Source organism: Devosia sp. (assembly GCF_028290435.1).
Classification (GTDB): Bacteria; Pseudomonadota; Alphaproteobacteria; order Rhizobiales; family Devosiaceae; genus Devosia.
Genome location: NZ_JAQGJV010000021.1, coordinates 1 through 57,671, shown reverse-complemented (window position 1 = coordinate 57,671; position 57,671 = coordinate 1). Strand labels below are relative to the sequence as shown.

Sequence of the window (57,671 nt, the reverse complement as noted above, 5' to 3'; positions counted from 1 at the left end):
TGACAACTTCAACCTTCATGATCGGCTCGAGGATCTTCGGGGACGCCTTGCGCAGGGCTTCATTGAAGCCTGCACGACCGGCGATTTCGAAGGCCAGAACCGAGGAGTCGACGTCGTGGTACGCGCCTTCAGTCAACGTCACCTTGACGTCCACGATCGGGAACCCGATCAACGGACCAGACGACATGACCGACTTCACGCCCTTTTCAACGCCCGGGATATATTCCTTGGGCACCGAACCGCCGACGACGGCATTCACGAAAGTCAGACCCGAGGCGACTTCGCCCGGCTCGACCGACAGCTTGACGCGAGCGAACTGGCCCGAACCACCCGACTGCTTCTTGTGGGTATAATCCACATTGGCAGACTTGGTGATCGTCTCGCGGTAAGCCACCTGCGGCTGACCGATATTGGCTTCCACCTTGAACTCGCGACGCATGCGGTCGACGAGAATGTCCAGGTGAAGTTCGCCCATGCCCGAAATGATGGTCTGGCCGGATTCTTCGTCGGTCTTGACGCGGAACGACGGATCTTCAGCAGCCAGGCGGTTGAGCGCGAGGCCCATCTTTTCCTGATCGGCCTTGGACTTCGGTTCCACCGAGATGTCGATAACCGGCTCAGGGAAGATCATGCGTTCAAGGATAACCTGCGCATTGGAGGCACACAGGGTGTCGCCAGTGGTGGTGTCCTTGAGACCCACGATGGCGACGATGTCACCAGCGAAGGCTTCCGTGATCTGCTCGCGGCTATTGGCATGCATCTGGAACAGACGACCAACGCGCTCGCGCTTTTCCTTGACCGTGTTCTCGATCATCATGCCCTGCTCGAGCTTGCCCGAGTAGATGCGGCAGAACGTCAGCGTACCCATGTGCGGGTCGTTGGCGATCTTGAACGCCAGCATGGCCAGCGGCTCGCTGTCGTCCGCATGACGCTCGATCGGAGCCTCGGTGCGGGCGTCGATGCCCTGGATAGCAGGAACGTCGGCAGGCGACGGCAAGTAATCGATAACGCCGTCAAGCAAAGGCTGTACGCCCTTGTTCTTGAAGGCCGAACCGGCGAACACCAGGAAGAACTTGGCGTCGATCGCACCGCGACGCAGCAGACGACGGATCGTTGCATTGTCGGGCATATCGCCGTTCAGGTACGATTCCATCGCGCTGTCGTCGAGTTCGACGGCGGCTTCGATCATGGCTTCGCGATACTTCTTGGCCGATTCCTTGAGGTCATCAGGGATCTCAACGACGTCCCAGGCAGCACCCAGTTCTTCATTGTGCCAGATCAGTGCGTTCATCTCGATCAGATCGACGACGCCCTTGAAGTCATTCTCAGCGCCGATCGGCAGCTGCACGGGAACGGCCTTGGCGCCCAGGCGGGTGCCGACCATCTCGACGCAGCGATAGAAATCGGCACCGATCTTGTCCATCTTGTTGACGAAGATCAGACGCGGAACGTTGTACTTGTCGGCCTGGCGCCACACGGTTTCAGTCTGCGGCTCGACACCGGCATTGGCATCCAGCAGTGCGACGGCACCGTCGAGCACACGCAGCGAACGCTCGACTTCAATGGTGAAGTCCACGTGGCCGGGGGTGTCGATGATGTTGAAGCGGTGCGTGACGCCATCACGGTCTTTCCAGAACGTGGTGGTGGCAGCGGACGTGATCGTGATGCCGCGTTCCTGCTCCTGCTCCATCCAGTCCATGGTCGCGGCACCGTCGTGGACTTCGCCGATCTTATGGGACTTGCCGGTATAGTAGAGGATGCGTTCGGTCGTGGTCGTCTTGCCAGCATCGATGTGAGCCATGATGCCGAAATTGCGATACAGATTGATCGGGTATTCGCGTGCCATTGTAAGCTCCTACCAGCGGTAGTGCGAGAAGGCACGGTTGGCGTCAGCCATACGGTGCGTATCTTCGCGCTTCTTGACGGCCTGGCCGCGACCGTTGACCGCATCCATAAGCTCGCCGGACAGACGCTCGCGCATCGTGTTCTCGCCGCGCTTGCGGGCACTGTCGATCAGCCAGCGAATGGCCAAGGCCTGCTGACGATCGGTACGGACTTCAACCGGAACCTGATAGGTGGCGCCGCCAACACGACGCGACCGGACTTCAACCGACGGGCGGATGTTGTCGAGTGCGGTGTGGAACGCCACGATGGGGTCCTGCTTGGTCTTGGACTCGACGATTTCGAACGCACCGTAAACGATGCCTTCGGCGGCCGACTTCTTGCCGTCCTTCATCAAGGAGTTCATGAACTTGGTGACAACCAGATCGCCGAACTTGGGATCAGGAATAACATCACGCTTCTCTGCGCTATGGCGACGGGACATGACTCTATCTCCTTATTTCGGACGCTTCGCGCCGTACTTCGAACGGCGCTGCTTGCGGTCCTTCACGCTCTGCGTGTCAAGGACACCGCGGAGCACGTGGTAACGAACGCCCGGAAGGTCGCGAACACGACCGCCGCGAATGAGCACAACGGAGTGCTCCTGCAGGTTGTGGCCTTCGCCCGGGATATACGAGATCACTTCGCGGGAGTTGGTCAGGCGAACCTTGGCAACCTTACGCAGAGCCGAGTTCGGCTTTTTCGGAGTGGTCGTGTAGACACGTGAGCAAACGCCGCGCTTCTGCGGGTTGGCTTCCATCGCCGGAACTTTGTTCCGCTTTGGCTTGCTGGCGCGTGGTTTGCGGATCAGCTGATTAATGGTGGGCATTGAGCTCTTTCCATCGTCCAAATCGTTTCGATCACAACGCAGCAAACCAAAACGGCGCTCATCCGACCCGGTTAGGGGAACGGCGGCGCCTTAATTGCAGCGGACCGTAGCCCGAAAGGACCACGTTCATGCGCACAAGGATTTGCTTCGTCTATCTACCCACCAGTGTGTTTGAGTGTCCTGGATGCCCGCACAAGATGGCAGGTACCCGAAGCGACATTCACGACCGACTGCTTAGGTATGGGCTGTTTAGTGCCGATGTCTGCATGCGTCAAGGATTCTTTCGCGAAAAACTGCATGCCGGATATGCTTTGGTAGCGTATTCGTTTCGCGCCTCTTAATGCCCGTAGCATAGCGCTTCTGCGCGCAGTTACGCCCGCACAATTGATTTGCGCCGTACTTCTCCCCTTCTGAGGAAACGTGTAGAACCGGGTGCGGGGACGCGCACGGGCCTTTCCGGCCACGCCTGACGACTCACGAGAGGGAATGCAGATGAAATTGAATGCCATGTTTGCTGGCGGCGCCCTGGCGCTTGCCTTGACGATTTCGGCCCAGGCCCAGTCGCTGACTGCAGCCAATACCGATGAGATTCTCAACGCGGCGCGCGGCTACGGCTCGGCGACGCTGACGGCCCAGAGCAATGGCGATCCGCAGATCACCGGCAAGGTCGATGGAATCACCTACCAGATCTATTTCCGCAATTGCACCGACAACAAGAATTGCGAGGACCTGAACTTCTACCTCGGCTTCCTCGACCTGAAGCCGAAGTTCGAAGTGATCAACGACTGGAACATGAACAAGCGTTTCAGCCGCGCCTATCTCGACCAGGACAAGGACGCCGTCGTCGAGATGGACCTGGATATGGTCAAGGGCGTCAGCGCTGAATACCTCGATTCGCAGATTGGTCTCTGGACCCTGGTCGTCGGCCAGTTCGCCGATCACGTCGGCTTCAAGAAGTAAGCCAGCCTGCCATCGAATCCAAAGGGGCCCAATGGGGCCCCTTTTTTATTGCCGTCTCTCACATCCAAGGAAAAAGGGGCCCGAAGGCCCCTTCCCCGCACACCTGGTTTGGTTATTTGGCTTTGAGGAGATCGGTCACGTCGAGGATCATGAATTCCTCGTCGTCCTGCTTGCCCTGCTCGCGGCTGACGTCGAAGGGGAAGTTGTTGTCGTTGGCGACGACGATGGTGTTCTCGTCAACGCGGTCGACGTTTTCGATCGTGTCGAACGGGAAGGTGAAGACGCCATCCTTGGAGCCACGCGGCGCGATGCCATCGGGATCCTTGATGTCGAGCAGGTCAATGTAGCCGAGCTTCTTGACCACACCATTGGCATCGAGCTGGTCGATGTCGATCAGGTAAATGCGCTTCAGCAGCGCGGGCTTCGCGGCCCAACCGTCACGGGCATCGCCCTGGTTCTGGTCACGCTCGATAACCAGCGCACGGTGGTCGTCGATCATGTTGAAGTCGCCGATCGAGTTCGGAGCGTCTTCCAGCGGATAGTAGCGAACCTTGTCGGCAAAGGCGCCGGTCGCGACATCAAACTGCAGCATACGGATCGCAGGCTTGCCGTCGATCAACTCGAACGCCTTCTTGTCGGCATCCCAGAAAGTCTTTTCGAGCAGCGGATAAAGCGTCTTGCCATCGGGCGACTGAGCCATACCCTCAAAGCCACCCGAACGCTGGGTGACGACGCCGGTCAGTTCAGCACCAGGGTTCGGAGTGGACACGGTCTGGTTGTCCGGCCCCTTGTAGACGAGGTCGCCGATCTGGGTCTTGTAGACGTTGGTGACGACGCCCTTGGCGTCGGTCTTGATCAGCCAGGGGCCGAATTCGTCGCCGAAATAGTAGCTGTCGCCGACGGGCTGGATCGACTCGACGTCGAAATCGGCGCCGGTCAGGTAGCGGGTGTCGGTGGCTTCATTGACGATCGGGAACGGCACGACGCGGTTCGGATCGGACAGGAACACGCCGGATTCGCGAGCGACGGTGTGGCCGGCCCAGTCAACCTTGAGAGTGTTGAACATCAGTAGCGAGTCAGCCGAGTTGGCCTTGGCGCCGAAACCATTGTCGGTCAGCACGACGAAGCGGCCATCGCCGAGCGAGCGGATGCCGGAAAAACCCTGCAGGGCCTGGCCCTTGAACGGCATGCCGATGCCGGTCTTGGCATCTTTGAATTCTTCCAGCGTCTCGACGCGGGTGCCCGAGGTGAAACGGCCCGACATCTGAAACTCGGCGGGCGCATCGGCGGGCGCTTCGACGAAGGTCGCGCCCGGCTGCTGGGCGTGAGCCTTCAGCACGGCCTCAAATTTCGGGACGTCCTGGGCATTGGCAGTGGCCATGAGGCCAAACAGGCTGACCCCAGCCAGAAGGAGGGAACGGAACATGACTTCTCCGGAAGGTAAATTGAACCCGCCTTCCCTACCCAGCCAATGTGTCGGTCCGCCTACAGTCTGATTGCACTGCCGTTACGGTTTTGCGTCAGTTGGCAGACCCGCCGACCGCGCAAAAAGAAAGGGAGCCTAGCGGCCCCCTTCCCTAAACTTCTCGATGCGATCCGAGCTTACTCGGCTGGCGTTTCCACCGGCTTGTCGAACACGCGCGGCGACGGGATCGCGGCGGTGTTGGCCTGGCGGCGGCGTTCGTCGAGGATCAGCTCGTCGCGCTTGGCGGCGATCAGCTTGGCCGAAGTGATGCCCGCGCCGGTACCGGCTGGGATCAGGCGACCCACGATGACGTTCTCCTTGAGGCCTTCGAGCAGATCGGCCTTGCCGGAAACCGCCGCTTCCGTAAGGACGCGGGTGGTTTCCTGGAACGAAGCAGCCGACACGAACGAGCGGGTCTGCAGCGACGCCTTGGTGATGCCGAGCAGCACCGGATTGGCCGTTGCCGGCTTCTTGCCATCGGCGACCAACTGGTCGTTGAGCTCGTCGAAGTCCAGCTTGTCGAGCTGCTCGTCCTTGAGCAGACCGGTATCACCTGGATCCACGATCTCGACCTTCTGCAGCATCTGGCGAACGATCACCTCGATATGCTTGTCGTTGATCAGCACGCCCTGGAGCCGGTAGACCTCCTGGATTTCATTGACGAGGTAACGAGCAAGCTCTTCCACGCCCTTGATTGCCAGAATGTCATGCGGAGCCGGATTGCCGTCGAGGATGTATTCGCCCTTCTCGATGGTGTCGCCTTCCTGCAGATGGAATGGCTTGCCCTTCGGGATCAGGTACTCGACCGACTCTTCGCCTTCGTTATGCGGCTTGATGATGACGCGACGCTTGTTCTTGTAGTCGCGGCCAAAACCAATGATGCCGTCGATCTCGGCGATGATGGCGTGATCCTTGGGACGACGGGCTTCGAACAGCTCGGCCACACGCGGCAGACCGCCGGTGATGTCCTTGGTCTTGGCGCTTTCCAGCGGGATACGCGCCAGCACGTCGCCGGGCGAGACCTTCTGGCCAGGTTCCACGTTCAACACGGCATCCACGCTCAGCAGATAGCGCGCTTCGCCACCACGGTCGACCTTGACCACGGCACCGCTGCGAGCGATCGCCAGTGCCGGCTTGAGGCCGTCACCGCGCTGATTGGTGCGCCAATCGATCACGACGCGCTTGGTGAAGCCCGTCGCCTCGTCGGTGTTTTCCGCAACCGAGGTGCCGTCGAGCAGATCTTCGAACTGCACTTCGCCATCGACTTCGGCCAGGATCGGACGGGTGTAGGGGTCCCATTCAGCCAGACGCTGGCCGCGGCGAACCTGATCACCCTCTTTGACGAGGAGCTTGGAGCCGTAGGTCACCTTGTGGGTGCTGCGTTCCTTGCCTTCGGCATCGAGAACGGCCAGCGACACGTTACGCGCCATGACGACGAGCTTGTTGCCTTCGACCTTGACCACGTTCGGGTTGCGGATGGCGATGGTGCCTTCTGCGCCCGATTCCAGGAACGAGCTGTCGACCACCTGAGCCGTGCCACCGATGTGGAACGTGCGCATGGTGAGCTGCGTACCGGGTTCACCGATCGACTGTGCGGCGATAACGCCGACAGCTTCACCCATATTCACGGGGGTACCGCGAGCAAGGTCACGACCGTAGCAGGCCGCGCAAGTCCCCTGGCGCATATCGCAGGTCAGCGGCGAACGGATGCGGATCGACTGGATCCGGGCGTCCTCGATGATATCGACATGCTTTTCTTCGAGCAGCGTGCCCTTGGCGGCAATCAGGTCACCCGTCAGCGGGTGATTGATGTCGTCAGCGGCCGTACGGCCGAGAACGCGCTGGCCGATAGAAGCCACGATCTGGCCGGCATCGACGATCGGCTCCATGGTCAGGCCGCGATCGGTACCACAATCGGTGGAAACGATGATCGCATCCTGTGCCACGTCGACGAGACGACGGGTCAGATAGCCCGAGTTCGCGGTCTTCAACGCCGTATCCGCCAGACCCTTACGGGCACCGTGGGTGGAGTTGAAGTACTCGAGAACGTTGAGGCCTTCCTTGAAGTTAGCCGTGATCGGGGTCTCGATGATCGAGCCGTCAGGACGGGCCATCAGGCCGCGCATGCCGGCAAGCTGCTTCATCTGTGCCGGTGAACCACGAGCGCCCGAATGGCTCATCATGTAAACCGAATTGATCGGCTTCTGGCGCTTGGTTTCCTTGTCGATCTGAACGGCAGCAATGCCCTTCATCATCTCTTCGGCAACCTTGTCGCCACACTTGGCCCAGGCGTCCACGACCTTGTTGTACTTCTCGCCCTGAGTGATCAGACCGTCATTGTACTGCTGCTCGAATTCCTCAACCTGCTTACGCGCCGCTTCCACGATCGCAAACTTGCTCGGCGGAATGACCATGTCGTCCTTGCCGAACGAAATGCCGGCCTTGCAGGCATGGGTGAAGCCCAGCTGCATGACGCGGTCGCAGAAGATCACGGTCTCTTTCTGACCGCAGCCACGGTACACCGTGTCGATCATCTTGGAGATCATCTTCTTGGTCATCAGCTGGTTGGCCGTAGCGTACGGCACCGACGGATGCTTGGGAAGAATCTGGCCGATGATCATGCGGCCCGGGGTCGTTTCCACGATCTCGGTCTTGGACGCGCCGTTCTCGTCGAACGTATGGACGCGGCCCTTGATCTTGGTATGCATGGTCACGACGCCGTTGTAGAGCGCGTGTTCCAGCTCGCCCATGGACGAGAAGCTCATGCCCTGGCCGGGCTCGTTCTCGTTCAGCAGGCTGAGGTGATACAGCCCCAGCACGATATCCTGGGACGGCACGATGATCGGCTGGCCGTTGGCAGGGTGCAGAATGTTGTTGGTCGACATCATCAGGACGCGCGCTTCCAGCTGCGCTTCGAGCGACAGCGGAACGTGAACGGCCATCTGGTCGCCGTCAAAGTCGGCGTTGAATGCCGAGCAGACCAGCGGATGCAGCTGGATTGCCTTGCCTTCGATCAGGATGGGCTCGAATGCCTGGATGCCAAGACGATGCAGCGTGGGCGCACGGTTCAGCAAAACCGGGTGCTCGCGGATCACTTCGTCCAGGATATCCCAAACCTCGGGCTTTTCCTTCTCGACCAGCTTCTTGGCCTGCTTCACCGTCGACGAGAAGCCCTTGGCCTCAAGACGCGAATAGATGAAGGGCTTGAACAGCTCGAGCGCCATCTTCTTGGGCAGGCCGCACTGGTGCAGCTTGAGGTTCGGACCCACGGTGATGACCGAACGACCCGAATAGTCGACGCGCTTGCCGAGCAGGTTCTGGCGGAACCGGCCCTGCTTGCCCTTGAGCATATCAGACAGCGACTTCAGCGGACGCTTGTTGGCACCGGTGATGGTGCGGCCACGGCGGCCGTTGTCGAACAGCGCGTCAACAGCTTCCTGCAGCATGCGCTTTTCGTTGCGGATGATGATGTCCGGAGCGCGCAGCTCAATCAGACGCTTCAAGCGGTTGTTGCGGTTGATGACGCGGCGATAGAGATCGTTCAGATCGGACGTGGCGAAGCGACCGCCATCCAGCGGCACCAGTGGGCGCAGCTCGGGCGGGATGACCGGGATGATGGTCATGATCATCCACTCGGGCTTGTTGCCCGAGACGATGAACTGCTCGACGATCTTCAAGCGCTTGGCGAGCTTCTTGGGCTTAAGTTCAGTGGTAGACTCAGCAATCTCGACGCGCAGGTCGGCCGCAATCTTTTCGAGATCGAGGGCGAGCAGGATATCACGAATGGCTTCGGCGCCGATCTTGGCGGTGAAGCTGTCGGCACCATATTCGTCCTGGGCGTCAAGGAACTGCTCTTCGGAGAGCAGCTCATGCTGGCTGAACGGGGTCAGGCCGGCGTCGAGCACGACATAGTTTTCGAAGTACAGGATGCGCTCGATGTCCTTGAGCGTCATATCGAGCAGCAGCGCGATGCGCGACGGCAGGGACTTCAGGAACCAGATGTGCGCAACCGGAGCGGCCAGTTCGATATGGCCCATGCGCTCGCGGCGAACGCGAGACAGCGTGACTTCCACACCGCACTTTTCGCAGATGACGCCCTTGAACTTCATGCGCTTGTACTTGCCGCACAGGCACTCATAGTCCTTCACGGGGCCAAAGATACGCGCGCAGAACAGGCCATCGCGTTCAGGCTTGAACGTACGATAGTTGATGGTTTCTGGCTTCTTGATCTCGCCGAACGACCAGGAGAGAATCTTCTCCGGGCTCGCGATCGAAATCTTCATCTGGTCGAACGTCTGCACCGGCACTGCCGGATTGAACGGGTCCATGACGTGGGAATGATGGTTCATCAATTCTCTCCTCTATCCGTCCAGCCCTACTGGGCCAGACGGAAAATGAATGGGGTTAGGAAGTGCCGGATTACTCCGCCGCTTCCTGAGGAGGTGCGAGCTCCGCCCGGTCGGGCTCCACGACATCGCGCATGTCGAGTTCGACATTGAGGCCCAGGGAACGGATTTCCTTGACCAGAACGTTGAAGCTCTCGGGGATGCCGGGCTCGAACGTGTCGTCGCCGCGCACGATGGATTCGTAGACCTTGGTACGGCCCGCGACGTCGTCCGACTTGATCGTCAGCATTTCCTGCAGAGTATAGGCGGCGCCATAGGCTTCGAGCGCCCACACCTCCATCTCGCCGAAACGCTGCCCGCCGAACTGCGCCTTGCCGCCCAGCGGCTGCTGGGTAACGAGCGAGTAAGGACCGATCGAACGCGCGTGGATCTTGTTGTCCACAAGGTGGTCGAGCTTGAGCATATAGATATACCCAACCGTCACCTGACGATCGAACTGCTCACCGGTACGCCCGTCATAGACGGTGGACTGGCCAGAGCCCTTGAGCCCCGCCTTTTCCAGCATCTTGACGATGTCGGCTTCCTTGGCGCCGTCGAACACCGGGGTCGCGATCGAGACACCCTTGGACAGGTGCTCGCCGAGCCGGATCATGCCGTCGTCGTCGAGGTCGGTGATGCTTTCGTCGCCGGCGAACAGGTCCTGGATCTCGCTCCGGAGGGGCTTCAGATCGCCCTTCTGGTGATAGATCCGGACCATCTCGTCGATCTTCTTGCCCATGCCGGCGCAAGCCCAGCCCAGGTGGGTCTCGAGGATCTGACCAACGTTCATGCGCGAAGGCACGCCCAGCGGATTGAGCACGATGTCAACATGGGTACCGTCTTCGAGGTACGGCATGTCTTCGATCGGCACGATGCGCGAGACCACGCCCTTGTTGCCGTGACGGCCGGCCATCTTGTCGCCCGGCTGGATCTTGCGCTTGGTTGCGATGAAGACCTTGACCATCTTCATCACGCCCGGCGGAAGTTCGTCACCGCGCTGCAGCTTGTCCACCTTGTCGATGAAGCGCTGTTCCAGCAGACGACGGCTCTCTTCATACTGAGCATGAAGCGCCTCCATCTCGGTCATGACCTTGTCGTCCTCGACCGCGAACTGCCACCACTTGGAGCGGGGCTGGGCCTCGAACATCTGGTCATTCAGCTTGGTGCCGACGACATAGCCCTTGGGGCCAGCCGTTGCAGCCTTGCCGAACAGCATCTCCTTGAGACGTGCATAGACGTTACGGTCGAGGATCGACTGTTCGTCGTCACGGTCCTTGGCGAGACGTTCGATTTCCTCGCGCTCGATAGCCATGGCGCGCTCGTCCTTGTCGATGCCGTGGCGATTGAACACGCGCACTTCAACAACAGTACCAGCATCGCCCGGCGGCACGCGCAGGGAGGTGTCACGAACGTCAGATGCCTTTTCGCCGAAGATGGCGCGGAGCAGCTTTTCTTCCGGCGTCATCGGCGATTCACCCTTGGGGGTGATCTTGCCGACGAGGATGTCGCCGGGAGCGACTTCCGCACCGATATGCACGATACCGGCTTCGTCGAGGTTCTTCAGCGCTTCTTCAGAAACGTTCGGAATGTCGCGCGTGATTTCCTCAGGCCCAAGCTTGGTATCGCGGGCCATCACTTCGTATTCCTCGATATGGATCGAGGTGAAGACGTCGTTCATGGCAATCCGTTCGGACAGCAGGATCGAATCTTCGAAGTTGTAGCCATTCCACGGCATGAAGGCGACGAGCACGTTGCGGCCAAGGGCGAGATCGCCCAGGTCCGTCGACGGGCCGTCGGCGATGATGTCGCCCTGGTTGATGTGATCGCCAACGACGACCAGCGGACGCTGATTGATACAGGTCGACTGGTTCGAACGCTGGAACTTCATCAGGTTGTAGATATCGACGCCGGACTTGCTGGCATCGGTTTCTTCGGTGGCGCGGATAACGATACGGGTCGCGTCGACCTGGTCGACGATGCCCTTGCGCTTGGAGACGATGGCGGCGCCCGAGTCACGAGCCACGACAGCTTCCATGCCCGTGCCCACGAACGGAGCGTGAGCCCGCAGCAGTGGCACAGCCTGGCGCTGCATGTTCGAGCCCATCAGAGCGCGGTTGGCGTCGTCGTTCTCGAGGAACGGGATCAACGAGGCGGCAACCGACACCATCTGCTTGGGCGAAACGTCCATCAAGTCCACGTTTTCACGCGGCGTCAGGCCGTTGTCGCCGGCATGGCGGGCAATGACGAGTTCGTCATTGAGTTCGCCCTTGGCGTTGATCTTGACGTTGGCCTGAGCGACGTAGTGCTTGGCCTCTTCCATCGCCGACAGATAGACGACGTCATCGGTGATGATGCCATCGACCAGCTTGCGGTATGGCGTCTCGATGAAGCCGTACTTGTTGACGCGGGCGAAGGTCGACAGCGAGTTGATCAGACCAATGTTCGGGCCTTCCGGCGTCTCAATCGGGCAGATACGGCCGTAATGGGTCGGGTGCACGTCGCGCACTTCGAAACCAGCACGCTCGCGGGTCAGACCACCAGGCCCAAGCGCCGACAGGCGACGCTTGTGGGTGATTTCCGACAGCGGATTGGTCTGATCCATGAACTGGCTGAGCTGGCTCGAGCCAAAGAATTCACGCACAGCAGCCGCAGCCGGCTTGGCGTTGATCAGGTCCTGCGGCATCACCGTGTCGATTTCGACCGATGACATGCGTTCCTTGATCGCCCGTTCCATGCGCAGCAGGCCGAGGCGATAGGAATTCTCCATCAGCTCGCCCACCGAGCGAACGCGACGGTTGCCAAGGTTGTCGATGTCGTCGATTTCGCCACGGCCGTCGCGCAGGTCCACCAGGGTCCGCACGACTTCCACGATGTCTTCCTTGCGCAGCACGCGCACGGTGTCTTCAGCGGTCAGGTCGAGACGCATGTTCATCTTGACGCGGCCCACGGCGGACAGGTCATAACGCTCGCTGTCGAAGAACAGCGACTTGAACATGGCTTCGGCCGTATCCACGGTCGGCGGCTCGCCGGGGCGCATGACGCGGTAGATGTCGAACAGCGCGTCTTCGCGGCTTTCGTTCTTGTCCACGGCCAGCGTGTTGCGGATATAAGCGCCGATGGTGATGTGGTCGATGTCGAGGATCGGCAGTTCGTCAAAGCCGAGGTCCATCAGCTTGGCGAGAACCTTCTCGTCGATCTCGTCGCCGGCTTCGACATAGACTTCGCCGGTCTGCATGTTGATCAGGTCTTCGGCAACATACATGCCGTAGAGATCTTCATTGACCGCGAGCAGGTGCGTCAGGCCGTTCTCGGCCAGCTTCTTGGCCTGGCGGGCCGCAAGCTTCTTGCCACCTTCATGGACGACGTCGCCGGTCTTGGCATCGATCAGGTCATGGCTTGGCTTGGCGCCCTTCCACTTCTCGGCATCGTAGGGAACGCGCCAGCCCTTCTCGGTCTTTTCGTAGTTCAGCGTCTTGTAATAGGTGCTGAGGATTTCCTCGGCATCCATGCCCAGCGCCTTGAGCAGCGACGTGACTGGAATCTTGCGGCGGCGATCGATACGGGCGAACACCACGTCCTTGGCGTCGAATTCGATATCGAGCCACGAGCCGCGGTAGGGAATGATACGACCGGCAAACAGCAGCTTGCCCGACGAATGGGTCTTGCCCTTGTCGTGATCGAAGAACACGCCAGGCGAACGATGCATCTGCGAGACGATAACGCGCTCGGTGCCGTTGACGATAAAGGTGCCGTTCATCGTCATGAAGGGCATGTCGCCCATATAGACGTCCTGCTCCTTGATATCCTTAACCGAGCGGGCGCCGGTTTCTTCGTCCACTTCGAACACGATCAGCCGCAGCGTCACCTTGAGCGGGGCAGCGAACGTGATGTCGCGCGCACGGCACTCGTCGATGTCGTACTTCGGCGCTTCGAATTCGTACTTCACGAATTCGAGAGAGGCCGTGTTGGAAAAGTCGGTGATCGGAAAAACCGAACGGAAGACGGATTGAAGCCCTTCATCGGGACGGCCACCCTTGGGCTCGTCGACGAGGAGGAACTGATCATAGGAAGCCTTCTGGACTTCGATCAGGTTGGGCATCTCCGTGACTTCGCGAATGGAACCGAAGGACTTGCGTACCTTGCGGCGGCCGTTGAACGTGGTAGCCATGAAAGCTCCTAGTTGTGCGATTTGTCTCGGAGGCAAATATCCAAAACTCCGACTATCAGCCGTCGGACCTCAGGATAGTTGCCCTTAATGGGCGCTCGTTTCGGCTCGTAATGCCTATGCCTGCCCCAGCCAAGGGCAGAAAGCCCGAAAACGCCAAACACCCCATGGTCAGCAAACCATAGGGCAAAATCGGTGTTACCGTGCCTTAGACATCAAATTCGTCATATATTCCGCAAATGGCGCCAGGGACCCATCCAATCGGTCCGGCGAATCGTATCTCGCATAAAAACAGATACGAGATGGCACATAATGCGCCATCTCGCTAAATTCAAGCCGTAAAGTCGAATTACTTGAGTTCGACCTTGGCGCCGGCAGCTTCGAGCTTTGCCTTGATGTCAGCAGATTCCTGCTTGTTCGCGCCTTCCTTGATGGCCTTCGGTGCGGACTCGACGAGTGCCTTGGCTTCGCCAAGACCCAGGCCGGTGATCGCACGGACTTCCTTGATGACGTTGATCTTGTTCTCGCCGAACGAGACCAGGATCACGTCAAATTCAGTCTTTTCTTCTACCGGAGCGGCAGCAGCGGCAGCAGGGCCGGCAGCGGCAGCAGGAGCGGCAGCGGAAACGCCCCACTTCTCTTCCAGCATCTTGGACAGCTCAGAAGCTTCCAGAACGGTCAGGGCAGACAGGTCGTCTACGATTTTGGCGAGATCAGCCATTTGATAAATCTCTCTTTTTTACGTGTGTTAGGTTCGAACCATGGGTGGCCCAGGATGGGCCGATGGGATTACGCTGCTTCGCTTTCAGTGCTCTTTTCCGCATGAGCGGCCAACACGCGAGCGATATTGCCAGCCGGCGCCACGATGACGGACGCGATACGCGTTGCGGGCTGCAGAAGCATCCCGGCCAGCGTTGCACGCAGTTCATCGAGCGAAGGCATGGTCGCCAGCGCCTTGACGTTATTCGCGTCAAGCGCGGTCTTGCCCATGGCGCCACCAAGAACGACGTATTTCGCGTTCTTTTCAGCAAACTTTGCCGCAATCTTGGGCGCAGTCATGGGGTCGGCCGCATAAGCGATGACGATCGGCCCGGTAAACAGGGCCGACATGTCCGCATTGTCGGTGTCTTTAAGAGCAAGCTTGGCAAGACGGTTTTTGGCGATTTTTACCTGTCCGCCGGCCTTCTTGATCTCGCGACGAAGCGATTCAAGATTAGACACGGTCAGACCGGCATTCTGCGCAAGGACGATCGATCCAGCGCCCGACAGGGCTGACTGGAGCGATGCGACAAGCTCACGCTTTTCCGCTCTTTCCACTGCTAGTCTCCACATTGAGCCCGGCGATATTCAGCCGGACCATTGCCAATTGCTGCCCTCCGAAGCCCGTAAACGGGTGGAGGAGCAACGGTTACATGCCTGTGAACCGCTACCCCGAGGGGCAACCGGCCTGGTTCGAACCGACGTGTCCAACCTCGCGGCCGGAAATTTCGGTCTTCACCCCATCTATGCTGGCGCCCTTCGGGCATTAAGCTGAGCTGGATCGCTCAGTACCGGCAGTCTCGGACAGGACTTCCACCCCCGCGAAGGGGCGACCCGGGCGGTCGAAACCGCCCGGAATTCTTTAGAGAGCCGAAGCCGGCTCGATATGCACGCCCGGACCCATGGTCGAGCTGAGGGCGACGCGCTTGACATAGGTGCCCTTGGCGCCGGCAGGCTTGGACTTCAGAACGGCGTCGGTGAACGCCTTGATGTTCTGCAGCAACGCTTCGTCCGAGAACGAAACCTTGCCGACGCCAGCATGCAGGATACCGGCCTTCTCGACGCGGTATTCCACGGCGCCGCCCTTGGCAGCCTTGACGGCACCGGCGACATCGGGAGTAACCGTGCCGACCTTGGGGTTTGGCATCAGGTTGCGTGGCCCGAGGATCTTGCCGAGACGGCCGACCAGCGGCATCATGTCGGGCGTGGCAATGCAACGATCGAAATCGATCTTGCCAGCCATGATCTGTTCCATCAGGTCTTCGGCGCCAACGATATCGGCACCAGCCTTGCGGGCTTCTTCGGCCTTGGCGTCCTTGGCGAACACAGCCACGCGCACGGTCTTGCCCGTGCCGTTCGGCAGGTTCACCACACCACGGACCATCTGGTCGGCGTGGCGCGGATCGACGCCCAGGTTGATGGCGACTTCGATGGTCTCGTCGAACTTGGCGGTGGCGCGAGCCTTCACCATCTTCAGAGCCTCATCGAGCTTGTACAGCTTGTTGCGGTCGATGCCTTCGCGGGCCTTGGCCAGCTTCTTACCAACGTGTGCCATCTATCAACCCTCGACCTGAATGCCCATGGAACGGGCAGAGCCAGCAATCATCGACACAGCAGCGTCGATATTGTCGGCGTTGAGATCCTTCATCTTCTTGGTGGCGATATCACGCAGCTGAGCCACGGTGATGGTGCCAGCCGATTCCTTGCCCGGCAGCTTGCTGCCCGACTTCAGGTTGACGGCCTTCTTGATGAAGTAGCTGACCGGCGGCTGCTTCATCTCGAAAGTGAAGCTCTTGTCCGCATAGGCAGTGATCACGACTGGAATGGGCGAACCCTTTTCCATTTCCTGCGTGGCGGCATTGAACGCCTTGCAGAATTCCATGATGTTCAGACCGCGCTGACCGAGCGCGGGCCCGATCGGCGGGGATGGGGTTGCGGAACCCGCAGCCACTTGCAGCTTTACGTAGCCAACGATTTTCTTTGCCATAATCGTCCTATTTAAAAATGCCCGGTGTCACCCGGACCGTTGACGCTGTGGTGTGAGGTTTTGCGGAGGCTTGGCAGCCACCACCCTCTCCCACAGATTTTCACGAGACCTGAGCCTCGTGGTTTGATCAGACCTTTTCGACCTGACCGTATTCGAGCTCCACCGGAGTGGGACGCCCGAAAATTGAAACTTCGACCTTGAGCCGCGCGCGCTCCTCGTCGACTTCCTCGACGATACCGTTGAAGGAAGCGAACGGGCCATCCGAAACGCGGACGCTCTCGCCCACTTCGAACGACACGGAGGGCTTGGGATGCTCAACGCCTTCCTGCACCTGCTGCAGGATAGCCATGGCTTCCTTTTCCGAAATCGGCATCGGCTTGTTGTCCGAACCGAGGAACCCGGTAACCTTGGGCGTATTCTTGATCAGGTGGAACGCCTCATCGGTCATGTCCATCTTGACCAGGACGTAGCCTGGAAAGAACTTGCGCTCGGTATCGACCTTGCGGCCACGACGGATTTCGACGACCTTTTCGGTCGGCACGATCACATCCTCGAACAGGTGCTCAAGCTTCTTCTGCGCAACCTTCTGACGGATGTCTTCCGCAACCTTGCGCTCGAAATTCGAATATGCCTGAACGATATACCAGCGCTTTGCCATGCAGCGTCGCCGCTCCTAATTCTATAAAGTCGGGGACCCGCTTACGCGCGGATCGAAAGCATCAGCTGCACCAGATACGAGATAATCTGGTCGGCGATCAGGAAGAACAGGCTCGCGGCGGTCACCAGCACAAGCACCATCACGGTCGAAACCAGGACCTCGTTACGGGTCGGCCAAGTGACCTTGGAGACTTCCGTACGGACCTGCTGGAAGAAAGTGATCGGGTTCGTCCGGGCCATCAGCTAACTCAATTCGTGCAGTTTTTGGTGCAAAACCAAAGGCCGCGCAGTTAACCCGCACGGCTTGAGGGGCCTATCTATGCAATTGCGACACGATTTGCAACACCGCCGTGACAGAAATTAAACACCTCATCACCAATCTGTGCGCGAGCCGCGTTAATCAGAATCGCAGAATTCTGTGAATTGGCCTTGCGCGGCAATATGCAATGGCATTTGATCAAAATGCAGCCCATTTGTGGCAGCAATGGGGGCATCAAAGATGTCGTTCGAGGTCAAGTCTTGTGAAGTGCTGTATTATGGACCGCACCGCACCATCACCGGTCGCATGACCGGTGTCGTTCGCGTCAAGATTCGCGAGCAATTCATGGGTACATTGACTGATTACTCGCTCGACCTCAAGGTGCGTGCCGAAACTGGGTTCCGGCCGTCCGGCGAAGTCAAGAGCGCACTGCTCGCCCACGCCGCCCGCCAGCTCAACAAGATCAAGGAACGCCACGCGCGGCCGACCATCGCCGCCAACGTCCCGCGCCCGGCCGTCGCTGCCGAATAAGTTCGTCATCGACCGGCCCTTTACGGGCAAGTGCCGCAAATCTTGATTTGCATCATGGCCCGCCACGCCCCATCTTGTGGGGATGAAACCGCAAACCACCATTAAATCCGGCCTGGCAATACTGGCACTCCTTGGTATGGCGCTGCCCGCGATGGCGGCGTGCCCATCCCTGCCCGATGGTCCTGCCAGCGATAACGTCACCAATGGCCAGCAGCAGGCCCTGTGCCTGCAGCAGGAATTGCACGACAGCACCATGGACCGAAACGCCCAAACCCAGTTCGACAGCCTCAAGAGCACGATCCAGCAGCAGCAGATCCAGCGCCGCTTCGACCAATTGCCCACCATCACGCGCCCCACACCCTGGGACCGGAAATAGGCGGGCGCTCGGCCGCACGCTGAGCATTCCCCTCGCGCTACGAATAAAGCCCATTTGCCCTGCGCCCATGATAGGCCTGCGCTTCAAACCAGCGAGGCCTTATGGCAACCGCCTTTATCGTGCAGAGTTTTCAGCTCAAGGGCCGCAAGCTCACCCCTGACCCCATCAAGACCGCCAAGACCGCAGAAGCCTGCATCGCCCTTGCCGAACGCATGGGTGAATACAAGGCCGGCGTCTTCGCCTTCTCCCAGGAAGTCGATATCGAAACCGACACGTATGACGAACCCCGCGTCCTGCTCCGCCTCGGCACCCTGCCCCCCGGCCTGCCCGAATAGTCCGTCAGCGCGTCGCGCCGTCTTGAGCCGCGTCAATATGTTTGGTCTAGTCCCGCCCTATTGGGAGGATTTAATGACCAAGGATTTGATCTGGAAAGCGGCGCTCGCCCTCGTGGGCTGCATAGCCGGCGCCTATATGGGCCAGGAACTGCTCGGCGGCGCGGCGCTCGGCTGGGCGGTCACCGGCGCGATCGTCGCAGCGACCTGCTGGCCGCTGTTCCGAACGTTGGTGGACCGGCGCAACCTGCGCTAATGTCTAGATTTGCCTGGCAGGGGCGGGGGGACTCGAACCCACGACCCTCGGTTTTGGAGACCGATGCTCTACCAACTGAGCTACACCCCTTCAGGCGAGGCAGTGTCTAAAGGCAAAGCCGCTGCCATGCAAGACCCTGCGACGCGTTAGCTCCAGATATGTGGAACCAACGGAATGCCCATCGCCAGCGCGCCCAGCACGCCAAGCAGGAAACAGATCGAGCGCCAGGGGCTGAGGCCGCGCATGTAGCAGACGACGTGCCCTGCCCGCGCCAGGAAATAAACCGCCCCACCGACGAGGGACAACCAGCCCTGCTCGCCCAGAACGATCGACAAAATCGCCAGGGTGAGGAATACCGGCAGGGTTTCCTGCAGATTGGCGAGCGCCCGCCGCGACCGCGCCAGCTCGCGGGTGGGCTCGGGCAGGTCGTCGCGTGGACCCGTTTGAACCTCGGAACCGACCTGTTCGGTCAGGTAGCGCCCGGGCAACATCACCTGGACCAGCAGCAAAATGAGCACCAGAAAAATAATCAACAACATCGACTTAACCTTGCCCCTCGCGGCTAAACTGCCGCTTCAATGCCCGCACAACGCAGATGGAGCAATAAAGATCATCCAGACCGCGGCGGCAGCCACTGGCGAATCGTCGCGCCCCGTGGCCAAGTTTTGAATTCCGCGGCAGGAAAGCCAGTGATTTCGTGACCGAGCCAACCAGCGAGCAGATCGCCGCCATCGCCCAGACCTACCGTCTGCTGGGCGATACCACGCGGCTGCGCATCCTGTTGGCGTGCCTCGACACCCCCTGCCCGGTCAACGAGATCGCCCGCCGCGTCGACGCCTCCCAGTCGCTGGTCAGCCACCACCTGCGCCTGCTGCGCGCCGCCCGTCTGGTGCGCGGCACCCGCCAGAATCGCCAGGTGCTCTACGAGGCCGACGACGAGCATATCCGCCACATGCTGATCGATATGATCGAACACGTCAGGGAAGCCTAACGTTCACCGCAAATACGGCCTTATCCTGAGCCTGATAAAAAAGCCTTTCCCAATGGGCACGACTAGGCCAACCTGAACGCCTGGGCTCAGAGCGTGGGGAGCGGTCACATGAGGGGCGGGCCATTGGCTGCCAGGGCATTGGTGTCGGTTGCATTGGGTCTTGCCGTTGCCGCTTGCGGCGCAGCGCCCGAGCCGGCTGCGAAGGCCGCCACCATTGTGGATGCCCAGACGATATCCCTTGAGGATTTTGCGCCACAGCTTACCCTGACCGGCACTATCCAGGCGCGCAACGAAACGCAGTTGGCCTTCCGGGTCACTGGCCAGGTCACCGAACGGCTGGTCGATGTCGGCGACCATGTCGACGCCGGACAGGTGCTCGCCCGGATCGATGGTGCCGGCCAGCAGGCGGACCTTGAGGCGGCCCAAGCCGGGCTCGATGCCGCCAAGGCCCAGGTGGATGTGGCGCAAGCCACCTTCGATCGGCAGACGTCCCTGCTGGCCCAGGGCGTCATCACCCGCAGCAGTTTCGAAACGGCGCAAACGGCCCTGCAAACGGCGCAAGGCTCGCGTGACGCCGCTCAAGCCCAGCTCGATACCGCCAAGGAAGCGTTGACCTACACTACACTGGCCGCGCCCGCGGCAGGGGTCATCACCAAGCGCAATCTTGAAGTCGGCGAAGTCGCCCAGGCCGCTTCCCCCATTTTCGTGGTGGCCGAGGACGGTCCGCGCGATGCGGTGTTCAATGTGCAGGAATCGGCGTTTCTTGGCCAGGCCGGCGATGTCAGCATCGAGTTGGCGCTGACCGCCGACGCCAGCGTCATCGCCAAGGGCAGCATACGCGAAGTGTCGCCGGTCCTTGATCCCGAGACCGGCACGGTTCTGGTCAAGGTGTCCATCGACAATCCCCCCGCCGGCATGACGCTGGGCGGCTCGGTGGCCGGCACCGTGGCGGCGAGCCCCACCCAGCAGGCGATATTGCCGTGGAGCGCCCTGTGGTCGCGCGATGGCGAACCCTCCGTCTGGGTGATCGATCCGCAGAACGACACTGTCTCGCTACAGCCAGTCACGGTCAAAACCTACCAAACGGGCAGCGTGGTCATCGCTTCCGGCCTGCAGGCGGGGCAATTGGTCGTGACGCAAGGCGGCAAGCTGCTGGTGCCGGGTCAAACCGTTGCTATAGCGCAGGGGGCGAGCAAATGAAGGCCCGGACATTCGTCCTCCCCCTGGCGGCCCTGGCCCTGGCCGCTTGCCAGAAAGCCCCAGAGGCGCCCGCGCCGATCCGCCCGGTCCTCTCCATCGCGGTCCAGCCTCAAACCAGCGCCGGAGCCAGCTTCGTCGGCACGGTTGAGCCCCAGGTCACCGCGGCATTGGCCTTCCGGCTCGGCGGTACTCTGGTGAACCGCAATGTCGATGTCGGCGCGTCGGTCAAAGCCGGCGACGTGCTCGCCAGCATCGAATCCACAACTCTCGTGCTCGCGGTGAAGTCGGCGAACGCCAATCTCGCCAATGCGCAGGCGCAGTTCCAGAATGCTGAGGCGGCCGAGGGCCGGCTCGCCGCATTGCTGCAAACCGACACGATCAGCCAGGCCAATCTCGAACAGGCCCAGCAGCAGACCAAGGCGGCGCAGGCCGGCGTCGTGCAGGCGCAATCGAGCGTGACCCAGGCGAGCGATCAATTGGGCTATGCGCAGCTCGTCGCCGGCTTCGACGGCATCGTCACCGCTGTGGGCGCCGAAAGCGGGCAAGTGGTCACGCCGGGGCAGGCAGTCGTAACCCTGGCCCAGCCGGACGCACGCGATATCGTCATCGACGTGCCGGACGCCTTCGCGCAAAGCGTCGCCATCGGCACCAAATTCACCGTCGCCCTGCAGCTCGCGCCCCAGATTACCGCGACCGGAACGCTGCGCGAAATCGCCCCCCAGGCCGACGAGGTCACCCGATTGCGGCGGCTGCGGATCGGCCTGGAACAGCCGCCAGCCAGCTTCTGGCTCGGCACCACCGCTGTTGCCACGGCTCCCGTTACCGACGCGGATCAAATCGCCCTGCCCGCCTCGGCGGTGAATCTTACTGGTGCATCCGCGTCGGTGTGGGTCGTCGATGAACCGAAGGGCACGGTGGCATCCCGGCCGGTGCAGGCAGGCCCGCCAGTTGGCGGCCTGATCCCGATCCTGTCCGGCCTCAAGCCCGGCGAGCGGGTGGTCACTGCTGGCGTTCATAGCCTCACCGAGGGTCAGCAAGTCAGGTTCGACACAGGAGCCGTGCCATGAAGGGGTTCAACCTTTCCGACTGGGCTCTCGAGCACCGCGCCATCGTCTGGTATTTCATGATCGTGGCGGTCGTGGCCGGCTTCTTCTCCTACCTGAACCTGGGCCGCGAGGAAGACCCAGCCTTCACCATCCGCACCATGGTGGTCTCCGCACAATGGCCTGGCGCCGATGCCGAACAGGTCGCCCTGCAGGTCACCGAACGGATCGAACGCCAACTCCAGGACCTGCCCAGCCTCGATTATAGCCGCTCCATCAGCACCTCGGGCCAGACCACGGTCTATGTGAACCTTCGCAGTTCCACGCCCGCCGCCACGGTGCCGTCGATCTGGTTGCAGGTGCGGGCGATGATCAACGATATCCGCACCTCATTCCCCCAAGGTGTGACCGGCCCCTTCTTCAACGACCGCTTCGGCGACGTCTACGGCAATATCTATGCCTTTACCGGCGACGGCCTCACCCAGCGCCAGTTGCGCGATTATGTCGAGGATGCGCGCTCCCGCATCCTGTCGGTCCCCAATGCCGGCCGCGTCGATGTTATCGGCGCGCAGAACGACGTCATCCACCTCGAATTTTCCACGCGAAAACTCGCGGCCTTGGGCATCAGCGCCCAGGCGGTGATCGCCACCCTGCAAGACCAGAACGCGGTCTCCCCCTCCGGGGTCATCGATGCTGGACCCGAACGGATCAATATTCGCGTCGGCGGTCAGTTCACCTCCGAAGAAAGCCTTCGCCAGTTGAACCTGCGGGTTGGTGGCCGGTTCTTCCGGCTGGCGGACGTTGCCGATATTTCCCGTGGCTATGTCGATCCGCCCACGGCGCTGTTTCGCTATAACGGCGTGAACGCTATCGGGCTGGCGATCGGCATGCGCGCTGGCGGCAACCTTCTCACTTTTGGCGCAGCGGTCGACGAAAAAGTCGCCGAGATCACCCGCGACCTGCCTATCGGCGTCGATGTCCACTTGGTCTCGGACCAGCCCAAAGTGGTGGAAGAGGCTGTCAACGGCTTTACCACTGCCCTGTTCGAAGCCATCGGCATCGTGCTGGTCGTCTGCTTCCTGAGCCTGGGCTTCCGCGCGGGCCTCGTGGTGGCCTTCTCCATCCCGATCGTCTTGACCATAGTGTTCCTGGCCATGTCGTATCTGGGCATTTCGCTGCAACGCGTCTCGCTCGGCGCGCTGATCATCGCGCTGGGCCTCCTGGTCGATGACGCGATGATCGCGGTCGAGATGATGGTGTCGCGCCTTGAGGCCGGCGATACGCTGCGCAAGGCGGCCACCGCCGTTTATACTTCGACCGCCTTCCCGATGCTCACCGGTACGTTGGTGACCGTCGCCGGCTTTATCCCCATCGGTCTGAACACCAGCTCTGCCGGCGAATTCACCTTCACTCTGTTCGTGGTGCTAGCCATTGCGCTCTGCGTATCATGGGTCGTGGCGGTGATCTTCACCCCGCTGATCGGCGTGTCGATCCTGCCCAAGACCCTGAAACACAAACAGGAGGGCGGCGGCCGCCTGATGGGCGCATTCGCCACCTTCCTGCAAACTTGCATGCGGCTGCGCTGGCTCACAATCGGCGTGACTGTCCTGATCTTCGCCGGATCGGTCTATGGCGTCACCTTCGTCCAAAGCCAGTTCTTCCCTGCCTCCGATCGACCCGAGCTGATCGTCGATTGGAACCTGCCGCAGAACAGCTCGATCGGCGAGACCAGCGCCCAAATCGCCAAATTCGAAGCTGAAGCCCTGACCGGCAATACCGATATCGAGCATTGGTCCAGCTATGTGGGCCAAGGCGCGCCGCGCTTCGTGCTGGCCTTCGACTCCCCCACGGCCATGCCCTCGACGGGCCAAACCGTTATCGTCACCAAGGGCAACGACGTGCGCGACCGCGTCGCCGCCCAGCTCACCGATTACCTGCGCAAAACCTTCCCCGGCACCGACGCCGTGATCAAGACGCTGTCGCTCGGCCCTCCGGTGGGACGGCCGATCCAATACCGCATCAGCGGCCCTGATATCAAGGTGCTGCGCGACCAGGCCTATGCACTGGCCGCGGCCATCCAGACCAATCCCGATCTCGGCCAAGTCGGCTTCGACTGGATGGAGCCTTCGCGCACGGTCCAGGTCAATGTGCTAGAGGACAAGGCGCGCCAGCTCGGTATTACGACGGCCGACATCACCTCCGCGCTCAACGGCATCACCAGCGGCACCACCATCACGCAGGTGCAGGACAGCATTTATCTCGTCAACATCGTCGGCCGCGCCGAAAGCTCCGAACGCGGTTCCATCGAAACCCTGCAAAACCTGCAGCTTTCAACCGGCGACGGCCGCGCCGTGCCCCTCGCCGCGGTCGCCACCTTCGAATACCGGCTCGAACAGCCCGTCATCATCCGCCGCGACCGCGTCCCGACGCTGACGGTCAGCGCCGGTGTAAATGGCGACGTGCAGCCCGCGACCGTGGCCACCGCGCTCGGGCCAGTGGTCGCCGAGCTGGAGGCCAAGCTGCCTCCGGGCTACTCGATCGCCGAGGGCGGCACGGCCGAAAGCAGCGCGGAATCGATCGCGCCAATTCTGGCGGTTGCCCCGCTCATGCTGTTCGTCATGGCCACCATCCTCATGATCCAGCTCCAGAGCTTTTCGCGCCTGTTCCTGGTTGTCGCCGTCGCACCGCTTGCCCTGATCGGCGTGGTTGCGGCCCTGCTGCCCACCGGCAAGCCGCTCGGCTTCGTGGCGATCCTGGGGGTCCTCGCCCTGATCGGCATCCTGATCCGCAATTCGGTGATCCTGATCGTCCAGATCGAGCATCTGCGCAGTGAAGGCAGGCCGCCCTGGGAGGCAGTCGTGGAAGCCACACAGCATCGCGTGCGGCCAATCCTGCTGACTGCCCTCGCCGCCAGCCTGGGCCTGATCCCGATTGCCGGCGAAATCTTCTGGGGCCCGATGGCCTTCGCCATGATCGGCGGCATCGTCGTCGGCACCGTGCTGACGCTGATCTTCCTGCCGGCGCTCTATGTCACCTGGTTCCGCATCAAGCCTGCGGCGAACGCGGAGCCGGTGCCCGAGCTGCCATAGAAGTTCAGCGGATGTCGCGCACGCCTCGCGCCGCATACTGAAGCACCCGGTAGGCCGCGCTACGTGCGTTGTGCCAAGCGCGAGCAGCGTCCGCCGGTTCATAGGTTTGGCCGAGGGCGCTCATGGCCGACATGGCCGCGTTGGCATCGGCGAAATTGCCGAAGGCCAGGGCGCCGAGGATCGCCGCCCCCACCAGAACCGGCTCGTCCGCATCGGTGGCGGCCACGGTGAGGCCGGTCGTGTCGGCCAAAATCTGCCTGACCAGCGGGCTTTGCGCGGCGCCGCCACTCACCACGATAGTGTCGATCGATATGCCTTCCTCCGTCTGGGCGGCGAGGATCTGACGCAGCCCATAGCCGATCCCAGCCAGTCCCGCCAGATACAGCCCCACCAGCGTATCCACCCCACCATCCATGCCCAGGCCGGCGATCAGAGCCCTGGCATCGGGATCGGCGAACGGCGCGCGGTTGCCCAAAAACTCCGGCACCACATGAATGCCACCGACCAGTTGCGGCAATTGCGCCGCGCCGCCGCGTCGATCGGCCTCGCGCGCCAGCCAGCCGACCAGCGACAGCCCTTCGGACCTGGCCAATTCGCGTGTGGCGGCAGCAGCCGGGTGGTACTGCACCAACTGCTCGATGGCCGCCCCGGCGGCGGATTGGCCGCCTTCGTTCAGCCAGAAGCCGGGCACCATGGCCGAGTAATACGGCCCCCACACACCGGGCACGAAGGCCGGAGCCCATGTCGTCGACATCGAACAGGCCGAGGTGCCGAAAACATAGGCCATGCGGGACTCGACGCTCCCCGGCCCGCCCCGCGCGCCCACCGTGCCGAGACCACCCGCATGCGCGTCGATCAGTCCGGCGCCCACCGCAATGCCGGCAGGCAGACCGAAATCGGCGGCGGCGGCCGCATTCAGGCCCGTCCCTAAGGCCGTGCCGCCGGGCACGACTTGCGTGCCGATCCGCGCAAAGCCTTCTGCCGCCAGATCGCCCAGCCCGATGCCCTCGAAATAGCTCGGGTCCCAGCGGCTTTCATGGGCCAGATAGGTCCACTTGCAGGTCAACGTACAAATCGAACGCGCCAGACTGCCGGTGGCGCGCCAGGTCAAGTAATCCGCCAGATCGAAGAACTGCCAGGCACCAGTATACGTGTCCGGCTTGTTTTCCTTGAGCCACAGCAGCTTCGGCGTCTCCATCTCGGGCGAAATCACCCCACCGACATAGATCAGGACCTTGTGCCCTAGCGCATTAATCCTGGCCGCCTGCTCTGTCGCCCGGTGGTCCATCCAGACGATAATGTTGCGCTCGGCCGCCTCACCCACCGGTAGCGGCGCGCCTTGCGCATCGACCACCACCAGCGAACAGGTCGCATCGAACCCGATGCCCTTGATCGCGCCGGGATCGACCGCGCTTTGAGCGACTGCCGTCCGCACGCTGGCGGCCACGGCTCGCCAGATGTCCTCGCTCGATTGCTCGGCAATGTCTCCCGGCGCCTGATGCAGCAGGATATCGTGCTTACCCGAACCGAGCATGGTGCCCGCAGCATCGAACACCCCCGCGCGGGCGCTGCCGGTGCCAACATCCACGCCGATGAAATAGGGTCCACTCATCTAAAGGTCGTTGCTCTGTGGCAGGATCACCAAGTCCCGAATGGTCACGTTGCGCGGTCGCGTCAGCATGAACTTGACCGCGGCGGCGACCTCGGTCGGCTCCATCAGGTCGCCCGCAGCCAGCGCAGCGTCGAGCTTATCCTTCGGCCAGTCGCTGATCAACGCCGTCACCACCGGTCCGGGCGCTACAGCCCCCACACGTATCCCATGTGGCGCCATCTGCCGCCGCACCGTGTGCACGAACGCCTGGATGGCGTGTTTGGAGGCCGTGTAGATCGGCTCCCACACCACCGGCACCAGCCCGGCGATCGAGCTGGTCATGATGATATCGCCCGTCTTGCGCGCGATCATGTGCGGCAAGACGGCGTGGACCGAACGGAACGCCGCGTTAATGTTGAGGTTGAGCATCCGGTCCCACTGGTCCGGATCGCCCTCGGCAATTGGCCCACCCACGTAGGAGCCAGCATTGGCGTGAAAGATATCGAGCTGACCTGCCCAGTCCAGAATTTTTGGCAACATGGTCGCGACGCTGGCCGCATTGGTCAGGTCGATCACCACCGGCAAGGCGCGCTCTCCCAGCCCGGCGCAGATGTCGCGCAGCTTGGCCTCGTCGCGGTCCACCAGCGCCACGCGAGCGCCGGCGTCCAGCAGGGTCCTGGCGCATTCGAGGCCGATACCCGAGGCCGCCCCGGTGATGGCGGCAACGCGATCTGACAAATCCTGGTCCATGGATAGGCTCTTTCAATAGGGTCGATAAGGTGCCGCGAACGGCGCGAACCGGCAGACGCGCAAACGGCGCCTGCCGAAGATGGATCAGGCGCGGCCGTGCATGACGCGTGAGCGCCGCGCCAGGGAATCGACGATGACCGCGACCGCGAGCACGCCGCCGGTGATCATGTAGCGGAGCGACGAACTCAGATCGAGCAGGGTCAGGCCATTGGCGATGGACTGGATGACGATGATGCCGAGCAGGGCCGAATAGGCGCTGCCGCGGCCACCGAAAAGGCTCGTGCCGCCAATCACCGCTGCCGCGATGGCGTTGAGATTGACATCGCCAGTGCCCGCCTGCTGGCTGGCCGAGGCCAGGCGCGAAGCCGCCAGCATGCCGCCAAGCGCGGCAAACATGGCGCAGAATACGAAGGCGCTGGTGTAGATCGCCTTGACGTTGATGCCGGCGCGGCGAGCCGCTTCGCGGTTGCCGCCCACGGCGGTCATCGAGCGGCCCCACTGGGTGCGGGTCAGCGCATAATTCATGCCCACGACGAGCAGCACGAACAGGGCGAACATCCACGGCACGCCCCGCGATGTGTTGAGATAGGCCACGGCCAGTTCAAGACCGAGCGTCACCACGACGGCGAAAAAGAGGACGCCGCCGAGAGACTTGGAGGACAATCCAGCCTCCCGGCGGCGAGCGGCCGTGCGATATCCGGTGACGAGCATCGCAATACCAGGAAGAGCGGCAAGGCCGTAGGCGATTGGCTGCGGCATGGTCAGCAACTGGCCGAAATTTACCAGCGGCGAGCCATACGGCAGGTTGATCGAGCCGGTGCCGCCCAGAATATAGAGCTGCAGCCCCAGCACGGCCAGCAGTCCTGCAAGGGTGGCCACGAAGCTGGGCATGCCGAAGCGGTTGTAGAGCTGGGCGTAGATATAGCCGATCAGCCCACCCACCGCGAGCGCGCCGAGGATGGCCAGCGGCACCGGCCAGCCGTGGTTGACCCACAGCACGCCCAGCAGCGCCGAGGCAAAACCGCTGACCGAGCCGATCGACAGATCGATCTCGCCCACCATCAGCATCAGCACCACACCAAGCGCGATCACGCCGACCGTCGAGGAATCGAACAGCAGGTTGACGAGGTTCGTGCTGGACAGGAAAATCGGATTGAGCGCGGTGAACACCGTCCAGATGACCACGAGGCCCACCACCACCGGCAGCGCACCGAGATCGCCGGAACGCACCCGGTCGAGGAAGGCGCTAATCGCCCCGCCAATGCCAGCTTCGTGCTTCACGCGAACATCGGCGCGGTCGAGCAACTGCTCCTGTTTGTCGACATTGTTGCTCATGGCTGTACATCCCCACTGAGATTGGCTTCGGCCTTGCGACCGGCGCGGCGCGAGACCGAATTGTCCGAAGCGCCGGTGATGGCGCCCACCAGCTCCGCATTGCTCGCGTCGGGGTAGAAGACGCCATTATTCTTGCCCAGCCGCAGCACCACGATGCGGTCGGCGACGGCGCGCACGTCCTCCATATTGTGGCTGATCATGACCACGCCGAGCCCACGATCGCGGACGCGTTCGATCAGGTTGAGCACTTCGGCCGTTTGGGCGACGCCCAGGGCCGCGGTGGGCTCGTCGAGCAGGATGATCTTAGGGTCGAGCAGCAGCGAGCGGGCAATTGCCACGGTCTGGCGTTGCCCGCCCGACAGCGAGGCCACTGCCTCGCGCACGCTGGGAATGCGGGCCGACAATTCGTTGAGCAGCTTCCACGAGCGGATTTCCATGCCCACTTCGTCGAGCTGGAGCGGGTTGAGCTCCTTGCCCAGGAAGATATTGGCCACCACGTCGAGGTTTTCGCACAGTGCCAGGTCCTGGAACACGGTGGCGATGCCGATGGCCAGCGACGCGGACGGATTGGGAAGGCTCACCTGTTGCCCGCGCACCTGGATCGTGCCCGAAGTCGGCAGATGCACGCCGGAGAGGATCTTGACCAGCGTCGACTTGCCCGCGCCATTGTCGCCCACCAAGGCCACCACTTCGCCGGCATGCACGTCGAGGTCGATATCGGTCAGCGCCGAAACTGCGCCGAAATTCTTACAAATGCCGCGCAGGCTGAGGAGCAGCTCGCCGGTCGCGGCGCTATCGCTGGATGGGTCGGTCATCGTGGGCGAGCCTTGTGCTGGAGGGTGCCTGGCCCCGGTATGGGGCCAGGCAGAGGGGTTTACGGCGTGATGCCGAGGGCCTTGCAGCCATCGACATAGCGATCGACGCAGAGCACGTCGGCGCCGACAATGCCCTTGTCGACGATCTCGGCCTTGAGGTTCTCGGCGGTCACCACGGCCGGCACGAAGAGCTGGCTGGGGGTGTCGTAAAGCGTCGTCTCAGCCTTGGGCGTTTCACCCTTGAGCAGCGTCACGGCGACATTGGCGGCGGCGGCGGCCACGATCTCGCTAGGCTTGGAGATGGTGTTGTACTGGTCGCCAGCGATAATGAGCTGGAGCGCGGCAATCGTCGCGTCATTGCCGGATACCGGCGGCACCGGATTGACGCCGGCTGCCTTGAAGGCCGCGATGGCGCCGCCACCGGTGCCGTCATTGGCCGCCACCACGCCCACGATCTGCGTGCCGAAGCGCGCGATCTGGCCGCTGGCCCATTCCTGTGCCTTGGGCGGTGCCCAATCGGGGGTGTCGAACTCGGCGAGCGTCTTGTATCCGGCCGTGGCGATGCCTTCGTGGATGCCGTCCTTGATCAGGCCGGCTGCGGCGTCGGTTGGCGAGCCGTTGATCTGCAGGATGCCCACTCCATCGGTGGCCACGCCCTCTTTCGTCAGATGACCCACCAGCGATTCCGCGATGGCCTTGCCGATACCCTGGTTATCGAACGAGACGTAGAAATCGGCCTTGGCGCCGGGAATGGGGCGATCATAGGCGATGACCTTGACACCCTGGCTCTGTGCCGCCTGCACCATGCCGGCAGCAGCCGAGGAATCCACCGGATCGAGCACAATGACCTTGGCGCCTTGCGTGATCACCGAATTGAACTGCTGGCTCTGCTTGGTCGCGTCCGCATCGGCGTTGAGATAGATGACCTTGCAGGTCTCGCAGAGCTTCTTCATCTCGGCTTGGAAGCCCGGGAAATCATGCTCTTCATAGCGGGTGGATGCCTGGTCGGGCATCAGGAAAGCGACGGTGGAATTGGCGATATCGGCCTGCGCCATGGCGGCGGTGCCGCTGAGCAGCACGAGGCCCAGAGCCGCCATGCCGATGCGCGCGCTCAAGAATTTAGTCATGCGATCTTCTCCCATTGATGTGGATTGCAGCCTTGGGCTGCGCTACAGATTTGCGAGAGGGTTTGGCAGCGGCGTTGACGCGCCTATGCTGTTTGGCTCCTCCCAGATGTCGAAGTCTGGACGTGTTTTTTCGATCGCGGGCCGCCACAAGCGCGCCCGCGTTCGTCTTTCGGCGATGTCCTTTTCCTCCCTACTCCTTTGCTGTTAGGCGGCTTCGGCCGCTCTTGTGTTCTCGATCAAAAGCGTCCTGAAGCGGCTGGGCGGCATGCCCTTCTGCGTCAGGAACTGCCGATTGAAATTGGACAGATTGTTGAAGCCCACCGCGTAGCAGATCTCGATGATCGGCATGGCGTCGTCGCTCATCAGCAACTGGCAGGCGAGGTTGATGCGCAGCCGGTTCACATATTGCACCAGCGCCATGCCAGTATGCTTGCGGAAGCTGCGCGAAAACGCGCTCGGGCTTTGCCCGGCGATGGCCGCCAGGTCACCCTCGTTGAACGGCTCCGTCAGGTGACAACCGATATGGGCCAGCACCTTGTTGATGGCGATCGACATATAGCCCGACGGGTCCGGCAGATAGGTGGAACTGGCCAGCGTCTTCACATCGCCGGCGCGGCAGAGATTGCCCATGATGTGCATGAACAGCTCGATCCGCCGCACGCCCTGCGCCTCGATCAGCTCTTCCAGCTCGGCCGCGATGCCCTCGGTGGTGCGGGGCGAAAACAATGCGCCATGGCGGCTCTGCTCCAGCACCCGCCCGAAGGCGGTCAATTCCGGCAGCACCTTCATGGCATTGCCGATGAAATCCTCGGAGAACTGCACGATGCGGCAGCGCAACGGCACCACAACGCCTTCTGGCAGTTCGCTGACCCAGTTATGCGGCAGGTTCGGACCGGTGAGCACCAGATTGCCGGGCTCGAATTCGCCGATGAAATCGCCGACGAAATAACGGCCGCGCGTGGCCACCACATGGTGCAGCTCATATTCAGGATGAAAGTGCCAGCGCACCGTGTGGAACGGATAGCCGTGCGACCATGCCTTGAATGACTCGCCGCGGCGAATCTGGACGACCTCTAGGTCTGGCTCCATGGCCTGCTCCCTCCGACGGGGTCTTGACCCCGTCTCTGCCTGCGGGCCGGTTATCCGGTTCTCCGCATGACCTGAAGCTAGACCTGTTAAATCCTCCGCGCCACCACAGGGCGTCGCCACAACCGATACTTTTTTGACACCAACAGCGCCTGGGCCGAACCCCGACGAAACTTGCCTACGAAATAGCGATGATTTCGAGTTCGCGGTCGCCGAGGGTGACGACGTCTCCAATGGCCTTGCCGATCAGCATGCGCGCCACCGGCGACACGTAGGAAATCGAGCCGGCTTTGGGATCGGCCTCGTCTTCCCCCACAATGCGGTATTTCTGCACCCGCCCGTCGTCGCGACTGAAGCTGACCGTGCTGCCAAAAGCGACCGTATCGGTCGAGGCCCGGTTGGGAACCACCTGGGCGGTGCGGAGGCGGTCGGTGAAATAGCGCAGGTCGCGAAACGGCACAGCCGATTGCCGCCGCCGCTCATTGACGTCTTCGATCGTGCTCGCGGCGTTGTAGGCATCGCGCGCCTGGGCGAGTTGCGACTGCAAGGCCAGCAATCCGGCCTCGGTGACAAGGTTCGGTTCTGCAGAAATCGGGCGGTCGGGCAGCAGCGTTTCCGACGCCGTTTCAGCACTGTCTTCCTTGGTGAACGCAACGCTCAATTTCGAACTCCATTTGGACGCGGACCCGACGCGCAACGCCGCAGTTCCTCAAAGGATGCGGTTCACGCTCATACGCGACAGCCGTCATGATGCCCATACCCAAGAACCGAACAGCCCTCTTGCATCGCCTAATATACTTAGGATAATAGGCATCCTGCATAGGAAGGCAGGAGAGAACATTGGCACGAGCCGGACTGACCGCGGATCGCCTTATCCGGGCCGGCGCAGTATTGGCCGATGAAATTGGCTTCGAGCAGGTGACCCTGGCCGCTCTGGCCAGGCAATTCGACGTCAAGCTCGCCAGCCTCTACGCGCATGTGAACAACGCACATCACCTCAAGGCCGGCATCGCCCTGCTGGCTCTGGATCAACTCGCCGCTTTGGCGGCCGATGCCGTGGCGGGACGGGCCGGCAAGGAGGCGCTCGTGGCTCTTGCCAATGTGCATCGCGACTTCGCCCGTGCTCATCCCGGTCTCTTTGCCGCCTGCCGATTCGAGCTCGACGATGCGACTGCCGCCACCAGTGCCGGCGTCCGGCTTGCCCAAATGCTTCGCGCCGTGCTGCGCGGCTATAGTCTGAGCGAGCCGGACCAGACCCATGCGGTCCGGCTATTGGGCAGCGTCTTTCTTGGCTTTGCGACCCTCGAGCTGGCGGGCAGCTTCAAACACAGCCTGCCCGACCCCGCCAATTCATGGTCGCGCACCGTGGATGCAATCGACATGACTTTACGGAGCTGGCCGACAAAATGAACGTTCATCCCAATTGGATAGCCACCCCGATCACCCGGAGCTTTGTGCGCGGCGCCCTTGAACTGGAGCAGACCGCCGACGGCCTGCTACCGCATCGGTTGCCGGCCTGGGCGCGCGCGCAATATGCCGATCCGCAACTGGCCATGGTCGAGGCACAGCCCTCGGGCGTTCGGCTTGTCTTCCGCACTGAGGCAACCGCCATAGAATTGGACGCACTTCCTACCAAGCGGGTTTATGTCGGCATGCCGTCGCGGCCCGATGGCGTCTATGATTTGCGGATTGACGGCGACCTGGCGGCACAAGCCAGCCTTGAAGGCGGCAAGGTGCTCCGCATCGATATGGCCAACGGCTCAACCACAATCGAAACCGGTCCCGCCGGCACGCTCCGCTTTCACTCTCTGCCGCCGGGCGCCAAGACTATCGAAATCTGGCTGCCGCATAACGAAACCACCGAGCTCATCGCGCTGCGCACCAATGCCCCTGTCCATGCCATCGACGACAGCGGCACCAAGGTCTGGCTGCACCATGGCAGCTCGATCAGCCATGGCTCCAACGCCGCCAGCCCCACCGGCACTTGGCCCGTGATTGCCGCCTCGCGTGCCGGCGTGTCGCTCGTCAATCTGGGCTTTGGCGGCAGCGCCTTGCTCGATCCTTTCACCGCGCGCACCATGCGCGACATTCCGGCCGACCTGATCAGCCTCAAGCTCGGCATCAATCTGGTCAATACCGACCTGATGCGCCTCCGCGCCTTCGGTCCGGCCGTGCATGGCTTTCTCGACACCATCCGCGAGGGTCATCCCACGACGCCGATCCTCGTGGTCTCCCCGATTCTGTGTCCGATTCACGAAGACACGCCCGGCCCCACAGCCCCGGATATCGCCGCCCTTGCCCAAGACCAATTGCGGTTCCTGGCCACCGGAAATCGGGCCGAGATCGCCGCCGGTAAGCTGACCCTGGCCATTATCCGCACGCACCTGGCCGGGATCGTGAAACAGCGCGCCGCGACCGACCCGAACATCTATTACCTGGACGGACTCGCGCTTTATGGCGATGCAGACCACGCTCAATTGCCACTGCCCGACGCAGTCCACCCCGATGCGGCGACCCATCAATTGATCGGCGATCGCTTCACTAGGCTTGCCTTCGGTCCTGCCAGCCTCTGGGCGGACGCGATCAACGCCAAAGCCTGAGCGTTTCCGAGTGTTTGGCCTCGTCACCTAATGCGTTGCAGTGCCCAGCACTTGCTCGACATAGGGCAGGATATTGGCAACGATACGCTTCACCCCTTCTGCATTCGGATGGATGGCATCGGCCTGGTTCAACGCCGTGTCCAGTGCCACACCATCGAGGAAGAACGGAAACAGCGTGGCCTTGTGCTTTTCGGAGAGCGCCGGAAACACACTATCGAACACAGCGACATAATCCTTGCCCAGGCTGGGATTGGCCTTCATTCCGGCAAGCAGCACGGGAACGCCATCGGCCGCAAAGCGATCGAGGATGGCGCCAAGATTGTGCCCCACGGCCTCCGCCGGCAGCCCCTGCAGCATGTCATTGGCGCCCAGTTCGAGCAGCACGGCGTCAGGTCGATCCGCCAGCGTCCAGTCAAGCCGCGCCAGGCCGTCCGCCGAGGTATCGCCGGAAACGCTGGCATTGACCACCGCAACATCCAGGTGTTTTGCGTCGAGCGCGGCCTGCAATTGAGCGGCAAAACCGTCCTTCGCGTCGAGGCCCAACCCGGCCATCAGCGAGTCCCCATAGAGCAGCAGTGTCCTGGGCGCCGCCTGCGCCAGCGTCGGCAGGGCGATGAGCGCCACGGCCCCGAGGACGATCAGCCGCAGGCCATCACGCAGAATTTGGGCAGCACGCACTGTTCTTTTGGTCATTCCTGCTTACCTGTTGGGCGATCTTCAGCCAGCCGAGAGATGCATCATGAGCGGCCCCGTAGTCGAGACTGCCGCCATGAACCTGCATCTCACCTCCGGCAAAACCCCGCTGCACATTCTCAAGGATATCAGCTTCCACATCGATCCGGGCGAGGTTGTGGCCGTGGTCGGCCCCTCGGGCAGCGGCAAGACCTCGCTGCTGATGGTGCTCGGCGGCCTGGAACGCGCCAGTGAAGGCGCCGTGACTGTGGGAAACACCACGCTGGCCGGCTTGGGCGAAGACGAGCTCGCCATCTTCCGTCGGCGCAACCTGGGCATCCTGTTCCAGAATTTTCACCTGATCCCGTCGATGACGGCCCTGGAAAACGTCGCGCTCGCACTGGAAATCGCCGAGGATGGCAGGTCCTACAGGGCCATTCGCACCGCCGCGACCGAGGCGCTGGCCGCAGTCGGACTTAGTGACCGGCTCGATCATCTGCCCAGCGCATTGTCCGGTGGCGAGCAGCAGCGCGTCGGCCTCGCCCGCGCCATTGTCACCAAGCCAAAACTGCTGCTGGCGGACGAACCCACCGGCAACCTCGATCAGGAAACCGGCGCCATGGTCATAGACATGATGTTTGCCCTGGCGCGCGACAACGATACCGCCGTGTTCCTCATCACCCACGACCGCAGCCTCGCCGCCAAGGCGGACCGTATTCTCAACATGAACCACGGACATCTGTCGGCCGCGGTCGCCGTGCCCGCATGAGCAGGCTGGGCGGTTGGGTCCGCGTCGCCCTTATCGACCTGCGCGGCGACGTACGGCGCTTTGCCATCCTGCTGGCCTGCCTGACGCTCGGCGTCGGCGCCATCGCGGCGGTATCCTCGGTGGGCGCGGCGTTGCAAACCGCCATCGCCCGCGATGCGCGGGTGATCCTGGGCGGTGACCTCGAGGTACGCAATAGCGGCACCGACATCGCTGCCGACCAGGTCGCCTATTTCAGCAAGCTCGGTGCCGTCGCCAAGGTCGTCGACCTCAATGCCCGCGCCACCGCCGGCGATAAAAGTGTGTTCCTGAGCCTGCGTGCCATCGGCGACAACTACCCTCTGGTCGGCAGCGTCGAACTCGGTGCCGACGCCAATGGCGCGACCCTGAACGACCTACTGGCGAGCCGCGACGGCATGGCGGGGGTGGTGGTTGATGCCAAGGTGCTGGACCGTCTTGGCCTCGCCCTGGGCGATCAGGTCAGCATCGGCAATGCCGATTTCATCATCCGCGGCACCCTCAAGGCGCTGCCGGACCAGGCCGCGCAGGGCTTCCAGCTCGGCCTGCCGGCCCTGATGTCGGTCCAGGGACTGCACGATGCCGATCTGGACGTCGCCGGCGCCCTCACCCGCTTCCGCTACAAGATTGCGCTCTCCGCCATGGACTTCGCCGCCGCCTCCGAAGACCTGCGCAAAGCCTTCCCCGATGCCCCCTGGGACATTCGCTCCCCCCGCGACGCCACCGCCGACCTGGCAAAATTCTTCGATCTGTTCAGCCGGTTCCTCGTGCTGGTGGGCCTGTCATCGCTGCTGGTCGGCGGCGTCGGCGTCTCCAATGCCGTTGCGGCCTATGTCAACGAACGCCAGAGCTCGATCGCCACGCTGCGTAGTCTCGGGGCCACCAGCGCGCGCGTGCTGACTCATTTCCTCAGCCAGATCATGCTGCTGTCGCTGGTGGGCATCGCCATCGGGCTGGTGCTCGGCGCCGGTTCGACGCTCATCGCGCTACCGATCCTGTCGGGCATGCTGGCTATCGACTTGCCTCCGACACTCGACCCCGCAGCCTTGGCCGCGGCGGCGGGCTTCGGCATCCTGATCGCCTTCGCGTTCGCGCTGCTCCCGTTGCGGGGCGCGCAAAAACTTCAACCGGCCAGCCTGTTCCGCGCCGCCGGCGGCAATCTGGCCGGCGGCATCGGCTGGCGCGACATTGTCCGCCCCCGCACCGCATTGCCGCTGATCCTGGCCTTCGCCGGCATTGCTGGCCTCGCCGTGGCGGTGACGGGCGAGCCCATGCTGGTGCTGTGGTATGGTGTCGGCGCGCTCCTCGCCTTCGCGCTGCTGCGCGCCGCAGCCTGGGTGCTGCAGTTCGCGCTCCGACTACTACCGCCCTTCCCCAGCGCCGTGCTGCGCCAAGCCATAAGGGCGATCCATCGCCCCGGCGCTCCCGCCCCCGTCGTCATCCTGTCGCTTGGCCTCGGGCTGGCCCTGCTGCTGATGATCACGCTGCTGGACAGCAATCTGCGGGCCCAGATCGACGGCGCGGTCGCCGACAAGGCGCCATCCTTCATCCTGATCGACGTCAAGCAGGACCAACTGGCTGCCATCAAGGGCTTTGCCGATGCCGACCCGCAGATCACCAAGTTCGACAGCGTCTCAATGCTGCGAGGCACCATCGAGGCGGTCAAGGGCAAGCCGGTGACCGAGCTTGGTCCCCTACCCGACGACATCGCCGATATGTTCAAGGGCGACACCGCCCTGAGCTGGGCCAAAGACTTGCCGGCCGGATCGACCCTCGCGGAAGGCAAGTGGTGGGCGCCCGACTATTCTGGCGATCCCCTGATCTCGCTCAGCACCGAACTGCAGGAGCCTCTAGGGCTCAAGCTGGGCGACCAGTTGACCATCAGCGTGCTGGGACGGCCCCTTACCGCGACCATTGCCAATTTCCGCGATATCGAATGGCGTGATGGCGGCCTCAATTTCCGCCTGCTGTTCTCCCCCGGCCTGATCGAGAAGGCGCCGCAGAATTTCATGGCCAGCATCAAAGCCGCGGACGGCGCCAATGACGCGGTCGAAAGCCGCCTCAGCAAAACCTTCCCCGCGCTGACTTTCCTGCCAGTCGGCGATGCGCTGGAACGGATCGCCGGCATTCTGGCGAGCCTGGCTAATGCCGTGGCGCTGGTCGGCAGCATTGCCGTGCTGTCGGGCATGCTGGTGCTGGCCGGTGCCATGGCGGTGGGGCGCAAGCAGCGCGAGGCCGACGCGGTGGTCATGAAAGTGCTGGGCGCAACGCGCCGCGACGTCATCGTGGCCTTCACCGTGGAATACGGCATCCTGGGATTGCTGGCCGCCCTGTTGGCCCTGATATTGGGCACGACGGGCGCCTGGGCAATTCTCACCTACGTGCTGGAAATTCCCTTCGCGCTCGATATTGGAACGAGCCTGACCATCACGCTCGGCGCCGTCGCGCTGACCATCGTGACCGGCATGCTCACGACCTGGTCCGCAATGTCGATCCGCCCCGCCCGCCAGCTCCGCGCGGAGTCCTAGGCCAGAAGCGGTCGTCAGTCGCCCAGCGTTACCCATGTCGTCGCGTGGTCGCTCGCGCCGTCCTGCCCCCGAACGTCGCGGTCGACGCCCGAACTGACCAGCCGCTTCGCCAGCTTCTTGCTCAGCAGCAAATGATCGAGGCGCAGCCCGGCGTCGCGCGGCCAGCGGTTCCGCATGTAGTCCCAGAAGGTATAGACCGTCTCGTCCGGATGCGTCTTGCGGATGGCGTCGGTCCAGCCCTGCTTGAGCAGGCGTGCGAACTGGGCGCGCGGCTCGGGTTGGACCAGCGCGTTGGCGTTGTAGGAAGTGGTCGCGTAGATGTCGCGCGGCTCGGGGACGATATTGTAGTCCCCCGCCAACACAACCGGCAGTCCGGTGGCGAAAAGTTCGCCGGCATGGGCGATCAGCCGTTCGGTCCATTCCAGCTTGTAGTTGAACTTGGGCCCCGGCTGCGGATTGCCGTTGGGCGCATAAAGCGAGGCGATGAGCACCCCATCGACCGCCGCCTCGATATAGCGGGCCTGGCCATCATCGGGATCACCCGGCAGCTCAGTACGCGTCAGGACCGGCTCTGCACCGCGAGCCAGGATGGCGACGCCGTTCCACGCGGATTCTCCCCGCCACACCGCGCCATAGCCGGCATCGGCCAGCGCGGTGGCCGGAAACTGCCGGTCCGTCGCCTTGAGCTCCTGCAGGCACACCACATCCGGCGCCGCGTCGGCCAGCCAATCCATGAGGTTGGGCAGGCGCCGATTGATCCCGTTGATGTTGAACGTCGCGATCTTCATGGCGCCGTCACGGCACGATGCGCCCGATCCAGCCTTGAACGGCGCTAGCCATGGTTGCCAGGTGTTCGGCCGCGCTGAAGCCCGAAATCGTCTTGCGCGGCTTGAGGTCGTGGTCGCCATCCTCGAGCCACATGAGCTCGATCGCCGACGACAATTCGTAATGCACCACCTCCTGGCGCGTACCAAATTCATCGCGTGTGCCCTGCACGATCAGGCTCGGCGTCTTGACGCCAACCAGGTGTTTGGTGCGCAATTGCTCGGGCTGTCCCGGAGGATGAAACGGATAGCCGAGGCACAATAGCCCAGCGATCCGCCCGGCCTCATACAACGGGTCCGCCACCATGCTGGCGACGCGCCCGCCCATCGATTTGCCGCCGATGATCAATGGACCGTTCGTCGGTCCCAGATCGTCCACCGCCGCGACGAATTCGGGCATCACCTTGTCGGCGCGCGGCGGCGGTCTGCGCCCCGCATCGGTCCGCCGGCTGGCCATATAGGCAAATTCGAACCGGGCGATGCGAAGGCCCGCTGCGGCAAGCACCTTGGTGGTCGCGTTCATGGAGCCCGAGTCCATCGGCGCCCCTGCCCCATGCGCCAGCAGGATGGTGACCTCGGCGTCTTCGGGGCCGTCGAAAATGAAACTGGTTGCCATGCTATCCTGCCGTTCGAAGCTGTTGATCGGCCACAGCTATACCCGCCCGCGCGCGCCGCGCCCAATCCGATGTGGCATCCAGCTCCAGATAACGCCGCCACCAGCCGCGCGCGGCCGACAGCACCCCGGCTTCATATTCCAATGCACCGATATTGTAGATCGCGTCGGCATACCCCTCGTCCAGCTCGATGGCGCGGGCCAGGTGCCGGCGCGCCGCATCGACCTTGCCGAGTTCGCGCAACAGCCCGCCATAGTTGAACCAGGCTTCAATGAATAAAGGGTCTCGCTTCAGGGCCGTGACATAGGCGTTGGCCGCGTCATTTGTGTCGCCGATTGCCCGCAGACAATTGCCAAGGTTGAACGCCGAGGTCGCGTCAGTCGGATCGATGGCCGAGCAATGCGCATAAAGCGTCGCGGCCTCGGCATAGAGCCCAGCGGCTTCGGCCGTTTCCGCGAGCCCGAAATAGTCCTCGGCTTCCCCGTCGTCATCCGGCATGGGCAGCAAGCGCTGGCCATCCAGTTCGGACGTCGATTGGGCGTCGCGGGCGAGAATTTTGTCGCTGCCCCCGGGATGCAGACTTAGCGAGGTCAGCGACCCGACCGGCCCGATCTGATGCACCGAGCGGGCAATCGCGCTCCAGCTCGCGCCACTGGCGATCAGCCCCGCATATTTCTTCGCCAGGATCAGGTCGCGAAACGAAAACGGCTCGGCGTCATGCTCGAACCCGTCAAACAATGCCAGCAGGTCGAACGCATGCCCGCTCAGGCCCGACTGATCGAGGATCGACTGCCGCAACATATTGGACGCGGCGACCGGCGGCAGCGTGGCCAGCGCCCGCAGAAACCCGTTCTCACTGAGCAGTCGGCGCGGCCGCGCCGCAGCCACCCGGCGCTCGATGTCGCCCTCGTCACTCTTGAAAAGCAGCGTGCGCCCCAACACGACGGTCGTCGTGCCCCGGGTGACGCTGCGATGCAGGCGCCCGCCAAGGCTTTCGACCCGCCTGACCGCCAGGCGCACGGGAAAGGCTCGCAAGGCGCCAACGACGCCGAAACTCTCCCCCTTGAGGTGCATACTGACCTAGGCCTTTTTCTTTGGGGCCGCCTTCGGTGCTGCGGCCTTCGACGCGTCGAGCGCGGCCTTCAAAGATATCTTGGTGGGCGACTCCTTGGCAACGGGGGGCGCCTTGGGCTGGCTCTTTGCCGCCGGCTTGGCTTCCCCGAGGCTGGCCTTGAGCGCGTCCATCAGGTTGATGACATTGCCGCGTTCCGGCGCCGAGGCGATAATGGGATTGTGGCCCTTTAGCTTCTCGCGGATCATCGCCATCAGGGCGACTTCGTAGCGGTCCTCGTAATCCTTGGGATTGAACGGCTTGACCTTCTGCTCGATCAGCTTCTGCGCCAGGTCGAGCATTTCCGGATCGGGATCGCCGTAGGGAATGTTGCCGAAATATTCGCCGGTGCCGCGCACTTCGCTGGGATTGCGCAGGGTGGTGAGCACCATGCCGTTTTCGCGCGCACCGATGGTGACCACGCGCTCGCGGCTGGTCATCACCAGGCGGGCGACTGCCAGCTTGCCGCTCTTGATCATGGCTTCGCGGATGACGCCGAACGTCTCCTCCGCCATGGCGCCATCGGGCACCAGATAGTAGGGCGCGTCCTGATAGACGGCATCGACATCGTCCTTGTCGACGAAGGCCTCGATGCTGATCGTATGGTTGGACTCGATGCGCACCGCATCGATGTCCTCATCGCTGATGATGATATATTGCTTGGGCTCGTACTCGTAGCCGCGCACCAGGTCCGATCGCTCCACCAGGCCAAGCTCGGGGTCAACCGCCTTCATGTTGATGCGGTTATGCGTGTCTTTGTGCAACTGGTTGAAGCTGATGCGGTCGGCCGTGCTGGTCGCCGGGTACAATTTCACCGGGCAGCTGACCAAACTCAGTCGAAGATGCCCCTTCCAACTCGCCCTTGCGGCCATCGTCGCCTCCTACGCGCACTACTGCTCCACCACAAGAAATCATGCAGGCAAGTCCCGTGCTGACTCGTTAATGTCGGCCCAGGGGTCGCCTGTTGTGGTTAATAGACCTGGAAGAGAAGAGTAATTCAGGTCCTCGGGAGAGTCGATGGACTCCAGATCGCGCCAATCGATTGGGGTCGATGCTGGCAGGTGCGGTCGCGCGCGCAGCGAATAGGCCGCCACCGCCGTCGCGCTGCGGGCATTGCGATGGTAGTCGATGAAGATGCGGCGCTTGCGGTTCTCTGCGCCCATGACGGTCACGAATGTATCGGGGCCGGTCGCGGCGAGCTTGGCTGCAATGCCGGCTGTTGCCTGATGCGTCTGTTTCCAGTTCCGCTTGGGCGGTATCGGCACGACGATATGCAGCCCCTTGCCCCCCGATGTCTTGACGAACGGCACCAGGCCCATCGCTTCCAACTCTCCTCGCAGATGCACCGCGCCATTGACCACTTCGCGCCACGCCACCCCCTCACCAGGATCGAGGTCGAAGATCACACGGTCCGGCTTGTCGAGATGCGCCTCGTGAGTGCCCCAGGCGTGAAATTCCACGATGCCGAACTGCGCCAGCGCCAGATACCCCTTGGCGTCCTCCACGGTCAGGAAGGACTTGACCTCGCCCTCGGAATTCTTGGTCTCGAAGCTTTTGAGCGTCGGCGGCATGCCGGTGAACGGATGTCGCTGAAAGAAGCAGTCATGCGGCTTGCCGCTGGGACAGCGGAACAGCGACACCGGACGATTGAACAGATGCGGCAGCATGTAGTCGCCGACCGCCGCGTAATAGACCGCGATATCGAGCTTGGTCGGGCCGGATTTGCCGAACAGGCGCCGCGTCGGATTGGTCACCCAGATGCCCGCGAGGTCAGAGTCCGAAACGATGCGCTTGCGCTGCGTCGTCACCGGCGTCGAAAGCTCAGCCTCGCGCAGGCCCTTGAACACCGCGTGCCGCAGGGCCTTGTCGGCGGTGATGGTCGCATATTGAATTTTGGCATTCAACACCGGCCGGACCGGCAGGATTTCCTTCGGTGCGCCTTCGAGCTTCCCCGCAATCCGCAGCGCCTCCAGCCGGGGCAAAAGCGCCGCCATGGCTTGGGCGTCGATGCCTGTACCAACCTTGCCGCGATATTCGAGTTCCCCATCGACCCATTCGGCCATGGCCAGCGCGCCGATCCCCCCATTGGCTTCCGACTCGCTATATCCCGCGATGACGAAATCACCGGTCTTGAGCGCCTTGACCTTGAGCCAGCTCGCCGAGCGCCCGCCTTGATGCAGGCCGTCGGAACGCTTTGAGACGATGCCCTCAAGGCCTTCGCCCGACGCGTGTTCATAGAGCGGGCCCCCATCGCCCTCGACGTGATCGCTGTACTGTATTGCCGAGCGGCCATGGACATGCCCTGCCAGCAGTTGCGCCAACAGCGCCTTGCGCTTGAGCAGCGGAACGGCGCGCAAATCCCATCCGTCCAGATAAAGCAGGTCGAAAGCGTAGAATACGAGCTTGTTGCCTGCCCCCTCCGACAAGGCGTCCTGCAGCCCGGCAAACCGGCTGATGCCCTTTTCATCGAGCACGACGATCTCGCCGTCGATGATCGCCTGGCGGCAGGGCAATGCGCCAAAGGCCGCAGGCAAATCGCCGTAGCGACGCGTCCAATCCAGCCCGCCCCGGGTAATCAGACGGCTCGCTCCAGCTTCCACGAATGCCAGCGTGCGATACCCATCGAACTTGATTTCATGCAGCCACTTCCCGTCCTTGGGAGGAGCGGCGCTCGGGCTGGCAAGCTGCAGTTCCATCGTCGCCGGCATCGGCGCCTTGACCGCACCCGGGGCCTTTCCCGGAACCGGCTTGCTCACTTTTTGCGGCTGAACCGGCACCGCGACCAGCTCTTCGATCCGCCGACCCGATTTGACGCTTTCGGGCCGTTCGGCGAGGATATCGACCTCGGTACTCATCGCCGTGTCGTGCTCCTTGAACAGGAGCCAGCCAACCTTGCCATTGTCCTCCGGCTTCGGCTTGAGCCGGGTCAGCATCCACCCGCCTTTGAGCTTTTGCCCCGCCAGCCGAAACTTGAAACTGCCCTTGGCAATATCCGAGGCCGCATCGCCCATCGGCGCCCATTCGCCGGTGTCCCACACGATCATCGGCCCCCCGCCATACTCCCCCTCGGGAATGACGCCTTCGAAGTCGATATACTCGATCGGATGATCTTCCGTCGCCACGGCAAACCGCTTGTCGGCCGGATTGAGCGAGGGTCCCTTCGGCACCGCCCAGCTCTTCAGCACCCCGTCCAGTTCAAGCCGAAGATCGTAGTGATCGGCCGTGGCGGAGTGCTTGTGAACGACGAAACGGCTACTCCCGCCACCGCCCCCACCGCTTGGTTCGGTGGTTTTCGAGAAGTCCCGCTTTGCACGGTAAGTTTGAAGTTTCTGTCGACCCATGCGCCGACGCTACACTGCAACATCACTAGCAGGAAAGCCCACGCATTCGTCGCAGCTGTCCGCCGTATCGACGCCATCCTGCGGACCGACGGCTCCGCCGTTCTGTCAGCCAATGCCGGGCTCAAGGCGAATTCTAGGCGCCCATCGTCGCATTATGGTGCGCCGGCGGAACCGGGGAGTGGCCATTTCAGACGATAGTTGCAACGGCGTGCGCCAACGAAGCGCCAGCGTCAGTTATCATCGAAATGTCCCCAGTTTGCGAAGACGCCGCCGGTATACAGATGACGCGGGTCATTAGGGTCGAGGGAAGCATGGGGATCGGGTTGGCCAAGTTCGGTCGAGCCATGCTGCGGCGCCCAGCCCAGTTCCGGATCGGGCGCATTGACATAGAAGGCGTTGGGATTGTTGGAGATACCGAACGCGGTGCGGTGGCCAAGGTCGGGCATATCGAGGCCGCGCTCGACCAAGGCCGCAAGATCGTCCCGATTGCACCAGAGCCGGGCCTCCCGCGAAGTCCCGGGATTGCCGGCGGTACAGATACGGATAGCGAGGCACTCTATGCCGAATTTATCGAAATAGAGCCGGCTCAGGGTTTCGCCGAAGGCCTTGGAGACGCCGTAGAGCGAGTCCGGCCGATAGGCATCGCCGATCGCCACCGGAGTGGCGTCGAGCGGATACATACCCTGCACATGATAGGACGAGGCGAAGACGACGCGTCCGACGCCGGCTTTGCGCGCGGCTTCGAAGACATTGTAGGCGCCCACGATATTGGCATCGAGCACGGTCTGCCAGCCGGCCTCCTTGGACATGCCGCCGAAATGGACGACGGCGGAAATGTCTTGCGCCATCAGCCGGTCGACGGCGGCGCTGTCGGCCAGGTCGGCGATCTCGACGGGTCCGTGATCCTCGGGCGCAACGATATCGGTGGCCAGAACCGCCCTGCCCCGCGCCGCGAACCAGGCGCGCAAATGGGTGCCCAGGCGGCCCGAAGCACCGGTCAGCAAAACTTGGGGCATAGCAAAATCCTCAGGCGGGCGCGTCGGCGCGCAGACGGGGATTGGGCCGTGGCACGGCACTGATCAGGGTCTTGGTATAGTCGTGCTGCGGGTTTTCGCAAATCTGGGCGACATCGCCGATCTCGACGATCTTGCCATTTTTCATCACGACCACCCGGTCGCAGAAATAGCGGATGACCGAAATGTCGTGCGAGATGAACAGGTAGGAGAGCCCGAATTCGGACTGCAGGTCGCGCATCAGGTCCAGCACCTGATGGCGCAGCGACACGTCGAGCGCCGAGGTCGGCTCGTCGGCGATGATCAGGCGCGGGCGCACGGCGATGGCACGGGCAATGGAAATGCGCTGGCGCTGCCCGCCGGAAAAGGCATGCGGATAACGATCGCCGATATCAGCGGGCAGACCGACGCGGGTGAGAAGGTCCTCGACGCGGTTGAGCATTTGCCGCTCGGACATGTCGGTATTGGTGCGCAGCGGCTCGGAGATTATCTGGTAGATGGTCATGCGCGGATTGAGCGAGGAATGCGGGTCCTGGAAGATCATCCGCACTTCGCCGTAGAGCGACTTCATCTGCCGCCGCGACAGGTTGGCGATATCGACCTCGCTGCCGTCGCCCTGCCAGTAGTTCACTTGGCCGGCAGTGGGATTATAGACGCGCAGCAGCGTGCGCCCCAGCGTGGTCTTGCCCGACCCTGACTCACCGACGACACCGACCGTCTCGCCCTGGTTGATGGTGAAACTGACGCCATCGATAGCCTTGAGATAGGCGGCGGGCTTGCCCAGAATGCCTAGGTTGAGCGGGAAATGCAGCGACAAATCCTTGATCTGGGCGATCGGCTGTTCCGAGACCGGACGGGTCGGGCGTGGGCCCGGTGTTTCCAATTTCAGCACCGAGCCGAGCAGCGCGCGGGTATAAGGCTGCTGCGGATTTTCGAACAGATCGAAGACGCCGGCTTCCTCGACCTTCTCGCCGCGGAACATCACCATGACACGGTCGGCGATCTGGGCGACGACGCCCATGTCATGGGTGATGAACAGCACGGCCATGCCGCGGTCGCGCTGCAATTCGCGGATCAGCGACAGGATTTCGGCCTGGGTGGTGACGTCCAGCGCCGTGGTCGGCTCGTCAGCGATGAGGATTTCGGGATTGCACGACAAAGCCATGGCGATCATGGCGCGCTGGCGCATGCCGCCCGAGAATTCGAAAGAGTAGCGATCCAGCGCCGCGTCGGGATTGGGAATACGCACCCGGTCGAGCAGCGCGGCGGCGCGCTTGCGGGCGTCTTCCTTGCTGATGGTTTCATGCAGCCGGATGGCCTCGATGATCTGGTGGCCGATGGTATGGACGGGCGAAAGCGACGTCATCGGCTCCTGGAAGATCATGGCGATGCGGCGACCGCGGATCTTGCGGATCGCTTCGCCGCGATTGCCCAGGGCGACGATGTCGGTTTCGCCGGTCTCGGTCGAGAGCAGGATTTGCCCATTGGTGATTTCGCCCGGCGCGGCGACCAGCTGCAGGATAGCGCGAGCGGTCACCGATTTGCCGGAACCGCTCTCGCCAACGACGCAGAGTGTCTCGCCGCGATTGAGCTCGAAGCTGAAATCCTTGACCGCGTGAACGACCTGTTTGTGGATGGGAAAATCCACGGTGAGGTTGCGAACCTTGAGAATGGGAGCCTGAATTTCGGTCATCGCAAACTCACTTGGCATAGGGGTCGGCGGCGTCGCGCACGCCATCGCCGAGGAAATTGAGGCTGAGCACCGCGATTACGATGCAGATGCCGGGCACGAACAGCCACGGCGCCTGGGTGATGGCGCGCAGGTTCTGCGTATCCTGCAACAGCACGCCCCAACTGACGATGGGCGGTTGCAGGCCAAGCCCGAGGAAGCTCAGCGAGCTTTCGGCGAGGATCATATTGGGGATGGCGAGGGTTATGGCGGCGATGATGTGGGAATAGAGCGAGGGCATCATGTGGCGCATGATCAGGCGAAATTCGCTGACGCCATCGAGCCGGGCGGCGATGACGAAATCGTCGGAGCGCAGGCTGAGGAAGCGGCCGCGCACCACGCGGGCGATTTCGGTCCAGCCAATCAGCGACAGGATGATCAGGATGGCGAAGTAGATTTGCAGCGGCGGCCAATCCTTGGGCATGGCGGCGGCAAGGCCGAGCCAGAGCGGAATGGTGGGGACGGAGCGGATGAACTCGATGACGCGCTGGATGGCGCGGTCGACCATGCCACCGTAATAGCCGGAGATACCGCCCAGGGTCATGCCGATCAGCAGCGACAGGCCAACGCCTACCAGGCCGATGGACATGGAAATGCGGGTGCCGTGAATGGTGCGGCTGAGCAGGTCGCGGCCCAGCCGGTCAGCGCCGATCAGGAAGAAGGGCTGGCTCTGGTCGAGCGGGCCGATGAAATGCAGGTTGCTCGGAAACAGGCCCCACATCTTGTAGGGCTGGCCCTGCACGAAAAAGCCGATGGGCACGATCACATCGGGATCGGGCACGAAGACGCGGCGGAAGCTTTTGACATCGAGCGTAATCTTGTAGCCGGTCACATGAGGCTGGAAGCTTTGCCCGCCCTGCCGGTCATCGGCAAACAGCCCGATCGATTGCGGCGGCGCAAACGTATAGCGCGGATCGAACTTACCCGGATCGGCCGGGGCCAGAAATTCGGCGAACAGCGCCACCAGATAAATCAGCCCGACCACGAACAGCGACACCAGCGCCAGCTTGTGCTTGCGGAACTTGTGCCAAATCAGCACCCACTGGCCGGCTGCCTGCATGCGCCCGGCATCGATCTGGCGATCGAGCAGGTCGTCGTCGCTGGGCGGCAATTGCGTATCGACGCTCATGACAGTCGGATCCTGGGGTCGGAGATGGCAAGAAGGATGTCGGAGATCAGCGTGCCGATGAGCACCAGCCCGCCATTGAGCAGGATGAAGGCGCCCGCCAGATACATGTCCTGGCTCTTGAGCGCCTGCAGCAGCAATGGCCCAGCGGTGGGCAGGTTGAGCACCGTCGAGACGATCAGCTCGCCCGAAATCAGCGCCGGCAGCACCCAGCCGACCGTGGAAATGAACGGATTGAGCGCCACGCGCACCGGATAGGTTAGGATCAGCCGCGTCTCGGGCATGCCCTTGGAGCGTGCTGCCTCAACATAGGGCTTGTGCAACTCATCGAGCAGGTTGGCGCGCATGATGCGGATCAGGGAGGCGGTGCCGGCAGTGCCCAGCACGAAGACGGGAATCCAGGCATGGGTGATGAAATCCCAGACCTTAGCCAGCGAGAAGCCGGCATTGACGAATTCGGGCGAAAACAGCCCGCCGACCGAGACGCCGAACCACATGGTGGAGACGTAGAGCAGCAGGATCGCCAGCAGGAAATTGGGTGTCGCCATGGCGAGAAAGGCGAAGGCCGTGGCGATGTAATCGACCGCCGAATATTGCCGAACCGCCGAATAGACGCCGATGGGCAAGGAAAACGACCACATCACGATCAGCGTGACGAAGGAGATCAGCGCTGTCATCGCCATGCGGCCCCAGACCAGTTCGGTCACCGGCTGGTTCCACTCAAAACTCTGGCCGAAATCGCCCTGCACGACGCCGCCGATCCACTTGAAATATTGCACCACGACATTCTCGCCCAGCCCATAGCGGTCGCGCAGGCTGTTGAGCATGTCGCTGTCCACTGTCTCGCCGGATTGGGCAAGCTGGGCCGCATAGGTCGAGACATAGTCGCCGGGCGGCAGCTGGATGACCGTGAAGGCCAGGATCGAGATAGCGATCATGGCCGGGATCATCCCGAGCATCCGTTTCAAAATATAGATCAGCATCAGCCCAGCATCCTGCCCGTGGTGGGGAGTGGCCCGGCCCGCGACGATCGCAGGCCGGGCCATCGCATCGCGTTACGGCTTGAAGTAGAACTGCTCGACGTTCAGCGTGCCCGGATCGGGATGGATCCAGCCGGTCGGTGTCTCATCGGGGACATTGCCTAGGTTGTTGGCGACGATGGCGTATTTCGGAGCCGGCGTGGTGACGCCAATCTGGTAGAACTGGTCGGCCGTGATATCGAGAATCTGCTGGAACAGCTTGACCTGTTCATCGGAGTCCGCCGTCGCCTTGATGGCGTCGTAGAGATCCCACTGCTTTTTCACGTATTCGGGCGGCTCCTCGCCACCGTCGTGGATATAGAACTTGGCCCAATCGACGGCGAAGTTTGACTCGGTGGTGAACGGGAAATAGTCACGCGGATCGATATAGACATCGACGCCGCCCGAAGTCGCACCCCAGATGACGATATCGTGGGCGCTGGCGGTCTTTTCTTCGTAAAACCGGGTGCGGTCCATGACGGTAAAGCGGATATCGAGGCCGATGGCCTGCCAATACTGTGCCATCATTTCACCGGCGTCGGCGGACGCGCCGAGTGCCGTGATGGTGGCAAGGTTGATAACCAACGCACTGCCATCAGGCGCCAGCCGGAACCCGTTGCTGCCGCGCTTGTCCAGACCAATGGAGTCCAGCAACCGATTGGCTTCCGTGGCATCGTAGTTGATGTACTGGGTGGCCAGTTTCTCGTTGTAGAACGGCGTGCCCTTGGTCGGCGAGACCTGCTGCGGGGTGCCCTGCCCGAGATAGAGCGCATCGATCATCGCCTGGCGATCGAGCCCAAGCGACAGCGCGACGCGGAAGTCCTTATTGTCGAAAATCGGCCGCTTGACCGGATCGTGCGAGTTCAGGTTGACCGAAACAGCCAGCTCGTTACCGACCTTCGACACGCGCGGGCTGATGCGGAACTTGCCCGCCTCGGCGCCATCGGCATAGACCGGCAGGTTCGCCGTGGTGGCGGTGTGACGCACTTCATAGCTGATATCGCCGGCCAGCACGCCCAGCACCAGGGTCTGGGGTTCGGCGCTGACCGACATGCTCAGGTTGTCGATATAGGGAAGCTGGTTCCCCGCGGTATCGACCTTCCAGTAGAAGGGGTTGCGGTCGAGCGTTACCCGGGTAGCGCCGGCCACATAGGGCTCGACCACATGCCAGGCTTCGATTGTCGGCCGCTCTGGATTGCGCCAGCGCTCGATGTTTTCCATGCCGACACCACACATGCTGACCATGCGCTCGGCCCAGTCGGCAGCGCCGGCGGCCTTGGCATTGGCATCGGCGTCAGGATTGTACTTGGGCATGAACTGGCTGCAGTACGCCTTGCTCAGCAGGGTCAATTGCACGCCATAGACGCTGGCGGCATTGAGGACGAACAGGCCGTTCGGCTTGCTCCAGGAAATGGTGAACTTGGTCGGCGACTCCACCTTGATGGCGGGCAGTTCGCCCGCCACGGTCAGCCAGCCCGGCTTGGTCGGGAACAGCTTGTCGTCGGGCAGCACATCGTTGATGAAGAAGGCCACGTCATCGGCCGTATAGGGCGTGCCGTCGGACCATTTCATGCCATCGCGCAGGGTGAAGGTGAAGGCCGAGCTATCGGCGCTGACCTCATAAGCCGAAGCAACATTGGGGTGGACATCGCCGGTCCAGGTGGCATCCCAGGCGAGCAGCGGCTCGTAGCCGAAATAGGTGAACAGCATGTTGCGGTCGGTGCCGCCGACCATGCCGCCGCGGAAGGTGCCACCATATTGGCCCACTTCGCTGACCGGCGTCAGCACGCGCGGATCAGTGCCGACGCGATCGGTCACGGCAGGCAGCGTGCCGGCAGTCACCAATGCGTCGAGCATCGGCGCCTGATGATAGTCTTGCGCAAAGGCGGCGCCGGCCAATGTGATAAAAGATATCCCCGCCAAAGCGGCAAGCTTGAGATGCTTCAATGTTCCCTCCCATCGAGCGTGGGCCATGGGTCCGCCGGAGTAATCCCGTGTCGGCGATGGCTGGCGGGAGCTTCGTATGACTGCCCTGCCCTTGTCAATAATAAATCATACTTCTTTTCAATGAGCCTTTGTCAGAACGTTGCTTAGGGGTCGTTGACAGCGGATATTGCAGGATGTTAGCTCCAAACAGTAATACTAATATCAGACGCCAGGAGATGGACGTGACCTTCGACGAAATCAAGGCCAAGATCGGTTCGGGTCTATTGTCCTTCCCGGTGACGGATTTCGATGCGGACGGGGAGTTCGACCAGAAATCCTATGCCGGGCGGCTGCAATGGCTGTCCTCGTTCGATGCGGCAGGCCTGTTCGCGGCGGGCGGCACCGGCGAGTTCTTCTCGATTGGCTATGACGAGTATGACGCCGTAATCCGCACGGCAGTGACCAATAGCGCGCCCAATGTGCCGGTGCTGGCAGGGGTCGGCTATGGCACCCGCATGGCGGTGGACCTGGCGCGACGCGCGGAAAAGGCCGGTGCGGCGGGCATCCTGGTCCTGCCGCATTACCTGATGTTTGCCGAACAGGAGGGCATCATCGCTCACATGAAGGCGATCTGCGACGCGGTGGGCATTGGCGTGATCTATTATGCGCGCGACAATACGCGGCTGACCCCGGACTCGCTGGAAAAGCTGGCGGAGGCCTGCCCCAATCTCATCGGCTACAAGGACGGCATTGGCGACCTGCAGTTGATGGTCCAGATCGCCAGCCGGATCGGCGACCGCATGGTGCATATCGGCGGGTTGCCGACGGCGGAAGTGTTCGCCCAGCCCTATCTCGAGATGGGCGTTACCACCTATTCGTCGGCCGTTTTCAACTTCGTGCCCGAGCTGGCCCTGCGGTTTTACCGCGCCGTCCGCGAGCGCGATTCCGCCACCGTGACCGCATTGCTCAAGAGCTTCTATCTGCCGCTGATCGAGCTGCGCGATCGCAAGCGCGGCTATGCGGTATCAATGGTCAAGGCCGGCGCGGATTTGATCGGCCGACCTGCCGGCAAGGTGCGCAGCCCGCTGACCGAATTGACCGGCAGCGAGCGCGACACCCTGGCAGCGCTGATCGCCTCGCATCGCTGAACGATTTCCCCGCGCACGCCTCCCGGCGCAGAGGCCCGGATCGCAAGATCCGGGCCTCGTGTTTTTCAACGAGCGGGCGAAGGTTGAAGCACCGCCGGCCCCTAAGCCCCGTACGGATCCCAGCCATTCGCCTGGAACAGCCCGATGATATACCCGTAGCAAAATGCAAATGCGGCCTCGAACGGCGCTTCGCCATCAATATCCGGCACGTGGTCAGGCATGATCATGCAGTCTGTACCGACCTCGTGATAGATGCGCAGACTATCGGCCATATCCATGTCGCCGGCGTCGGGAAATTCCTCGGTAAAGGAGTAGCGGCCGCCTTTGATATTGCGGAAATGCACGTTGAAAATCTTCTTGCGGCTGCCGAACCAGCGGATGATGTCGCCGATTTCCTCGCGCGGATTGACCAGGCTTTCGGCGATGGTGCCCTGGCAGAAATTGAGCCCGTGATAGGGGCTTTCGGCGATCGAAACGAACTTCTTGAGCCCATCGGCGCTGCCCAGAACGCGCTCCTCCATGCCGCGATAACCGGGCCGCGTCAGCGGATCGTGCGGGTGGCAGGCGAGACGAACTTTGCTGGCCTCGGCCACCGGCACGACGCGCTCAAGGAACCAGGTGATGCGCTCCCACATCTGCTCGGTGCTCACCTGCCCGGCGCGGCTGAGCGTATCCTGATCAGTAGTTTGGTCGTGCCGGAAGGTCGAGAGCACCGCCCCGCCCCGGCCGCGCTCGGAGGTGGTACGCGGAATACCCAGGATATTGAAATTGTACTTGGTGGCCCTGATACCCAGCGCACCCAGCATTTCGATCAGCGCGCATATGCCATCCACCTCCCGCTGCCGATCGGGATCCTGGCCCAAAACGATCGAGGGTGACTTGACCTTGTCGACCCCGGCCGAGGACATCGGCAACTGCACCATGTCGAGCACGAGGCCTGCTGCATCGATACGATCGATGTGGCGCGCCAGAATATCGCGGGTCCAGTCATGCGGATTGCCGACGGGGTCGACACAGACATGCCTGACCCCCAGTTGCGCCAACTGCCGCAGATAGCGATCGCCTACCGCCTCGAATGCTTCACCGCTGAGCTGGGTGCCGACATACATGTTTCACGCGCCTTGTTTTATGATTTCTCCAAAGTTGTATGAAAGATTTGCTCATGCTACAAGAGCCCGGCGGGATGGCAGTCCTATTTTTCGACGCTAGGCCGCGCTATCGCTACCGCCGGCAGGTGGATGCGATTAGTATCGAAGCCCATGATTTGCCTGCGGCACAGGCTTGGGGATGAACGAATTGGAAGTGCAAGCAGTACGGCTTACCGACCGCGTCAAGCAGGATCTGGTGGCCTTGATCGCGCAGGACAACCTCAAGCCCGGCGACAAGCTGCCCGCGGCCGACCGGCTCTGCGAGCAATTTTCAGTCAGCCGCACCGTAGTGCGTGAAGCCATTGCCAGCCTCAAGGCCGAGGGCCGGCTGCGCTCGCTACGGGGCAGCGGCGTCTATGTCAGCGAACCGCCCGCGCTGGCTGGTGGCTCGATGTTCATGGAAGCGCCGCAGGACATCGGCGATGTGCTCGATTTCATGGAGTTCCGCATGAGCGTCGAAATCGAGGCGGCGGGCCTTGCGGCCGAGCGGCGCACCGAAACCAACCTGTTGCGCATGGAACAGGCGATGAGCCAGTTCGCCCGGCATCTGCAGGACAACTCGCTGGCCACCGACGCCGATCGCGCCTTTCACCGCGCCATCGCCGACGCTACCAACAATGGCCGCTTTCGCCTGTTCGTCGACGAGATGGGTGAGCGGCTGATCCCGCGCCGGGCGCTGGGCGCCAGCTTCACCGACGAGAAGGACAAGACCGAGTTTCTCGGCAATATCGAGATCGAGCATCGCCGCATCTTCGAGGCGATCAACGACCGGCAGGCCGATGCGGCCCGCGCCGCCATGCGCCAGCACCTGCAAGGCGGCCGCCGGCGTTACCGCGAATGGAGCCTGGCCCACGACGTGACACTGCGCAGCTGATGGCACAGCCGCAGGTGGATTTCGTGGTGTCCGGGCGCTTCGCGGTGGGCGAAAGCCCGGTCTGGGACGCCGAAAATGGGCAACTGTTGTGGTGCGATATTCCCGAGGGGGCGATCCACACACTGCATGTCGCCAGCGGCAGGCGATCACACTGGAGCCTCCGGGAGCCTGTGGGCAGCTTTGGACTCGCTCAGGGCAACCGGCTCGTGATCGCGTTGCACGACGAAGTAGTCCTGTTTGACCGGAAAAGCGGCGACCGCCAGCTTGTGGCCCGTGTGCGCCACGCCAAGCAGGGCATGCGGCTCAATGACGGCAAGGTCGGTCCTGACGGGGCGTTCTGGGCCGGCAGCATGGACGCCAGCGGCGATGGTGCCCCCGCGGGTGTGCTCTATCGTTTCGCGCCCGACGGCGACGTGCGGGTGATAAGCCAAGGCGTGACCATTTCCAACGGCCTGGCCTGGAGTGCCGAGGGCACGCGGCTCTATCACTCGGACTCGCGCGGCGATTACTGGCTCGATACCTGGGATTTCGACCCATCCAGCGGCAACGTGACCAACCGGCGGCGTCTCAGTGATCACGACGACAGCCACGGCCGGTTCGATGGCGGCGCCTGCGACATGGCAGGCAATTACTGGTCGGCCGGCCCCTCCGCGGGCCAGGTCAATCGCTTCTCCGCCGATGGCAAATGGCTCGATGCGGTCAAGGTTCCGCTCGCTCACCCGACCATGCCATGCTTCGGCGGCCCGGACCTCCGAACTGTTTTCGTAACCAGTCTGGAATCCGGGACCGCCGGCCCGGGTCGTGATGGCATCGTGAGTTTTCGGGTCGAGGTGCCGGGCGTGCCAGTCGCAAAATTCGCCCGCTAGGCGCGCTGGCCTCGAAGCCAGTCGACAGGCACCGCGGTCACCGCAAAGGCGGTGCCTCTGTGGGTCGAAGCACACAGTGTCGAGGTTTTAGGGTAGCCCCGCAGCTTTGCCAGTGCGGCGAAAGTCGGCGCTCGCAGTCAAGGTATCGCCATCTCGCCAGCACATCTGGAACGATCCCTGATTCCAGTCCCAGGCCGGCATCGGCGTCAGGTGCAGGCCGAGCGCGGTGACGCCCAGCACCGCTTCCGGCGAAATCCGGCTCTCGACCGTCAGGGCGTAATTATCCTCCAGCGGCAGCATGCGTGGCGCATCGGAGGCAGCGTCGGGCGTCATGCCAAAATCCAGGATATTGACCAGCATCTGCGCCACGGTGGCGTACACGTTGCCCGGCGTGCCCAGTGCCAGCCACGGCTTGCCATCACGCATCACGAAGGTGTTGCCCAAGATATTGCGCATCCGCGCGCCGGGCGTGCGCCAGTTGGAAAAATGCGCATTCATGCTGGTTTGCTCATGCGAGCCCATCATGGCCACTCCACCCACGGCCATGCCCGGAATGCCACCCGACTGCACCGTGTTCATCATCTGCAGCCAGTTGCCGTCCTTGTCGACGATGGAAATCTCACAACTACCGACCGGCGCCTTTGACTTGGCGCTGTTCCAGCCCGAGGCGGCGAAGGCAGCCGCACCGGTGGTCAGCCGCACATGATTGGTCAGGTCCACCTTGGGTCGGCTGGCGGCGATCATGGCTGCTAGCGAACGATGATAGCTCGAGTCCATGATCGGTCCCGCCGCTGCCCCGAAATATTCCGGGTCATGCAGGAACCCGCAGGCCTGTTCGGCCAGCCGCAAGGCGTGGCTCATGAAGAACAGATAGTCGGCCCCGAACGGCTCCATCTCCGCAATGCCGGCCTGCTCCAAAACGCCCAGCACCAGCGAACAGAACACCGCCTGGCGCTCCGGCGGCGCCAGGCTGACGATCTCGTGGCCACGATGAGAAAACGCCATCGGCTCCTGCCAGCGCGGCGGATTGGCCGTCATGTGATCCATCCGCACCGCCCAGCCGAGATCATTGCCCGCCTTGACGAAATCGCTCGCCCATTGGCCGGTCGTGAAATAGCCCGGCCCCTCCCCTGCCAGCGCCATCAGCGTCTTGGCCAATGTCGGATTGCGCACCACGCTCCCCACCGGGGGCAGATACCCGTCCGGCATGAACACCGCCCGGCCTTCCTCAAAATAAGTCGAGAACGGCGCGGCAAAGACATTCACCCCATATTCGAACGAGGAGACCGGATGCCCCTCCTCCGCCCAGCGGATCGCCGGCTCGCATAGCCGCGACCAATCCATGGTGCCAAACCGCTCATGCATGGCGCCGAGCCCCGGCATGAAGCCCGGAATGGCAGCCTGCGGCCCTGGCGCACCCTCGCGCGCCCAGCCGCCAACTCCATTGATCGGCCGGAACGGCGACAGGTCATGCGGCAGCGTGCCCAGCGAATTGAGCTGATAGGACTTCTGCGTCTTCGCATCCCAATAGAGAAACGACACCATGCCCGCATGGCTGGTCAGGTGCGGCTCGACCGCCGCCTGCACCAGCGCCCCGGCAATCGCCGCGTCGGCGGCATTGCCACCGACCGCCAGCGTCTCGATCACCGTCTCGGTGACGATGGGATTGCCGGTTGAGGCCACCGCCTTGCCATGCGCCAGCGGCTTTGGCCCTTGGTCAACGATATAGCGGCTTTGCAGATCAATCAGGCGTGCAGCATCCATGAGACGTCACCAGTCCGGAGGGCGAAAAATCTACTCTTTGGGTTCCATAGCGTCGCGCAGGCCATCGCCAAGGAAATTGACGGCCAGCACCGTGCAGAGGATCAACAGCCCCGGCGGGATGGCCAGCCATGGCGCCACGCTCAGCCACGAACTGGCGCTATTGAGCAGATTGCCCCAGGTCGGCACTGGCGGCTGAATACCAAAACCCAGAAAGCTCAGCGCCGATTCCAGCATGATGGCGCTACCCACCGCCAGCGTCGCCGCCACGGTGATCGGCCCGATCGCGTTGGGCAGGATATGCCGGAACATCAGCCGCGCCCCGCCTGCCCCAAGCGCCCGCGCCGCCTCGACGAATTCGCGCTCGCGCAATGCCAGGAACTGGCTGCGCACCAGCCGCGCCGTCCCCATCCAGATCAGCATGCCGACAATGGCAACCAGCAGCGGCGGGCTTGGTCGGAACAGCCCCGACAGCAACAGCACCAGCGGCAGCGTCGGGATCGACAGCATCACATCGGTGAACCGCATCAGGATCGCATCGGTCCAGCCACGATAAAAACCGGACAAAGCCCCCACCAGCGTGCCCGCAATGGTGGCGATGATCGCCCCGGCCAGGCCCACGGCCAGCGACACCCGCCCGCCATAGATCAGCCGCGTCGCGACATCGCGACCCAGTTCGTCCGTGCCCAGCCAGTGCTGCGCATTCATCGGCCCCGGC

At 62.5% G+C, this 57,671-nt stretch carries 50 protein-coding genes and 1 tRNA gene (1 of these 51 running past the window's edge); 16 read left to right on the top strand and 35 right to left on the bottom strand.

All coding sequences use genetic code 11. From position 1 onward, the window contains the following. The 3 genes in view from fusA to rpsL are tightly spaced (at most 12 nt apart) and all read right to left on the bottom strand, a layout consistent with a single transcriptional unit that may run on beyond the window. On the bottom strand, positions 1-1,846 hold the 5' portion of the coding sequence (fusA, locus tag JWP26_RS06255; protein WP_299724800.1) for an elongation factor G. Its footprint begins 245 nt before the window's first position; the window shows 1,846 of its 2,091 coding nt (coding positions 1-1,846); the start codon lies at positions 1,844-1,846; its stop codon lies off the left edge, out of view. A gap of 9 nt (positions 1,847-1,855) precedes the next feature. Continuing rightward, the gene (gene rpsG / locus JWP26_RS06250; protein WP_299724798.1) at positions 1,856-2,326 is read right to left on the bottom strand and encodes a 30S ribosomal protein S7; all 471 of its coding nucleotides are present in this window, start codon (positions 2,324-2,326) and stop codon (positions 1,856-1,858) included. A 12-nt stretch (positions 2,327-2,338) separates the two neighbouring features. Beyond that, positions 2,339-2,710, bottom strand: a complete 372-nt coding sequence (gene rpsL, locus JWP26_RS06245) for a 30S ribosomal protein S12 (protein WP_046136734.1) — start codon at positions 2,708-2,710, stop codon at positions 2,339-2,341. A 492-nt stretch (positions 2,711-3,202) separates the two neighbouring features. Between rpsL and JWP26_RS06240 the strand changes: the two genes are divergently transcribed. Beyond that, positions 3,203-3,670, top strand: coding sequence for a YbjN domain-containing protein (locus JWP26_RS06240; protein WP_299724792.1), 468 nt, complete (start codon positions 3,203-3,205; stop codon positions 3,668-3,670). A 112-nt stretch (positions 3,671-3,782) separates the two neighbouring features. On the opposite strand, the gene JWP26_RS06235 is transcribed toward JWP26_RS06240, so the two are convergent. The 9 genes from JWP26_RS06235 to secE form a co-directional block, all read right to left on the bottom strand. After that, entirely contained in the window at positions 3,783-5,096 is a 1,314-nt protein-coding gene (locus tag JWP26_RS06235) for an esterase-like activity of phytase family protein (protein WP_299724790.1), read from the bottom strand. A 176-nt stretch (positions 5,097-5,272) separates the two neighbouring features. Further along, positions 5,273-9,484: a DNA-directed RNA polymerase subunit beta' gene (gene rpoC, locus JWP26_RS06230; RefSeq protein WP_299724788.1), complete on the bottom strand. Its 4,212-nt coding sequence runs from the start codon at positions 9,482-9,484 to the stop codon at positions 5,273-5,275. Positions 9,485-9,554: 70 nt separating this feature from the next. Further along, positions 9,555-13,688 carry a DNA-directed RNA polymerase subunit beta gene (gene rpoB, locus JWP26_RS06225; protein WP_299724786.1) on the bottom strand — a complete coding sequence of 1,378 codons (4,134 nt, stop codon included), beginning with the start codon at positions 13,686-13,688 and terminating at the stop codon, positions 9,555-9,557. A 346-nt stretch (positions 13,689-14,034) separates the two neighbouring features. After that, on the bottom strand, positions 14,035-14,406 hold the full coding sequence (rplL, locus tag JWP26_RS06220; RefSeq protein WP_299724784.1) for a 50S ribosomal protein L7/L12: 372 nt from the start codon (positions 14,404-14,406) through the stop codon (positions 14,035-14,037). 68 nt (positions 14,407-14,474) lie between these two features. Beyond that, on the bottom strand, positions 14,475-15,002 hold the full coding sequence (rplJ, locus tag JWP26_RS06215; RefSeq protein ID WP_299724782.1) for a 50S ribosomal protein L10: 528 nt from the start codon (positions 15,000-15,002) through the stop codon (positions 14,475-14,477). 304 nt (positions 15,003-15,306) lie between these two features. After that, entirely contained in the window at positions 15,307-15,999 is a 693-nt protein-coding gene (gene rplA, locus JWP26_RS06210; protein WP_299724780.1) for a 50S ribosomal protein L1, read from the bottom strand. 3 nt (positions 16,000-16,002) lie between these two features. Then, positions 16,003-16,431 carry a 50S ribosomal protein L11 gene (gene rplK, locus JWP26_RS06205; protein ID WP_299724778.1) on the bottom strand — a complete coding sequence of 143 codons (429 nt, stop codon included), beginning with the start codon at positions 16,429-16,431 and terminating at the stop codon, positions 16,003-16,005. A 127-nt stretch (positions 16,432-16,558) separates the two neighbouring features. Then, complete coding sequence (gene nusG / locus JWP26_RS06200) at positions 16,559-17,089, bottom strand: transcription termination/antitermination protein NusG (protein WP_299724776.1); 531 nt, start codon at positions 17,087-17,089, stop codon at positions 16,559-16,561. A 41-nt stretch (positions 17,090-17,130) separates the two neighbouring features. Continuing rightward, on the bottom strand, positions 17,131-17,328 hold the full coding sequence (gene secE, locus JWP26_RS06195) for a preprotein translocase subunit SecE (protein WP_299724774.1): 198 nt from the start codon (positions 17,326-17,328) through the stop codon (positions 17,131-17,133). A gap of 259 nt (positions 17,329-17,587) precedes the next feature. Here secE and JWP26_RS06190 point away from each other — a divergent pair, with 259 nt between their 5' ends. The 4 genes from JWP26_RS06190 (at position 17,588) to JWP26_RS06175 (ending at position 18,842) form a co-directional block, all read left to right on the top strand. Further along, positions 17,588-17,878: a hypothetical protein gene (locus tag JWP26_RS06190; protein ID WP_299724772.1), complete on the top strand. Its 291-nt coding sequence runs from the start codon at positions 17,588-17,590 to the stop codon at positions 17,876-17,878. Between the two features lie 136 nt (positions 17,879-18,014). Beyond that, complete coding sequence (locus tag JWP26_RS06185) at positions 18,015-18,254, top strand: hypothetical protein (protein ID WP_299724770.1); 240 nt, start codon at positions 18,015-18,017, stop codon at positions 18,252-18,254. A 101-nt stretch (positions 18,255-18,355) separates the two neighbouring features. Then, a complete protein-coding gene (locus JWP26_RS06180) occupies positions 18,356-18,589 on the top strand; it encodes a hypothetical protein (protein ID WP_299724768.1) in 234 nt (77 codons plus the stop codon). A 73-nt stretch (positions 18,590-18,662) separates the two neighbouring features. After that, the gene (locus tag JWP26_RS06175; protein WP_299724766.1) at positions 18,663-18,842 is read left to right on the top strand and encodes a hypothetical protein; all 180 of its coding nucleotides are present in this window, start codon (positions 18,663-18,665) and stop codon (positions 18,840-18,842) included. A 14-nt stretch (positions 18,843-18,856) separates the two neighbouring features. Here JWP26_RS06175 and JWP26_RS06170 read toward each other — a convergent pair. Then, a tRNA-Trp gene (locus tag JWP26_RS06170) sits at positions 18,857-18,932 on the bottom strand. Positions 18,933-18,988: 56 nt separating this feature from the next. After that, entirely contained in the window at positions 18,989-19,381 is a 393-nt protein-coding gene (locus JWP26_RS06165) for an MAPEG family protein (RefSeq protein WP_299724764.1), read from the bottom strand. A 158-nt stretch (positions 19,382-19,539) separates the two neighbouring features. Between JWP26_RS06165 and JWP26_RS06160 the strand changes: the two genes are divergently transcribed. The 4 genes from JWP26_RS06160 to JWP26_RS06145 all read left to right on the top strand — a co-directional run bounded on the left by JWP26_RS06160 (position 19,540) and on the right by JWP26_RS06145 (position 25,165). Next, complete coding sequence (locus JWP26_RS06160; RefSeq protein ID WP_299724762.1) at positions 19,540-19,833, top strand: helix-turn-helix transcriptional regulator; 294 nt, start codon at positions 19,540-19,542, stop codon at positions 19,831-19,833. A gap of 141 nt (positions 19,834-19,974) precedes the next feature. Continuing rightward, positions 19,975-21,033, top strand: a complete 1,059-nt coding sequence (locus JWP26_RS06155) for an efflux RND transporter periplasmic adaptor subunit (RefSeq protein ID WP_299724760.1) — start codon at positions 19,975-19,977, stop codon at positions 21,031-21,033. Continuing rightward, complete coding sequence (locus JWP26_RS06150; RefSeq protein ID WP_299724758.1) at positions 21,030-22,100, top strand: efflux RND transporter periplasmic adaptor subunit; 1,071 nt, start codon at positions 21,030-21,032, stop codon at positions 22,098-22,100. Before JWP26_RS06155 ends, JWP26_RS06150 begins: the two co-directional genes overlap by 4 nt. Beyond that, positions 22,097-25,165 (top strand): efflux RND transporter permease subunit, encoded by a 3,069-nt coding sequence (locus JWP26_RS06145; protein ID WP_299724756.1) that lies wholly within the window; start codon positions 22,097-22,099, stop codon positions 25,163-25,165. Before JWP26_RS06150 ends, JWP26_RS06145 begins: the two co-directional genes overlap by 4 nt. Positions 25,166-25,169: 4 nt before the next feature. Here the strand turns inward: JWP26_RS06145 and JWP26_RS06140 are convergent, their stop codons facing one another. From JWP26_RS06140 to greA, 7 genes are all read right to left on the bottom strand, one after another. Further along, positions 25,170-26,777 carry an FGGY-family carbohydrate kinase gene (locus tag JWP26_RS06140; protein WP_299724754.1) on the bottom strand — a complete coding sequence of 536 codons (1,608 nt, stop codon included), beginning with the start codon at positions 26,775-26,777 and terminating at the stop codon, positions 25,170-25,172. Beyond that, a complete protein-coding gene (locus tag JWP26_RS06135; RefSeq protein WP_299724752.1) occupies positions 26,778-27,506 on the bottom strand; it encodes an SDR family oxidoreductase in 729 nt (242 codons plus the stop codon). It lies immediately after the preceding gene. An 84-nt stretch (positions 27,507-27,590) separates the two neighbouring features. Then, complete coding sequence (locus tag JWP26_RS06130; RefSeq protein ID WP_299724750.1) at positions 27,591-28,841, bottom strand: sugar ABC transporter permease; 1,251 nt, start codon at positions 28,839-28,841, stop codon at positions 27,591-27,593. Continuing rightward, on the bottom strand, positions 28,838-29,656 hold the full coding sequence (locus tag JWP26_RS06125) for an ATP-binding cassette domain-containing protein (RefSeq protein WP_299724748.1): 819 nt from the start codon (positions 29,654-29,656) through the stop codon (positions 28,838-28,840). The genes JWP26_RS06130 and JWP26_RS06125 overlap by 4 nt, the downstream gene beginning before the upstream one ends. 59 nt (positions 29,657-29,715) lie before the next feature. Continuing rightward, positions 29,716-30,783, bottom strand: a complete 1,068-nt coding sequence (locus tag JWP26_RS06120; protein ID WP_299724747.1) for a sugar ABC transporter substrate-binding protein — start codon at positions 30,781-30,783, stop codon at positions 29,716-29,718. 204 nt (positions 30,784-30,987) lie between these two features. Then, the gene (locus JWP26_RS06115) at positions 30,988-31,872 is read right to left on the bottom strand and encodes an AraC family transcriptional regulator (RefSeq protein ID WP_299724745.1); all 885 of its coding nucleotides are present in this window, start codon (positions 31,870-31,872) and stop codon (positions 30,988-30,990) included. Between the two features lie 175 nt (positions 31,873-32,047). Further along, positions 32,048-32,530, bottom strand: coding sequence for a transcription elongation factor GreA (greA, locus tag JWP26_RS06110; RefSeq protein WP_299724743.1), 483 nt, complete (start codon positions 32,528-32,530; stop codon positions 32,048-32,050). Positions 32,531-32,709: 179 nt separating this feature from the next. Here greA and JWP26_RS06105 point away from each other — a divergent pair, with 179 nt between their 5' ends. Beyond that, complete coding sequence (locus JWP26_RS06105; protein ID WP_299724741.1) at positions 32,710-33,279, top strand: TetR-like C-terminal domain-containing protein; 570 nt, start codon at positions 32,710-32,712, stop codon at positions 33,277-33,279. Further along, on the top strand, positions 33,276-34,469 hold the full coding sequence (locus JWP26_RS06100; RefSeq protein WP_299724739.1) for an SGNH/GDSL hydrolase family protein: 1,194 nt from the start codon (positions 33,276-33,278) through the stop codon (positions 34,467-34,469). Before JWP26_RS06105 ends, JWP26_RS06100 begins: the two co-directional genes overlap by 4 nt. A 27-nt stretch (positions 34,470-34,496) precedes the next feature. Here JWP26_RS06100 and JWP26_RS06095 read toward each other — a convergent pair whose 3' ends face one another. Further along, positions 34,497-35,162, bottom strand: coding sequence for an arylesterase (locus JWP26_RS06095; protein WP_299724737.1), 666 nt, complete (start codon positions 35,160-35,162; stop codon positions 34,497-34,499). A gap of 46 nt (positions 35,163-35,208) precedes the next feature. Here JWP26_RS06095 and JWP26_RS06090 point away from each other — a divergent pair, with 46 nt between their 5' ends. Beyond that, positions 35,209-35,910 carry an ABC transporter ATP-binding protein gene (locus tag JWP26_RS06090; protein ID WP_299724735.1) on the top strand — a complete coding sequence of 234 codons (702 nt, stop codon included), beginning with the start codon at positions 35,209-35,211 and terminating at the stop codon, positions 35,908-35,910. Beyond that, on the top strand, positions 35,907-38,453 hold the full coding sequence (locus JWP26_RS06085; RefSeq protein ID WP_299724733.1) for an FtsX-like permease family protein: 2,547 nt from the start codon (positions 35,907-35,909) through the stop codon (positions 38,451-38,453). Before JWP26_RS06090 ends, JWP26_RS06085 begins: the two co-directional genes overlap by 4 nt. Positions 38,454-38,467: 14 nt before the next feature. On the opposite strand, the gene JWP26_RS06080 is transcribed toward JWP26_RS06085, so the two are convergent. The 10 genes from JWP26_RS06080 to JWP26_RS06035 form a co-directional block, all read right to left on the bottom strand. Further along, a complete protein-coding gene (locus tag JWP26_RS06080) occupies positions 38,468-39,241 on the bottom strand; it encodes an exodeoxyribonuclease III (RefSeq protein WP_299724731.1) in 774 nt (257 codons plus the stop codon). 7 nt (positions 39,242-39,248) lie between these two features. Next, complete coding sequence (locus JWP26_RS06075; RefSeq protein ID WP_299724729.1) at positions 39,249-39,893, bottom strand: alpha/beta family hydrolase; 645 nt, start codon at positions 39,891-39,893, stop codon at positions 39,249-39,251. Position 39,894: 1 nt separating this feature from the next. After that, positions 39,895-40,965, bottom strand: coding sequence for a tetratricopeptide repeat protein (locus JWP26_RS06070; protein WP_299724727.1), 1,071 nt, complete (start codon positions 40,963-40,965; stop codon positions 39,895-39,897). A 6-nt stretch (positions 40,966-40,971) separates the two neighbouring features. Continuing rightward, the gene (locus tag JWP26_RS06065; protein ID WP_299724725.1) at positions 40,972-41,874 is read right to left on the bottom strand and encodes a Ku protein; all 903 of its coding nucleotides are present in this window, start codon (positions 41,872-41,874) and stop codon (positions 40,972-40,974) included. Between the two features lie 39 nt (positions 41,875-41,913). After that, complete coding sequence (gene ligD, locus JWP26_RS06060; RefSeq protein WP_299724723.1) at positions 41,914-44,343, bottom strand: DNA ligase D; 2,430 nt, start codon at positions 44,341-44,343, stop codon at positions 41,914-41,916. A 230-nt stretch (positions 44,344-44,573) separates the two neighbouring features. Next, entirely contained in the window at positions 44,574-45,359 is a 786-nt protein-coding gene (locus JWP26_RS06055) for an NAD(P)-dependent oxidoreductase (RefSeq protein ID WP_299724721.1), read from the bottom strand. A gap of 10 nt (positions 45,360-45,369) precedes the next feature. Next, positions 45,370-47,049, bottom strand: a complete 1,680-nt coding sequence (locus JWP26_RS06050) for an ABC transporter ATP-binding protein (protein ID WP_299724719.1) — start codon at positions 47,047-47,049, stop codon at positions 45,370-45,372. Between the two features lie 7 nt (positions 47,050-47,056). Then, positions 47,057-48,145 (bottom strand): ABC transporter permease, encoded by a 1,089-nt coding sequence (locus tag JWP26_RS06045; protein WP_299724820.1) that lies wholly within the window; start codon positions 48,143-48,145, stop codon positions 47,057-47,059. Between the two features lie 65 nt (positions 48,146-48,210). Next, positions 48,211-49,194, bottom strand: coding sequence for an ABC transporter permease (locus JWP26_RS06040; protein WP_299724717.1), 984 nt, complete (start codon positions 49,192-49,194; stop codon positions 48,211-48,213). A gap of 72 nt (positions 49,195-49,266) precedes the next feature. Then, a complete protein-coding gene (locus tag JWP26_RS06035) occupies positions 49,267-51,177 on the bottom strand; it encodes an ABC transporter substrate-binding protein (RefSeq protein ID WP_299724715.1) in 1,911 nt (636 codons plus the stop codon). Between the two features lie 215 nt (positions 51,178-51,392). On the opposite strand from JWP26_RS06035, the gene kdgD reads away from it, so the two are divergent. Beyond that, positions 51,393-52,304: a 5-dehydro-4-deoxyglucarate dehydratase gene (gene kdgD / locus JWP26_RS06030; protein ID WP_299724713.1), complete on the top strand. Its 912-nt coding sequence runs from the start codon at positions 51,393-51,395 to the stop codon at positions 52,302-52,304. Between the two features lie 101 nt (positions 52,305-52,405). Here kdgD and JWP26_RS06025 read toward each other — a convergent pair whose 3' ends face one another. Further along, complete coding sequence (locus JWP26_RS06025; protein WP_299724711.1) at positions 52,406-53,413, bottom strand: mannonate dehydratase; 1,008 nt, start codon at positions 53,411-53,413, stop codon at positions 52,406-52,408. 178 nt (positions 53,414-53,591) lie between these two features. Here JWP26_RS06025 and JWP26_RS06020 point away from each other — a divergent pair, with 178 nt between their 5' ends. Together JWP26_RS06020 and JWP26_RS06015 are read left to right on the top strand one after the other, a co-directional pair. Continuing rightward, the gene (locus tag JWP26_RS06020; RefSeq protein WP_299724709.1) at positions 53,592-54,326 is read left to right on the top strand and encodes a FadR/GntR family transcriptional regulator; all 735 of its coding nucleotides are present in this window, start codon (positions 53,592-53,594) and stop codon (positions 54,324-54,326) included. Then, positions 54,326-55,192: an SMP-30/gluconolactonase/LRE family protein gene (locus JWP26_RS06015; protein ID WP_299724707.1), complete on the top strand. Its 867-nt coding sequence runs from the start codon at positions 54,326-54,328 to the stop codon at positions 55,190-55,192. Before JWP26_RS06020 ends, JWP26_RS06015 begins: the two co-directional genes overlap by 1 nt. A gap of 87 nt (positions 55,193-55,279) precedes the next feature. Here the strand turns inward: JWP26_RS06015 and JWP26_RS06010 are convergent, their stop codons facing one another. Beyond that, entirely contained in the window at positions 55,280-56,956 is a 1,677-nt protein-coding gene (locus tag JWP26_RS06010; RefSeq protein WP_299724705.1) for a gamma-glutamyltransferase, read from the bottom strand. A 30-nt stretch (positions 56,957-56,986) separates the two neighbouring features. After that, positions 56,987-57,671, bottom strand: a 685-nt coding sequence (locus tag JWP26_RS06005) for an ABC transporter permease (protein ID WP_299724703.1), incomplete at its 5' end; no start/stop codon positions are given.

Bases quoted from the DNA above. Each gene is read 5' to 3' on its own strand.
- JWP26_RS06015 (WP_299724707.1), top strand. From the start codon at position 54,326: ATGGCACAGCCGCAGGTGGATTTCGTGGTGTCCGGGCGCTTCGCGGTG.
- JWP26_RS06090 (WP_299724735.1), top strand. From the start codon at position 35,209: ATGAGCGGCCCCGTAGTCGAGACTGCCGCCATGAACCTGCATCTCACC.
- JWP26_RS06175 (WP_299724766.1), top strand. From the start codon at position 18,663: ATGACCAAGGATTTGATCTGGAAAGCGGCGCTCGCCCTCGTGGGCTGC.
- JWP26_RS06165 (WP_299724764.1), bottom strand. From the start codon at position 19,381: ATGTTGTTGATTATTTTTCTGGTGCTCATTTTGCTGCTGGTCCAGGTG.
- rpoC (WP_299724788.1), bottom strand. From the start codon at position 9,484: ATGAACCATCATTCCCACGTCATGGACCCGTTCAATCCGGCAGTGCCG.
- JWP26_RS06020 (WP_299724709.1), top strand. From the start codon at position 53,592: ATGAACGAATTGGAAGTGCAAGCAGTACGGCTTACCGACCGCGTCAAG.
- JWP26_RS06040 (WP_299724717.1), bottom strand. From the start codon at position 49,194: ATGCTGATCTATATTTTGAAACGGATGCTCGGGATGATCCCGGCCATG.
- JWP26_RS06070 (WP_299724727.1), bottom strand. From the start codon at position 40,965: ATGCACCTCAAGGGGGAGAGTTTCGGCGTCGTTGGCGCCTTGCGAGCC.
- ligD (WP_299724723.1), bottom strand. From the start codon at position 44,343: ATGGGTCGACAGAAACTTCAAACTTACCGTGCAAAGCGGGACTTCTCG.
- JWP26_RS06085 (WP_299724733.1), top strand. From the start codon at position 35,907: ATGAGCAGGCTGGGCGGTTGGGTCCGCGTCGCCCTTATCGACCTGCGC.
- JWP26_RS06240 (WP_299724792.1), top strand. From the start codon at position 3,203: ATGAAATTGAATGCCATGTTTGCTGGCGGCGCCCTGGCGCTTGCCTTG.
- JWP26_RS06190 (WP_299724772.1), top strand. From the start codon at position 17,588: ATGTCGTTCGAGGTCAAGTCTTGTGAAGTGCTGTATTATGGACCGCAC.
- rpsG (WP_299724798.1), bottom strand. From the start codon at position 2,326: ATGTCCCGTCGCCATAGCGCAGAGAAGCGTGATGTTATTCCTGATCCC.
- JWP26_RS06065 (WP_299724725.1), bottom strand. From the start codon at position 41,874: ATGGCCGCAAGGGCGAGTTGGAAGGGGCATCTTCGACTGAGTTTGGTC.
- JWP26_RS06095 (WP_299724737.1), bottom strand. From the start codon at position 35,162: ATGACCAAAAGAACAGTGCGTGCTGCCCAAATTCTGCGTGATGGCCTG.
- JWP26_RS06075 (WP_299724729.1), bottom strand. From the start codon at position 39,893: ATGGCAACCAGTTTCATTTTCGACGGCCCCGAAGACGCCGAGGTCACC.
- JWP26_RS06145 (WP_299724756.1), top strand. From the start codon at position 22,097: ATGAAGGGGTTCAACCTTTCCGACTGGGCTCTCGAGCACCGCGCCATC.
- kdgD (WP_299724713.1), top strand. From the start codon at position 51,393: ATGGACGTGACCTTCGACGAAATCAAGGCCAAGATCGGTTCGGGTCTA.
- rpsL (WP_046136734.1), bottom strand. From the start codon at position 2,710: ATGCCCACCATTAATCAGCTGATCCGCAAACCACGCGCCAGCAAGCCA.
- JWP26_RS06235 (WP_299724790.1), bottom strand. From the start codon at position 5,096: ATGTTCCGTTCCCTCCTTCTGGCTGGGGTCAGCCTGTTTGGCCTCATG.
- rplA (WP_299724780.1), bottom strand. From the start codon at position 15,999: ATGGCACACGTTGGTAAGAAGCTGGCCAAGGCCCGCGAAGGCATCGAC.
- JWP26_RS06055 (WP_299724721.1), bottom strand. From the start codon at position 45,359: ATGCCCCAAGTTTTGCTGACCGGTGCTTCGGGCCGCCTGGGCACCCAT.
- JWP26_RS06185 (WP_299724770.1), top strand. From the start codon at position 18,015: ATGGCGCTGCCCGCGATGGCGGCGTGCCCATCCCTGCCCGATGGTCCT.
- JWP26_RS06125 (WP_299724748.1), bottom strand. From the start codon at position 29,656: ATGACCGACCCATCCAGCGATAGCGCCGCGACCGGCGAGCTGCTCCTC.
- JWP26_RS06130 (WP_299724750.1), bottom strand. From the start codon at position 28,841: ATGAGCAACAATGTCGACAAACAGGAGCAGTTGCTCGACCGCGCCGAT.
- JWP26_RS06080 (WP_299724731.1), bottom strand. From the start codon at position 39,241: ATGAAGATCGCGACGTTCAACATCAACGGGATCAATCGGCGCCTGCCC.
- rplL (WP_299724784.1), bottom strand. From the start codon at position 14,406: ATGGCTGATCTCGCCAAAATCGTAGACGACCTGTCTGCCCTGACCGTT.
- JWP26_RS06150 (WP_299724758.1), top strand. From the start codon at position 21,030: ATGAAGGCCCGGACATTCGTCCTCCCCCTGGCGGCCCTGGCCCTGGCC.
- nusG (WP_299724776.1), bottom strand. From the start codon at position 17,089: ATGGCAAAGCGCTGGTATATCGTTCAGGCATATTCGAATTTCGAGCGC.
- secE (WP_299724774.1), bottom strand. From the start codon at position 17,328: ATGGCCCGGACGAACCCGATCACTTTCTTCCAGCAGGTCCGTACGGAA.
- JWP26_RS06050 (WP_299724719.1), bottom strand. From the start codon at position 47,049: ATGACCGAAATTCAGGCTCCCATTCTCAAGGTTCGCAACCTCACCGTG.
- rpoB (WP_299724786.1), bottom strand. From the start codon at position 13,688: ATGGCTACCACGTTCAACGGCCGCCGCAAGGTACGCAAGTCCTTCGGT.
- JWP26_RS06180 (WP_299724768.1), top strand. From the start codon at position 18,356: ATGGCAACCGCCTTTATCGTGCAGAGTTTTCAGCTCAAGGGCCGCAAG.
- JWP26_RS06135 (WP_299724752.1), bottom strand. From the start codon at position 27,506: ATGGACCAGGATTTGTCAGATCGCGTTGCCGCCATCACCGGGGCGGCC.
- JWP26_RS06100 (WP_299724739.1), top strand. From the start codon at position 33,276: ATGAACGTTCATCCCAATTGGATAGCCACCCCGATCACCCGGAGCTTT.
- JWP26_RS06045 (WP_299724820.1), bottom strand. From the start codon at position 48,145: ATGCAGGCAGCCGGCCAGTGGGTGCTGATTTGGCACAAGTTCCGCAAG.
- JWP26_RS06140 (WP_299724754.1), bottom strand. From the start codon at position 26,777: ATGAGTGGACCCTATTTCATCGGCGTGGATGTTGGCACCGGCAGCGCC.
- rplK (WP_299724778.1), bottom strand. From the start codon at position 16,431: ATGGCAAAGAAAATCGTTGGCTACGTAAAGCTGCAAGTGGCTGCGGGT.
- JWP26_RS06115 (WP_299724745.1), bottom strand. From the start codon at position 31,872: ATGGAGCCAGACCTAGAGGTCGTCCAGATTCGCCGCGGCGAGTCATTC.
- JWP26_RS06010 (WP_299724705.1), bottom strand. From the start codon at position 56,956: ATGGATGCTGCACGCCTGATTGATCTGCAAAGCCGCTATATCGTTGAC.
- JWP26_RS06120 (WP_299724747.1), bottom strand. From the start codon at position 30,783: ATGACTAAATTCTTGAGCGCGCGCATCGGCATGGCGGCTCTGGGCCTC.
- JWP26_RS06025 (WP_299724711.1), bottom strand. From the start codon at position 53,413: ATGTATGTCGGCACCCAGCTCAGCGGTGAAGCATTCGAGGCGGTAGGC.